Annotated in this window: 45 protein-coding genes, 6 tRNA genes, 2 pseudogenes and 1 riboswitch; of the genes and pseudogenes, 27 read left to right on the top strand and 26 right to left on the bottom strand. The window is 71.0% G+C overall.

All coding sequences use genetic code 11. The features are described from left to right. From E1286_RS17900 to E1286_RS17890, 3 genes are all read right to left on the bottom strand, one after another. The coding region (locus tag E1286_RS17900; protein WP_223190069.1) for a wax ester/triacylglycerol synthase family O-acyltransferase at positions 1–560 on the bottom strand (560 nt) is incomplete at its 3' end. Between the two features lie 141 nt (positions 561–701). Then, positions 702–1751 (bottom strand): sulfite oxidase, encoded by a 1050-nt coding sequence (locus E1286_RS17895; protein ID WP_223190067.1) that lies wholly within the window; start codon positions 1749–1751, stop codon positions 702–704. Positions 1752–2467: 716 nt separating this feature from the next. Then, complete coding sequence (locus tag E1286_RS17890; RefSeq protein WP_132613908.1) at positions 2468–3232, bottom strand: hypothetical protein; 765 nt, start codon at positions 3230–3232, stop codon at positions 2468–2470. Between the two features lie 304 nt (positions 3233–3536). Here E1286_RS17890 and E1286_RS17885 point away from each other — a divergent pair, with 304 nt between their 5' ends. From E1286_RS17885 to E1286_RS17870, 4 genes are all read left to right on the top strand, one after another. Further along, entirely contained in the window at positions 3537–3881 is a 345-nt protein-coding gene (locus E1286_RS17885) for a cupin domain-containing protein (RefSeq protein ID WP_246074942.1), read from the top strand. A gap of 193 nt (positions 3882–4074) precedes the next feature. Further along, positions 4075–4374, top strand: coding sequence for a hypothetical protein (locus tag E1286_RS17880; protein WP_132613904.1), 300 nt, complete (start codon positions 4075–4077; stop codon positions 4372–4374). Beyond that, complete coding sequence (locus E1286_RS17875; protein WP_132613902.1) at positions 4371–4841, top strand: YkvA family protein; 471 nt, start codon at positions 4371–4373, stop codon at positions 4839–4841. Before E1286_RS17880 ends, E1286_RS17875 begins: the two co-directional genes overlap by 4 nt. Before the next feature lie 119 nt (positions 4842–4960). Then, on the top strand, positions 4961–5392 hold the full coding sequence (locus E1286_RS17870; RefSeq protein ID WP_132613900.1) for a hypothetical protein: 432 nt from the start codon (positions 4961–4963) through the stop codon (positions 5390–5392). Here the strand turns inward: E1286_RS17870 and polX are convergent, their stop codons facing one another. The 3 genes from polX to E1286_RS17855 are packed head-to-tail and all read right to left on the bottom strand — an operon-like array spanning position 5393 to position 9172. Then, the gene (polX, locus tag E1286_RS17865) at positions 5393–7087 is read right to left on the bottom strand and encodes a DNA polymerase/3'-5' exonuclease PolX (RefSeq protein ID WP_132613898.1); all 1695 of its coding nucleotides are present in this window, start codon (positions 7085–7087) and stop codon (positions 5393–5395) included. It abuts the gene before it with no gap. Positions 7088–7126: 39 nt separating this feature from the next. After that, the gene (locus E1286_RS17860) at positions 7127–8095 is read right to left on the bottom strand and encodes an aldo/keto reductase (protein WP_132613896.1); all 969 of its coding nucleotides are present in this window, start codon (positions 8093–8095) and stop codon (positions 7127–7129) included. A gap of 45 nt (positions 8096–8140) precedes the next feature. Beyond that, the gene (locus E1286_RS17855) at positions 8141–9172 is read right to left on the bottom strand and encodes a zinc-dependent alcohol dehydrogenase family protein (RefSeq protein ID WP_132613894.1); all 1032 of its coding nucleotides are present in this window, start codon (positions 9170–9172) and stop codon (positions 8141–8143) included. Between the two features lie 189 nt (positions 9173–9361). On the opposite strand from E1286_RS17855, the gene E1286_RS17850 reads away from it, so the two are divergent. The 3 genes from E1286_RS17850 to E1286_RS17840 are packed head-to-tail and all read left to right on the top strand — an operon-like array spanning position 9362 to position 13595. Beyond that, on the top strand, positions 9362–10759 hold the full coding sequence (locus E1286_RS17850) for a glutamate-cysteine ligase family protein (RefSeq protein ID WP_132613892.1): 1398 nt from the start codon (positions 9362–9364) through the stop codon (positions 10757–10759). 60 nt (positions 10760–10819) lie between these two features. Beyond that, positions 10820–11851 carry a hypothetical protein gene (locus E1286_RS17845; RefSeq protein WP_165969784.1) on the top strand — a complete coding sequence of 344 codons (1032 nt, stop codon included), beginning with the start codon at positions 10820–10822 and terminating at the stop codon, positions 11849–11851. 25 nt (positions 11852–11876) lie between these two features. Beyond that, on the top strand, positions 11877–13595 hold the full coding sequence (locus tag E1286_RS17840; protein ID WP_132613888.1) for an acyl-CoA dehydrogenase family protein: 1719 nt from the start codon (positions 11877–11879) through the stop codon (positions 13593–13595). On the opposite strand, the gene E1286_RS17835 is transcribed toward E1286_RS17840, so the two are convergent. Continuing rightward, entirely contained in the window at positions 13573–15840 is a 2268-nt protein-coding gene (locus E1286_RS17835) for a DUF4132 domain-containing protein (RefSeq protein ID WP_132613886.1), read from the bottom strand. The two genes, E1286_RS17840 and E1286_RS17835, sit on opposite strands and share 23 nt — an antisense overlap. A gap of 97 nt (positions 15841–15937) precedes the next feature. Between E1286_RS17835 and E1286_RS17830 the strand changes: the two genes are divergently transcribed. Both E1286_RS17830 and ligD read left to right on the top strand, forming a co-directional pair. Beyond that, the gene (locus tag E1286_RS17830) at positions 15938–16684 is read left to right on the top strand and encodes a crotonase/enoyl-CoA hydratase family protein (protein WP_132613884.1); all 747 of its coding nucleotides are present in this window, start codon (positions 15938–15940) and stop codon (positions 16682–16684) included. A gap of 47 nt (positions 16685–16731) precedes the next feature. Further along, positions 16732–17916, top strand: coding sequence for a non-homologous end-joining DNA ligase (gene ligD, locus E1286_RS17825; RefSeq protein WP_132613882.1), 1185 nt, complete (start codon positions 16732–16734; stop codon positions 17914–17916). Position 17917: 1 nt separating this feature from the next. Here the strand turns inward: ligD and E1286_RS17820 are convergent, their stop codons facing one another. Both E1286_RS17820 and E1286_RS17815 read right to left on the bottom strand, forming a co-directional pair. Continuing rightward, positions 17918–19348: an NAD(P)/FAD-dependent oxidoreductase gene (locus E1286_RS17820; protein WP_132613880.1), complete on the bottom strand. Its 1431-nt coding sequence runs from the start codon at positions 19346–19348 to the stop codon at positions 17918–17920. Positions 19349–19408: 60 nt separating this feature from the next. Then, a complete protein-coding gene (locus E1286_RS17815) occupies positions 19409–20305 on the bottom strand; it encodes an SDR family oxidoreductase (RefSeq protein WP_132613878.1) in 897 nt (298 codons plus the stop codon). 111 nt (positions 20306–20416) lie between these two features. On the opposite strand from E1286_RS17815, the gene E1286_RS17810 reads away from it, so the two are divergent. Then, the gene (locus E1286_RS17810; RefSeq protein WP_246074940.1) at positions 20417–22159 is read left to right on the top strand and encodes a thiamine pyrophosphate-dependent enzyme; all 1743 of its coding nucleotides are present in this window, start codon (positions 20417–20419) and stop codon (positions 22157–22159) included. Here E1286_RS17810 and E1286_RS17805 read toward each other — a convergent pair. After that, complete coding sequence (locus E1286_RS17805; RefSeq protein ID WP_132613874.1) at positions 22128–22901, bottom strand: IclR family transcriptional regulator; 774 nt, start codon at positions 22899–22901, stop codon at positions 22128–22130. The genes E1286_RS17810 and E1286_RS17805 overlap by 32 nt on opposite strands. 69 nt (positions 22902–22970) lie before the next feature. On the opposite strand from E1286_RS17805, the gene pobA reads away from it, so the two are divergent. Both pobA and E1286_RS17795 read left to right on the top strand, forming a co-directional pair. Then, positions 22971–24128, top strand: coding sequence for a 4-hydroxybenzoate 3-monooxygenase (gene pobA / locus E1286_RS17800; RefSeq protein WP_132613872.1), 1158 nt, complete (start codon positions 22971–22973; stop codon positions 24126–24128). 45 nt (positions 24129–24173) lie between these two features. Continuing rightward, positions 24174–24485, top strand: coding sequence for a DUF6401 family natural product biosynthesis protein (locus E1286_RS17795; RefSeq protein ID WP_165969783.1), 312 nt, complete (start codon positions 24174–24176; stop codon positions 24483–24485). Positions 24486–24671: 186 nt separating this feature from the next. On the opposite strand, the gene E1286_RS17790 is transcribed toward E1286_RS17795, so the two are convergent. Then, a complete protein-coding gene (locus tag E1286_RS17790) occupies positions 24672–25502 on the bottom strand; it encodes a mechanosensitive ion channel family protein (RefSeq protein ID WP_132613916.1) in 831 nt (276 codons plus the stop codon). Positions 25503–25761: 259 nt separating this feature from the next. Here E1286_RS17790 and E1286_RS17785 point away from each other — a divergent pair, with 259 nt between their 5' ends. Then, the gene (locus E1286_RS17785; RefSeq protein ID WP_165969782.1) at positions 25762–25926 is read left to right on the top strand and encodes a zinc-binding dehydrogenase; all 165 of its coding nucleotides are present in this window, start codon (positions 25762–25764) and stop codon (positions 25924–25926) included. A gap of 20 nt (positions 25927–25946) precedes the next feature. Here the strand turns inward: E1286_RS17785 and E1286_RS17780 are convergent. The 8 genes and pseudogenes from E1286_RS17780 to E1286_RS17745 form a co-directional block, all read right to left on the bottom strand. After that, positions 25947–26063 (bottom strand): annotated as a pseudogene (locus tag E1286_RS17780) (IS30 family transposase); the annotation flags it as partial. A 21-nt stretch (positions 26064–26084) separates the two neighbouring features. Further along, positions 26085–26327: a hypothetical protein gene (locus tag E1286_RS17775; RefSeq protein ID WP_132613866.1), complete on the bottom strand. Its 243-nt coding sequence runs from the start codon at positions 26325–26327 to the stop codon at positions 26085–26087. Positions 26328–26754: 427 nt separating this feature from the next. Then, positions 26755–26940, bottom strand: a complete 186-nt coding sequence (locus E1286_RS17770; RefSeq protein ID WP_132613864.1) for a hypothetical protein — start codon at positions 26938–26940, stop codon at positions 26755–26757. A gap of 266 nt (positions 26941–27206) precedes the next feature. Beyond that, positions 27207–27281 (bottom strand) — tRNA-Val (locus tag E1286_RS17765). 19 nt (positions 27282–27300) lie between these two features. Beyond that, positions 27301–27372 (bottom strand) — tRNA-Gly (locus E1286_RS17760). A 49-nt stretch (positions 27373–27421) separates the two neighbouring features. Beyond that, positions 27422–27492: transfer RNA gene (locus E1286_RS17755), tRNA-Cys, on the bottom strand. Positions 27493–27507: 15 nt separating this feature from the next. Then, positions 27508–27579, bottom strand: a tRNA-Gly gene (locus E1286_RS17750). Positions 27580–27673: 94 nt separating this feature from the next. Then, positions 27674–29686, bottom strand: coding sequence for an N-acetylmuramoyl-L-alanine amidase (locus E1286_RS17745; RefSeq protein ID WP_246074939.1), 2013 nt, complete (start codon positions 29684–29686; stop codon positions 27674–27676). A gap of 221 nt (positions 29687–29907) precedes the next feature. Between E1286_RS17745 and E1286_RS17740 the strand changes: the two genes are divergently transcribed. The 9 genes from E1286_RS17740 to E1286_RS17700 all read left to right on the top strand — a co-directional run bounded on the left by E1286_RS17740 (position 29908) and on the right by E1286_RS17700 (position 39040). Continuing rightward, a complete protein-coding gene (locus tag E1286_RS17740) occupies positions 29908–30183 on the top strand; it encodes a hypothetical protein (protein WP_132613862.1) in 276 nt (91 codons plus the stop codon). An 11-nt stretch (positions 30184–30194) separates the two neighbouring features. Continuing rightward, a complete protein-coding gene (gene glmS / locus E1286_RS17735; protein ID WP_132613860.1) occupies positions 30195–32015 on the top strand; it encodes a glutamine--fructose-6-phosphate transaminase (isomerizing) in 1821 nt (606 codons plus the stop codon). A 69-nt stretch (positions 32016–32084) separates the two neighbouring features. Then, positions 32085–32906: an SAM-dependent methyltransferase gene (locus tag E1286_RS17730; protein ID WP_246074938.1), complete on the top strand. Its 822-nt coding sequence runs from the start codon at positions 32085–32087 to the stop codon at positions 32904–32906. Positions 32907–33003: 97 nt separating this feature from the next. After that, entirely contained in the window at positions 33004–33975 is a 972-nt protein-coding gene (locus E1286_RS17725; RefSeq protein WP_132613858.1) for a tripartite tricarboxylate transporter substrate-binding protein, read from the top strand. A 4-nt stretch (positions 33976–33979) separates the two neighbouring features. Next, a riboswitch (cobalamin riboswitch) is annotated at positions 33980–34177 on the top strand. 120 nt (positions 34178–34297) lie between these two features. After that, entirely contained in the window at positions 34298–36469 is a 2172-nt protein-coding gene (locus E1286_RS17720; RefSeq protein ID WP_132613855.1) for a ribonucleoside-diphosphate reductase subunit alpha, read from the top strand. Between the two features lie 13 nt (positions 36470–36482). Next, the gene (locus tag E1286_RS17715) at positions 36483–37478 is read left to right on the top strand and encodes a ribonucleotide-diphosphate reductase subunit beta (protein WP_132613853.1); all 996 of its coding nucleotides are present in this window, start codon (positions 36483–36485) and stop codon (positions 37476–37478) included. Positions 37479–37490: 12 nt separating this feature from the next. Beyond that, positions 37491–38576, top strand: a complete 1086-nt coding sequence (locus E1286_RS17710; protein ID WP_132613851.1) for a mechanosensitive ion channel family protein — start codon at positions 37491–37493, stop codon at positions 38574–38576. 194 nt (positions 38577–38770) lie between these two features. Then, positions 38771–38846, top strand: a tRNA-Pro gene (locus E1286_RS17705). Positions 38847–38966: 120 nt separating this feature from the next. Beyond that, positions 38967–39040, top strand: a tRNA-Leu gene (locus E1286_RS17700). A 6-nt stretch (positions 39041–39046) separates the two neighbouring features. On the opposite strand, the gene E1286_RS17695 is transcribed toward E1286_RS17700, so the two are convergent. Next, positions 39047–39682, bottom strand: a complete 636-nt coding sequence (locus E1286_RS17695) for a LysE family translocator (protein WP_132613849.1) — start codon at positions 39680–39682, stop codon at positions 39047–39049. 106 nt (positions 39683–39788) lie between these two features. Beyond that, positions 39789–40556, bottom strand: coding sequence for an aminoglycoside phosphotransferase family protein (locus tag E1286_RS17690; protein WP_132613847.1), 768 nt, complete (start codon positions 40554–40556; stop codon positions 39789–39791). Positions 40557–40737: 181 nt separating this feature from the next. Here E1286_RS17690 and E1286_RS17685 point away from each other — a divergent pair, with 181 nt between their 5' ends. Continuing rightward, positions 40738–42090, top strand: coding sequence for a TrkH family potassium uptake protein (locus E1286_RS17685; protein WP_132613845.1), 1353 nt, complete (start codon positions 40738–40740; stop codon positions 42088–42090). On the opposite strand, the gene E1286_RS17680 is transcribed toward E1286_RS17685, so the two are convergent. After that, positions 42077–42721 (bottom strand): hypothetical protein, encoded by a 645-nt coding sequence (locus E1286_RS17680; protein WP_132613843.1) that lies wholly within the window; start codon positions 42719–42721, stop codon positions 42077–42079. The genes E1286_RS17685 and E1286_RS17680 overlap by 14 nt on opposite strands. A gap of 148 nt (positions 42722–42869) precedes the next feature. Between E1286_RS17680 and E1286_RS17675 the strand changes: the two genes are divergently transcribed. Beyond that, a complete protein-coding gene (locus E1286_RS17675; protein ID WP_132613841.1) occupies positions 42870–44093 on the top strand; it encodes a sensor histidine kinase in 1224 nt (407 codons plus the stop codon). Beyond that, the gene (locus tag E1286_RS17670) at positions 44090–44740 is read left to right on the top strand and encodes a response regulator (protein ID WP_132613839.1); all 651 of its coding nucleotides are present in this window, start codon (positions 44090–44092) and stop codon (positions 44738–44740) included. Before E1286_RS17675 ends, E1286_RS17670 begins: the two co-directional genes overlap by 4 nt. On the opposite strand, the gene E1286_RS51285 is transcribed toward E1286_RS17670, so the two are convergent. The 3 genes and pseudogenes from E1286_RS51285 to E1286_RS17660 all read right to left on the bottom strand — a co-directional run bounded on the left by E1286_RS51285 (position 44737) and on the right by E1286_RS17660 (position 46807). Beyond that, complete coding sequence (locus E1286_RS51285; protein WP_281282692.1) at positions 44737–44868, bottom strand: hypothetical protein; 132 nt, start codon at positions 44866–44868, stop codon at positions 44737–44739. The genes E1286_RS17670 and E1286_RS51285 overlap by 4 nt on opposite strands. Positions 44869–45229: 361 nt before the next feature. Continuing rightward, positions 45230–45442: pseudogene (locus tag E1286_RS52065) on the bottom strand (cation:proton antiporter domain-containing protein); the annotation flags it as partial. Positions 45443–45517: 75 nt separating this feature from the next. Further along, positions 45518–46807 (bottom strand): ArsB/NhaD family transporter, encoded by a 1290-nt coding sequence (locus tag E1286_RS17660; RefSeq protein ID WP_132613837.1) that lies wholly within the window; start codon positions 46805–46807, stop codon positions 45518–45520. Positions 46808–47016: 209 nt separating this feature from the next. Here E1286_RS17660 and E1286_RS17655 point away from each other — a divergent pair, with 209 nt between their 5' ends. Together E1286_RS17655 and E1286_RS17650 are read left to right on the top strand one after the other, a co-directional pair. Then, positions 47017–47748 carry a class I SAM-dependent methyltransferase gene (locus E1286_RS17655; protein ID WP_132613835.1) on the top strand — a complete coding sequence of 244 codons (732 nt, stop codon included), beginning with the start codon at positions 47017–47019 and terminating at the stop codon, positions 47746–47748. A 74-nt stretch (positions 47749–47822) separates the two neighbouring features. Further along, positions 47823–48230, top strand: coding sequence for an archease (locus E1286_RS17650; RefSeq protein ID WP_132613833.1), 408 nt, complete (start codon positions 47823–47825; stop codon positions 48228–48230). On the opposite strand, the gene E1286_RS17645 is transcribed toward E1286_RS17650, so the two are convergent. Continuing rightward, positions 48231–49371 (bottom strand): RtcB family protein (locus tag E1286_RS17645; RefSeq protein WP_132613831.1); only part of this gene is annotated, 1141 nt, incomplete at its 5' end.

Here is a 49371-nt window from a genome sequence, read left to right as displayed (position 1 = left end):
GTGGTGGTCCGGAGGGCGGTGGTGGTGCGGGACGAGGGGCGCGTACGCGAGGTCGAGACGGCGCGGTCGCGAGAGCGGAGATGGCCGTCCGGCGTGAGGTCGAGCAGCGCGGCGAGGGTCTCCGCGCCCGAGACGCCGTCGATCGCGGCGTGATGCACCTTGGTGTAGACGGCGACCCGCCCGTTCTCCAGGCCGTTGATCAGGTGCATCTCCCACAGCGGATGCGCCCGGTCGAGCCGGCGGGCGTGGATCTCCGCCACGGTCTCGGCCAGCTGCCAGTCATCGCCGGGCAGCGGCAAGGTCGTCTCGAACAGGTGGTTGTCGATGTCGAAGTCGAGGTCGGACACCCAGTACGGGTGGTCCAGCCCGAGCGGCACCTCGGCCACCCGCAGGCTGAGCGCGGGAGACAGGTGCAGCCGGGCCAGCAGGAGGTCTGCGAGCGCGTCTCTGGTGACCGAGCCGTCCGCCGAGTCGAGGATCGCCAAACCGGCCACGTGGGCGGCGGTCGTCGCCGTCTCCACGTGGAGGAACTGCGCGTCGAGTGCGGTCAGCTGGCGCATCGGCTCTCCTTTTCCCTGGGTATGAGAAGCATCACATCGAGGGATTTCGAGAAGGTTTCTGCGCGAGTCTTTCAGATGAATTCAGATGCATCGGACCTCCATTTAGAGAATCTCCAGTTCAGCGGTGTCGGTGACATTTATCTATCCACTCACGACATGAACGGGATGCCGTACGACCGCGTCGAAGTGATAACCGAGCGGGTGGCGGGGGGTGACCAGTGGTTGTGTGGCGCCGGTCTCGTCGGTCGCCCTGGCCATGAGCACGTGAGGCCCGGTGTGGCGGGGTGACCAGATGATGTGCCACGGCAACCAGGCCCTGACCAGGTGCGGCCCGTGGTGGTCGGCCTCGTGCCAGCTGGTCCCGCCGTCGAAGCTGACCTCGACCCGGACGATCCTGCCGCGCCCCGACCAGGAGCGCCCGCGCAGCACGTACGGGCCGGGAAGGGGCAGGCGTGCATTCCAGGGGAGTTCGAAAGCGCTCTTCACCGGCAGCGTGGTGACGTCCGGGTAGAAAACCGTGTTCCACGGGGTGAACAGCTTGGTCGTTGAAACTTCTATGTCGCCGAGCCATTTGATGGACGCTATTCCCACCCATCCCGGCACCACCAGGCGCACCGGAAAACCATGGTCGGGAGGAAGCGGGGCGTCGTTCATTTCATAGGCGACGAGCACATCCTCCATGGCCTTCTCGACGGGCAGTGGCCTGCGTACGTGGCCATAGCCCTCGAACGGCGCGTCGAGCCCGGTGGGCAGGACGTCCACGGCCTCCGGGAGCAGGCCGGCCTCCGCGAGGACGTCTCTCAGCGGCACGCCGCGCCACCGTGCCACCCCGATCGCGCCGAGACCCCATTGGGTGCCGGGCGTGCCGTCGTGCTGTTGCGTCCGGTAGAACCGGCGGCCGTTGCCGGCACACTCGATCGCCGCGTCGTAGGTGCGTGAAGGCATGGCCCGCAGTTCGTCGTAGCCGAACTCGCGTGGACTCCGAACGCCGTCACCGTGGACCCGCAGCCGCCAGGTGGTGACGTCGAGGACCGGGGTGGAGGTGTGGTTGCGCACGAAGAAGCGGTCGTTGGGTGTGTGGTAACCCATCCCCGACATGGCCTCCCACCGCATCTCGGTGCTGTTGCCGTGGATCTTGAACAGGTGGTCGGGGAGCGGCTTCACCATCGCCGCTCCGGCCTTCTGTTTCATGGGCGTCACCTCTCTGCCGATGCCTACTACACATTTCCTACCTGCAAACCATCCAATCTCGCCACATCGCCACGCCCCCCTTCCCTCACGACCCCGACATGGGCGCGGATCGGTACGGGTTGGGGAACGTTCCATTGAGCCACCCGAGGGCATACCCGACAGCGCGCAGGAAACAACCGCCCCAGAAACCACCACTCAACCGGCCTTCCACCCGTTTTGCCCAAAGTTCAGTCCACCGGCCGGACCCCAGCCCCGCCCTCAGCCCGCTCGATCACTCGCCAACAGCTCTTGGCCACCCCCTCAACGGCCTGAGCAAGCCGGTTCTCCGGGCACTGGGGCGAATCGCGGATCCGTGGACCAGGGTGGCGTCGTTGACGCTGTGACGGAGCCGCTGGCACGCGGGTTCGGCGTCACACCGCCGCCCTGTGGGATGGGCCTTCGGCGAGGGGAACGCCAAGAGGGCCGGCCGCCGGTGGTGACGCTGGTGGCGAGAAGGCGTGGCAGGCGGCGAACAGCATCCCCGGCAGCAGCGCCCCCTGTACCGGCACGCCGAGCGGGCCGAGCTCGACGGCCGAGCCTTGGTGAGCGTCTCCAGCGCGGCCTTCGACGTGCAGATGAATCCTCAGTCGTCCGGCCGACGGCCCCGCGTACTCGATGAGGGGCCTGAGCTGGGCACCTCACCGGCACTCTCGCGGTCGCCACCACAAGCGCAGCGATCAGGGCGGCGGTACGAGGGAGGGGAACGGCTCGCCGGCGTTGAGGCGGGAGATCAGGGATGCGAGGGCCGTACGGCCGCCGTTCGCGTGGAGCCAGCGGCTCACGGCGCAGGCGGACTTAGCGTAGGTGCCGGCGTCTTTGCTTGCCGCGGTGAGCCACTGATCCAGCGTGACGGGCAGTGAACCGGTGGGTGCCGTGAGGCAGCGGTCTGCCGGATTCCCGGTGAGACGGCCGTCCGTTGCCGGCTTCGGGGCCAGGTAGCGGGCATCGTCGGAGACCACCACGGCCAAACCCTCGTCGAACCACTGCGGGATCTCGACCCCCGACTCCAGCCGGGTGTGCAACTCGACGTGGGACATCTCGTGAGAGGCGATCACCGGATCGACGCCCCTGGGTGACAACATCACCGAGCGGTTGAGCACCGCCACGCCGCGCTCCTTGCCGCCGCCGATGCGTTCGTAGCAGGCCTCGGTCACGCAGGTGAGCAGGGTGGGAGAGCTCACCCGGCCGCCGTAGAAGTCGGCGACTCGTTCGCGGGCCTCCTTCACCGCCAGTCTCACCTGTGCCCGCTGCTGGTCGGACATGCCGGCTTCGCCGTACACGTCTTCCTCCAGCTCTGTCAGGCCGTAGCAGCCGGGGCAGGTGGCAGCGGCGACGGAAGGGTAGGCCAAGGAGACTCCGGCGCCGGCGGCGACGAGCAGTGCCGTGACAACGGCGAGAACGCGCGCCCATGGTCTGCGCGACTTCTTCTGCACGGGCTGCATCCTCGGACCTCCTCCGGTCGGACGGCGTGGCGGGAACACTCTTTCGTATTCTTCGTCGCTCCACATCCACCCACGGTCTGTCATCCCCAGGGTTGAGGCCGGCCCCGAGACCGCGTGTTCTCAAGGGCCTAGGTCGCGTCGCCGTGAGGGTCGACAAGGTCATCCAAGGGGTGAGCCGCCGTAAGGCCACCCTCGTCCGGCGGCCCCCCAACCGCGGAGGAACGGGGGACCAAAACCGTCGGATTGGCTCTGGCGGATGTGTGGCGCTGCTCGAAGGATGTGTTCTATGACGACGACACATGACATGGAGCCGGTTTCGATCCAGAAGGTCATCGCCTCCTTGCCCGGCCCCTTCCAGCAGCGCGACCTGGCCACGGCCAACGACACCGTGGTGCGGATCGCCATGCTCGACGGCGAGTTCCCCTGGCATGAGCATGACGAGGATGAATTGTTCCTGTGCTGGGACGGGGGTTTCCGCATCGAGATGGACGGACGGACGCCGGTTACGCTCAACGCCGGTGAGTTGTTCGTCGTCCCCGCGGGCATCCGGCATCGGCCCGTGGCGGAGCACGCAGCACACGTCTTGATGATCGAACGCCCGGAGACCGAACAGTACGGAAGCCGGCCCATCGATGCACAGCCCAGCTGAACGAAAGGCTTGCCTCGTTGAACGGCCTCGTTGAACGGCCTCGATGCCGCGTCGGCGCAGGCAGGCGCGGCTATCCCCGAGGCCACCGCCCTGCGCTCTCCGCTGCGAGCGGTGCCGGATTCGCCGCTGCCCATGAGATGATCGGGAGAACGGTCTGTCCGGGAATGGGCGGAAGCGGGCGATGATGGTGTCTGTGCTGCCCGGTCTGATCACCTCCGCTCCGGCCGACATGCCCGGCCGCTGGGTCGACATCGACATCGACATCGACATCGTTCGCCGGAACTGCGTCCTGTTCCAGGAGTACCTCGACGCCATGGCCGACGCCGGCGCCGCGGGCGTGGTGGCCTTCGTGCAGACGGAATTCGCCTCACCTCGACACGCTCAGGCAGCGGGTTCGCCGCGTGTCTGGTCAAGCCCTGTGTGCCCGCTACGTGCTGGCGGGGGTGAGGGAACGTGCCCGGGTCGTGGTGGTAAGGGTGGTGAGGGAACGTGACCGGGTCGTGGTGGTGGGATCTGGTGATCGCCGTCGTGGTGGCCGTGGTGGTGGCGTGGGCCGGGTTGTTGGGGGCGCTTCTTGTCGTGCGTCCGCGGGGTGGGCTGTTGCAGGAGTCGTTGCGGCTGTTGCCGGACATGCTGCGGCTTGTCCGGAGACTGGCGGCCGACCGGAGCCTGCATCGTGGCGTACGGATCCGGCTGATGTTGCTTCTCGCCTACCTCGTGTTCCCGATCGACCTCGTTCCGGACTTCATCCCCGTCCTCGGGTACGCCGACGACGCGATCATCGTCGCGGCCGTGCTCCGATCGGTGGTGCGGCGGGCCGGGCTGCCCGCGGTGGAACGCCACTGGCCGGGGAGCCCGGACGGCTTCGCGGCGCTCGCCCGCCTCACCGGCCTCGACAAGCAGGAGAAGGACCAACGCAACGGCGAGCAGGACCACCGCCAAGAGGAGCCGGACCGCTGACCGTCACGGACATACCAACCAATGTCCAATAAAAGCCCAAATATCCCCATGTGCGGCGTTAAGTACCCTTTTGTTGAGCATGGTGCAGCCGGACGCACGCAAAGCCTGAAAGGGAACCCATGGGAGGCGTAACCCGCATCCTCGCCGGCGTCGGCCTGGGAACGGCCGCCGCACTCGCCGTCACCACTTTCACCCCGGAAAGCACCCCCACCTCCATCTTCGCCCCCGCCAACGCACTCCTCACCCCAGCCTCGAACGCGCACGCCGACCGCGCCGACCTGCTGGGTGCCGCCGACGTCGCCCTCTGGTCGCCCACCCCGGCGCACGACCCGACCTGCCAGTACGTCGTCAACACCGACCACCCGGTGCCCCTGAGGTCGGGCCCGGGCGAGAGCTACCCGGCACGCGCCCGGCTGGCCCCGTCGGACGAACCGCTGACGGCTACCTGCGCCGCCCCCGGCCAAGGCGCCGAACACTGGGTACGCCTCAAGAGCGGCGGTCACAAGGGCCTGTGGCTCTGGCGCGACCGGGTGCGACCCTGGACCGGATGATCAGACGCGGCCCGTCTCACGCCCGAAGAAGGCCAGGAGCCGCTCCAGGGGCCAGGTGTTGATCACATCGTCGGTCGTCAGCCAGGCCCGCTGCGCGATCCCCACCCCGAACCGCTGGTGCGCCAGGTGGGGGATCGCGTGGGAGTCGCTGTCGATGGAGAACTTCACCCCGTGGTGCTTGGCCAGCCGTACGAGATCGGCGGGCAGGTCGGAGCGGTCGGGGAAGGAGTCGATCTCCATGGCGGTGCCGGTGCGGGCCGCAGCCCGGAAGACGGCGTCCCAGTCGGCGTCGACACCGTCCCGCTTGCCGATCTTGCGGGTCGTCGGGTGGCCGATGATGTCGACGTACGGGTTTTCGCAGGCGGTGATGAAGCGGCGGGTCATCTCGTCGCGTGACATGCCGAAGTGGGAGTGGACCGAGGCCACGCACACGTCGAACTCCCGCAGGATCTCGCCCGGCCAGTCGACCGACCCGTCGGGTGCGATGTTGAGCTCGGTGCCGTGCAGCAGCCGCATGTCGGGATATTTCTCCTGCAACCGAGCGACCAGGCCGCGCTGCTCCAGTGCCTTGTCCAGGGTCATGCGCTGCATCGCCAGGTCGGGCGCGTGGTCGGTGACCGCGTAGTAGGTGTAGCCGCGGGCGTGGGCGGCGGCCACCATGTCGTCGAGCGAGGCGATGCCGTCGGTCAGATCGGTGTGGGTGTGCAGGTCGCCCTTGAGATCGGCCGGCTCCACCAGGACGGGCAGCTCGCCCCGCAGCGCCGCCTTGACCTCGCCGCCGTCCTCGCGCAGCGGCGGTGGGACGTACTGCATGCCCAGGGCCGCGTAGATGTCCTCCTCGGACTCGGCGGCGATCACCCGGTCGCCCTCGAACAGCCCGTATTCGGACAACTTCCAGCCGCGCTTGACGGCCATCTCCCTGATGGCGACGTTGTGCTCCTTGGAGCCCGTGAAGTACTGCATCGCCGCGCCCCAGGAGCCGGCCGGCACCACCCGCAGGTCGACCTGGACGCCGGACGTGGTGCGGATCGACGTCTTCTTGTCGCCGGCGGCGATGACCTCCGCGACGTACGGCTGGGCGCGGAAGTCGTCCATGATCGACTCGGGAGCCACCGCGAGGATGTCGATGTCGCCGATCGTGTCCTTCATCCGTCGCAGCGAGCCCGCGTAGGCGATGCGCTCGGCCCGCAGCGAGGCCATCACCTGCTCGGCCAGCGCCGTCGCGATGCCGATGTGGACCCGGCGCCCCGACTGCTCCAGCTGCTCGACTCCCTTGAGCAGGTTGGCCAGGGTCTTCGGGCCGAGGCCCTTGACACCGTCGAGGCGGCCGGAGGTGATCGCCTCGGTCAGCGCGGCGGTGGAGTCGATGCCGAACTCCTCGTACAGCATGATCGCCGTCTTGGGCCCCAGCGAGGGCACCCGGGTCAGCCGGCGCACGCCCTCGGGGACGCGCCCCCGCAGGTCGTCGAGCTGCCGGAAGCTCCCGCGCCGCAGGAACTCCTCCATCTTCTTGGCGATCGCCTCGCCCACCCCGGGGACCGAGCGCACGTCGGCCACCGAGATGTCCTCCGGGAACCCGGCTATCGCCTTGGCCGCCTTCTGGTAGCTCCGCACCCGGAACGCGTCGCCGCCGCAGAGCGCGAACAGCTCCGCGTATTCCTGCAGCGCCGCCGCCGCCTCATCGTTCGCCCGCATGCCCCTACCTTAGGAGGCGGCCCCGACAATCCCGGACCGTCAGAAACGCACCTCGCGCGCCCGGTACGGCTCCGCCAGGAACGCCAGCTCCTCCGCCGACAACGACACCGACACGGCGGCCACCGCGTCGTCCACGTGCCGGTCCTTCGTCGCCCCGACGATCGGCGCGGTGACAGTGGGCTGGTGCAGCAGCCAGGCCAGCGCGATCTGCGCGGCCGGCAGGTCACGGTCGCGGGCCACCTGGGCCACCCGGTCGAGCACGGCCTTGTCGTTCTCGGCGTCGTACAGGGCGCCGATCCGCGCGTCGGAGCCCGTCCTGGCCGTCGTGGCGGAGGAGCCCGCGCGGGCCAGCACGCCGCGGGCGAGCGGGCTCCACGGGATCACGCCCACGCCCTGGTCCGCGCAGAGCGGGAGCATCTCGCGCTCCTCCTCGCGATAGAGGAGGTTGTAGTGGTTCTGCATGGAGACGAACTTCGTCCACCCGTTGACCTCGGCGAGGTGCTGGGCCTTGGCGAACTGCCAGGCCCACATGCTGGACGCGCCGATGTAGCGGGCCTTGCCGGCCTTGACCACGTCGTGCAGCGCCTCCATCGTCTCCTCGATCGGCGTCTCGTCGTCCCACCGGTGGATCTGGTAGAGGTCGACGTAGTCGGTGCCGAGGCGCTGGAGCGAGGCGTCGATGGCGGCGTGGATGTGCTTGCGCGACAGGCCGCGGTCGTTGAGGCCCTTGCCCATCGGGAAGAAGACCTTCGTGGCCAGCACGTAGTCCTCCCGTCGCGGGAAGACGGCGCGCAGCAGGTTGCCGGTCACGACCTCGCTCTCGCCGTGGCTGTACACGTCGGCGGTGTCGAAGAAGGTCACGCCCGCGTCGACCGCCCTGCGGACGATCGGCTCGGCCTGGTCCTGCGGCAGCGCCCACTCCTGCCGGGCGGGGTCGCCGTAGCTCATCATGCCGAGACATACCCGCGAGACCTTCACACCTGTGCGACCAAGACGCATGTAATCCATACAAGTCACCATATGACTCGAATATCGGGATAAGAGGGGTGGCCCTCAGGACTGCGGATCGATCATCGTGACGCCCGGCACGGACCCGATCGCCGCCAGCGCCTTGCCGGCCTCGGCCAGCCCGATCGTGCGCGTGACGAGCTGGTCGGGGTGGAGGATCCCACCTCTGATCATCTCCAGCATCGGCGGGTACGCGTGCGCGGCCATGCCGTGGCTGCCCAGCAGCCGCAGCTCCTGACCGATCACGCGGTCCATCGGCACCGGCGTCGCGCCGCCCGGCAGCAGCCCCACCTGTACGTGGCGGCCCTTGCGACGCAGGCTCTCGACGGAGGCGGCGCACGTCTGCGCGCTGCCCAGCGCGTCGATCGACACGTGGGCGCCGCCCCTGGTCAACTCCCTGACCTGGGCGGCGGCGTCGCCGTCGCCGCCGTTGACGAAGTGGGTGGCGCCGGCCAGCTCGGCCAGGTGCAGGGCCTCGCCGCTGACGTCGATCGCCACCACCCTGGCCCCGGCCGCCGTCGCGATCATCACGGCCGACAGGCCGACGCCGCCGCACCCGTGCACGGCGACCCATTCGCCGGGACGCACCTCGCCCACCTGTGCCACGGCGCGGAACGCGGTGGCGAACCGGCAGCCGAGCCCCGCCGCCGTCGAGAACGCCATGTCCTCGGGGACGTCGATGAGGTTGACGTCGGCGTGGTCGATGGCGACGTACTCGGCGAAGGACCCCCAGTGGGTGAAGCCGGGCTGGGTCTGCCGCTCGCAGATCTGGTGGTCGCCGGTGGTGCAGGACGGGCACGTGCCGCACGCGCAGACGAACGGGACGGTCACCCGCGCCCCCGCGCGCCAGCCGCGCACGTCGGAGCCGACCACCTCCACGACGCCCGCCAGCTCGTGGCCCGGCACGTGGGGCAGGACCGAGATGTCGGGATCGTGCCCCTGCCAGCCGTGCCAGTCGGACCGGCACAGCCCCGTCGCCTCGACTCTGATCACCGCCCCATGGGGCGCGGGGGACGGGTCGGGCAGCTCGCGTACGTCGAGCTCTCCACCGAAGATGTCAAAGGCAACCGCTCGCATCTCACGAGCTTAGAACCAGTCGCCGCAGGTCGCGCAAGGCCTGGGGCCGGCATCCCGGCGGGTCCCCGGTGCGCGGACTCGCGCGGGTCCGCGAGAGGACGAGGGCGTCCCCACCGGCGCCTACCTGCGCGATGCCGGAGCACTTCCCTGGTGAGGTGTCAAATCTGGTGACGCGGACAGAGGGGGGTGATGGGACGAGACTTGGACAAGGAGCGCTTTACCGAAGAGGAGTACGTCCGCTTCGGTGAGCGTATGGAGGAGCAGCTCGCCGTGCTGCGCGAGCTGCTCGACACCCCCGGCTTCGGCCAGGGGCCCGCCACGATCGGGGCGGAGCTGGAGCTGTTCCTCATCGACGGGGACGGCCGCCCCCTGCCGCGCAACAGCCAGGTCCAGGAGTCGCTCGACGACCCCCGCGTGGTGCTGGAGCTCGGCCGCTACAACATCGAGGTGAACCTCACCCCGACGCCGCTGGCCGGCACCCCGTTCGAGGTGCTGGCCGCGGAGGTCCAGGAGATGATGACCAAGGTGGACGAGGCCGTGGAGCACGGGGGAGCGGTGCCCATCGGCATCCTGCCCACCCTCGACACCGAGGACTTCACGCTGGGCGCGATGAGCGACCAGAACCGCTACCGGGCCATGAGCAGGGGCATCAGGCGGCTGCGGCTGGAGCCGTTCCTGGTGAAGATCGACGATCTGGAGCTGTCGGTCGAGGACGTGATCCTGGAGAGCGCCAACACCTCCTGGCAGGTGCACATCCGCACGCCGCCGGAGCGTTTCGCGCGGTTGTTCAACGCCGCCCAGCTGGCCATCGGGCCGGTGCTGGCGGTGTGCGGAAACTCGCCGTTCTTCGTGGGCAGGCAGTTGTGGGAGGAGACGCGGATCGCGCTGATGGAGGAGGCCGCCGACGACCGGGACGTGCAGCGGGGCGAGCGCAGGGACGGGCGTGTCACGTTCGGCTCCGACTGGGTGCGGGAGGGCGCGTACGAGTTGTTCGAGCGGTACGTGCGCGACTACGACCCGATCCTCCCGGACCTGACGGACGACGCCGGCCGCTACGACGTGCCCGAGCTGCGGCTGCACCAGGGCACGGTCTGGCAGTGGAACCGCCCCGTCTACGACCCCGCCGACGGCGGCCATCTGCGTATCGAGATGCGGGCGCTGCCCGCCGGGCCGTCGTGCGCGGACATGGCCGCGAACACCGCCTTCCTGCTGGGGCTGACGTTGTCGCAGGCGGAGCGCGACCTGACGGGCTACCGGTTCGCGCAGGCGTACCAGAACTTCTACCGCGCGGCCATGAGCGGGCTGGACGCCAAGTTGTCCTGGCCGGGCGACGAGGGCGAGTTCGAGGCCGCCGACCTGGTACTGCGGCTGCTGCCCGAAGCGCGGGAGGGCCTGCTGGCCGCCGGGGTGAAGCCGCACGACGCCGACCGGGCACTCGGGGTGATCGAGCAGCGGACCCGGCTGCGGCGCACCGGATCGGTGTGGCAGCGGGAGGCGCTGGAGCGGTTCGGCGGCGACCGGCGGCGGATGGTCCGGCGCTACCGTGAGCTGGCGCTTTCCGGGCTGCCCGTGCATTTGTGGCCCTGAGTCGCCCCGGTCGCCGCCTTTCCGCCAGACTGGTAAAGAAACGGAAAAGGTGAGGAAATTATGGCGGCATCGGGGATGGTTTCCACGGAAACAGCGCCATTTGCCCTGGAACGTGCGACGGACGACCTGGCGGAAGGGGCGGCCAAGCTGGCCGGCGAGCTCGGCGGCGTGCCGGTCGCGACGGTGCTGGAGGAGGCCAACAGGACCGCGGGGACGAAGGCCGGCACCGCGGCGATCGGATCCATGAAACCCAAGCCCACCCATTGGTACGCCTTCGACGAGGGCGACCAGGACACCGCCGACTGGTACCCGCAGGGCCTGACCGGCAGCGACGACTCGGGGACGCTCGGCGTGCCGGTGTTCCTGGCGAGCTGGTACTACAAACCCGAGGCCGGCGAGCGGGGCATCAGGGTCACGTTCCTCAGCCCCGAGACGCTGAAGTACCGGCACGCCCTGCTGGTCCTGGCCCGGCCCGACGGCTCGTACGGGCCGATCGACATCCACGCCGGCGGCATCGCCTGCCACGGCGGCCTGCTCTACGTCGCCGACACCGTCAGGGGCCTGCGGGTCTTCGACCTGGCCAACGTGCTCGACCTGCGCACCGCCCAGGACGACCTCGGCGACGGCAAGCGGGTCGGCCGCCACGGCCGCAAGTTCCACGCCTTCGGCTACCGCTACGTGATCCCCCAGACGGACTTCTGGCGGGTGGTGAAGCCGGGGCCGCGGTTCTCGTTCGTCTCGATCGACCGCAGCACCACGACGCCGCAGCTCGTCACGGGCGAGTTCCGGGGCGACGACCCGGACGGCTGGGTTGCGCGCTGGGGCCTCGACCTGGCCGGCGGCGAGCCCGACGACGCCTTCGTCCTGGGGCACCCCAAGATCCAGGGCGCCACGTCGCGCGACGGCCGGTGGTACCTGAGCCAGGGCGGCGAGACCTCCTCCCACAACGGCAAGCTGCTGGTGTACGCGGACGGCGAGCTGGAGACCCGGCCGTTCCCGATCGGCCCGGAGGACCTGACGGTGCAGGACGGCGCGTTGTGGAGCCTCACCGAGTTCCGCAACAAGCGGGGGATCTTCGCCGTCCCGCTCTGAACCGGGCTGTGCCACACTCGCGGATATGGGCCGGTATCTCATCGAACCGTTCGACCGCGGAGACCACAGCGACCGCTACGCCACCGAGCGTTACCAGGGCGCCGCCGGGCGCAACTGGTGGCGCTGCGACCCGGCACTGCGCCTGCTCATGCGCCGCCACCTCGGCGCCGGATACGCCTGGGCCGAGCCGCGGCTCGACCGGCTGGGCGAGTTGATGGGCGGCCTCGTCGCCGAGTGCGCCGAGGAGACCGACCGCAACCCGCCCCGGCTGGAGAAGTACGACAAGTGGGGCAGGGACATCAGCCAGGTCGTCATGCCGCCCTCGTTCCACACCGCCCGGCAGGCGCTCATGGAGGACAACTTCACCTCCCCGTCGTTCGCCGGCGAGGCGCGGGACCACGGAGCGGATCCTGCCGCGCTCGCCGCCGCGTGGACGTACCTGCTCGACCAGGCCGACATCGGCATGGGCTGCGCGCTCGGCACGGGCGGGGACATGGTGGTCTCCCTGGCCGAGAAGCACGCGCCCGAGGACGTACGCGAACGCGTCCGGGAGATCTTCGCGAACGGCTTCTACTCCGGCGAGGCCGCCCAGATGTTCACCGAACGGACCGGCGGCTCCGACCTGGCCGCGCTCGAGACCGAGGCGGCCCCCGACGGCGACGCCTGGCGGGTGACGGGGTTCAAGTGGTTCGCCTCCAACGCGAACGGCTCGGCGTTCGTGGTGCTGGCCCGGCTGCCGGAGGGCGCGGTGGCGCCGTTCCTCGTGCTGTGGGAGCGGCGTGACGGCAGCCGCAACGGCGTGCGCATCCGCCGTCTCAAGGACAAGCTCGGCACCAGGTCCGTCGCCTCCGCCGAGGTCGAGTTCACCGGCGCCGAGGCGTTCCTGCTGGCGGGGGAGGGCTCCGGCTCGGGGCTCGGCACGATGATGAAGCTCACCAACGGCTCCCGGCTGGGCGTGGCCATGATGGGCCTCGGCGTGGCCAGGCGCGCGCTGGTCGAGGCGATCTGCTACGCCCGGGCGCGCGAGGCGTTCGGCCGGCCGCTGATCGAGCAGCCGCTGATGCGCCGCAAGCTGGCCGAGCTGATCGTGGAGGTGGAGGCCGCGCAGGCGATGGTGTTCGACGGGCACGTCGGCCCGCGGCTGCGCCTGGCGCCCGCGCTGATCAAGCTCCGCGCCGCCCGGCTCGGTGTGACCGCGGCCAGCGACGCGATCGAGGTGCACGGCGGCAACGGCTACATCGAGCAGTGGCCGGTGGCCCGGCTGCTGCGCGACGCCCAGGTCAACCCGATCTGGGAGGGCGGCGACCACATCCTCTGCCTCGACGTGCGCCGCGCCATGCTGCGCGAGAACGCCCACGAGCCCTTCCTCGACCGCCTGACGGCCGCCACCGTCCAGGCGCCGCAGGGGGACGACGCCACCGCCGACCTCGTCCGGGGCCGTATCGACGATCTGCGCAAGGCCGTCACCGCCTGGACGTCGCTCGACCCCGCGGTGGCCGAGGCCCGCCTGTATCCGCTGGCCCAGCTCATGGCCGACGTGTACGCCGCCGCCCTGCTGCTGGAGCAGGCCGGCTGGGAGCAGCGCGAGCTCGGCTCCCGGCGCAAGGCCCTGGTCGCCCGGCTCTACGCCACCGCCCACCTGGCCGACCCCGGCCCACTGCGCGGCCTCGACCGCCCCGCCGAGGACCTGGAGCGCTTCGACGAGCTGCTCGCCGGAGCGGTCACGCTCGAATCTGCCGGGTGATCGTCGGGTCGTCGATCGCGGTGTCGGCGGCCAGCAGGAACGCCTTGGACAGGATGACCGACAGCAGGCCGCCGTCCTCCTCGAAGGGCAGGAAGACCCGGTCGCGGGAGGGACCGGCGACGATGCACAGGTAGGCGTCGTTGGGCTCCATGAGGATGTTGCCCGACCCCAGGTGGATCTTGTACGTGCGCAGGTCGCCGCGGACGACGAGGAACCGGTCGGTCAGCGTGCAGCGGCCCGCGACGGTCAGGCGGGGCAGCAGCCGGGCCAGCGCGTCGCGGCGCACCTCCGCCGACGGCGCCAGCGCTCCGAACGACGTCGTGCGCCAGTGGCCGTGCAGCCGGCCGGGGCCCCGGTCGAGCCACGCGGGATCGGTGGCGATCGACGTGACGGCCACGAACAGGTCGACGTCGCGCATCGCCTCGCTGAACACCAGCGGCGGCACCTCCGCGAGCGGCGCCGGCTCCCACCGGTCGCCGGTCAGGCGGTGGAAGCGCACCTCGCCGGTCAACGCGTAACCCTCGTCGGCGTAGCCGTGCGAGAACGACGCCCGCCACCGCCCGCCCGCCATGACGCGCCGCGCCTCCCCGTCGCCGCCGCCGTCCCACGGCCCGACGTATGCGGCCTGCCAGCCGCGCTGCTTGAACAGGGCGTAGAGCTTGTGGTACTCGACCACATGGTCGGCGAAGCGGTTGGAGTGGGCCTCCGTCGCCTCCTCGGCCGGCGTCAGCAGGTAGATCTCCCTGAACGCCTGCTTGAACGGCTGGCGCAACTCCTTCTCCTGCACGGCCTCCCGCCAGGACGCGACCTCCTCCGGCGAGGAGCGGGCCGGATGCCACAGCCGCACCGGCACGTCGGGCACGCCCAGCCCCAGCTGGCTGTGCCACTGCCCGGGGGAGACCTCGAACTCCCAGATCAGCCGGTCGGCGATCGGCTGGCCGGCCAGCTGATGGTAGGGCGGCGCGACCTCGCCGGCGTAGCCTGCCTCCAGCGCCCTGGAGAGGGTCGCCTGCTGCTGCTTGACCTGTTTGACCAGCGCGCGCAGCCGCGCGACCTCCTCACCGTGCTCGCGCCTGACCGCCGCCGGGACCGTCTTCAGCTTCCTGTCGCCGTGCCACCACGACAGCTCGACCGCGCCGTCGGTCGAGATCACCGCGGTGTGCTCGCCCAGCTGCCGCCGCACCCGCCCGTCGGGCAGCCGGAACGCCACCTCCAGCCGGTTGCCCAAGGCCGCCTCGACTCGCTTGAGCATGCGGTCGAGCTGCTTGGGCACCCCCGCGTGCCGGGTCTCCCGCCGGGCCGCGTGCAACGACGCGACGGCCTCCGGCGTGGGGTATTCCTCCGCCGCGTGGGCGATCGCGAACAGCACGCCCTGCGACGGCAGCGTCTTCGCCTGGGTCGGCGCCACCGCGACCTTGCGCAGCAGCGAGTCGAGCAGCTCGGGCAGCCAGGGCTCGTCGTGCCGGAGCGCCACCCTGGCGGCCCGGCCGATGGTCGCCTTCTCGGCGTGGTCGAACGCCTTCTCGGCCAGGTAGGGGATCTCCCCGGCGTGGATCGCGGCCACGCGCGCCTCGGCGGCCTCCATGGTCGCCCGGGCGAACTCCACGTAACCGGGCAGGTGGCAGACCCTTTCCCGGGCGTCAGGCAGTGGCGCGAACCCCCTGGTGAACCGGTAGTCCGCGGGCACGACGGACTCCATGAACAGCGCCCGCTGCGTCGCGTCCCAGCCGAGCAGCAGCTCCACCTCGGCGGCGGCGAGCGGCGCGCCCCCCTCGGCGACCCGCTCGGCCACCTCGGCGTCAGGCCCGGCGAGCCCGGCAAGCCCGGCCGCGGCCAGCAGCGCGAACGGCTCGCCGATCCGATCCTGGCCCATGATGAACCGCACCAGCGCGCGGGCGGGATCCGCCAGCTGATCCAGCGGCGCTCCCTCGGGGCACCGCACCAGCGCGCCGACCCCCAGGGACAGACGCGGCTCCCGCCGCTTCTCCAGGTCCTCCACCAGCGCGTGGAACAGGTCGACGCAGGCCGCCGGCGTGAACAGCGGCTGCCGCTCCAAGAGCTGACTCCTGACCTCCCACCTGGCCAGAACGGCGGCTTCGCGGCCGGAGTCGACGCGGTGGGCGGCCGGCAGCAGCGCACCGAGGTCGTACGCGCTCAGACGGGAGGCGTCGAGCCGCTCCGGGAAACGCTCCACCGCGCCGGTCAACACTTCGAGCAGGCTCCGCGCCTGGGGGGACAGCTGCATGCGCGAGATCATGCCGGACGCCGCCGACAGAACCGCCGCGCCGCTGGCCGGGCCAGGCGGGCGAATGTACGCTCGGCACACTTGCCGAGGAGGCCGGATGAGCGTACGCGTGGAGCGCGAGGGACCCGTCACGACCGTGGTGATCAGCAGGCCGGAGGCGCGCAACGCGGTCGACCGCAAGACGGCCGAGGCGCTCGCCGACGCCTTCCGCGACTTCGAGGCGTCCGACGCCGCCGTGGCGGTGCTGTGGGGCGAGGGCGGCACGTTCTGCGCGGGCGCCGACCTCAAGGCGCTCGACAACCACGTCGGCGAGGACGGCGACGGCCCGATGGGCCCGACCCGGATGCGCCTGAGCAAACCGGTCATCGCCGCCGTCGCCGGGCACGCCGTCGCGGGCGGTCTGGAGCTGGCCCTCTGGTGCGACCTGCGGGTGGCCGAGGAGGGGTCGGTGTTCGGGGTCTTCTGCCGGAGGTGGGGCGTGCCGCTCATCGACGGCGGCACCGTACGGCTGCCGCGGCTCGTCGGCACGTCCCGGGCGATGGACATGATCCTCACCGGCCGTCCCGTCGAAGGCCCCGAGGCGTACGCGTGGGGGCTGGCCAACCGGCTCGTCCCCACCGGCGCCGCGCGGCGGCACGCGGAGGAGCTGGCGCGCGAGATCGCCCGCTTCCCGCAGGCGTGCCTGCGCGGCGACCGCACATCGGCGATGGAGCAGGAAGGGCTGAGCGAGGCCGAGGCGATGCGGAACGAGCTGCGCCACGGTCTGCTGTCGCTGCCCGACGCCATGGACGGCGCCGCCCGCTTCACCCGAGGAGCCGGCCGCCACGGCCGCTTCGACCGGTAGCCCGCCGGCTGCCGGGGCTTGTCGGTCCCGCCACGTATCGTGACCGTATGCCTGACATCGAGGTCGCCGGCCGCGAGGTCCGCATCACCAGCCCCGACAAGGTCGTCTTCCCGCAGACCGGCCACACCAAGCTCGACCTGGTCCGCTTCTACCAGGCCGTCGGCGAGGCGGCGCTGCGCGGTGTCCACGGGCGGCCGATGGTGCTCAAGCGGTTCCCGCACGGCATCGACGACGAGCCGTTCTTCCAGAAGCGGGCCCCGGCCAAGCGGCCCGGCTGGGTCGAGGTGGCCGAGCTGAAATACCGCTCGGGCCTCAGCGCGCAGGAGGTCGTCTGCACCGACCTGGCCCAGCTGCTGTGGGTGATCAACCTCAACTGCGTCGACCTCAACCCCCACCCCGTGCGCGCCGACGACCTCGGCCGGCCCGACGAGCTGCGCATCGACCTCGACCCGGTGCCGGGCGTCCCGTGGGCGGACGTGCTCGCCACGGCCCAGGTCGCCCGCGAGGTGCTCGCCGACCACGGCCTGGTCGCCTGGCCCAAGACGTCCGGCTCACGCGGCTTCCACGTCTACGCCCGCATCGAGCGGCGCTGGCCGTACGCGAAGGTGCGCAAGGCGGCCGAGACCGTGGCGCGCGAGGTCGAGCGGCGCGCGCCCGGCCTGGCCACCAGCCGGTGGTGGAAGGAGGAGCGCCACGGCGTCTTCGTCGACTTCAACCAGAACGCCTACGACCGCACCGTCGCCTCCGCCTACTCCGTGCGCGCCGTGCCCGACGCCCGCGTGTCCACCCCGCTGACCTGGGACGAAGTGCCCGGGTGCCGGCCCGAGGCGTTCACCGTCGAGACCGTGCCCGAGCGCCTGGCCGAGGCCGGCGACCCGTGGGAGGACATGGACTTCCACCCGGGCGGCCTCGACGGCCTGCTGGAGCTGGCCGAGGAGCTCGGCCCCGCCCCCAAGGCGCCCAAGGGCGCCGGGCGCAGGCAGCAGACCAAGCCGGTCATCGAGATCGCCAGGGCCGAGCACAAGGACGAGGCGATGGCCGGGTTCGAGCGGTGGAAGGCCCGCCATCCCGAGGTCGCCGCCCGGCTGGAGCCCGCCGACGTGCTGGTCGACGGCATGCGCGGGCGCAGCAGCCTGTGGTATCGCATCCGCGTCAACCTCCAGCACGTGCCGGAGGCGGAAAGGCCCGCGCAGGAGCCGCTCGAGGTCGACTACGACCCCTGGCGAGGCTGACTCACCGGCCGGAGATCAGGTCGGCCAGGTGCGCGTACGCCGAGGTCCTGGTGCCGTGCTCGTTCTCGCGCCGGTCCGCGGCCCGGTACAACGCGTAGATCAGCTGCACGCCCGTCCAGCGCAGCGGCTCGGGCTCCCACTGCCGTACCTGCCGTCCCACCCACGGCAGCCCGGTCAGCGGGGTGTCGCGGCGCAGCACGAGGTCGCGCAGCGTGCGCCCGGCCAGGTTCGTCGTGGTGACGCCGCTGCCCACGTAGCCGCCCGCCCAGCCGAGCCCGCTCGCGTGGTCGAGGTGCACGGTCGAGCACCAGTCGCGCGGCACCCCGAGCACCCCGCACCAGGCGTGCCGCACCCGCACGTCGGCCGCCGCGGGGAAGAGCTTGACGAGCATCCGCCACAGCAGCGCCACCGTCTGCCGCTGCGTGGCCCCCCGCCGGTCCGTACGCGACCCGAACCGGTACGGCACCCCCCGGCCGCCGATCGCGATCCGGTCGTCGGCCGTCCGCTGCGCGTAGACGTACGCGTGCGCGTTGTCCTCCAGCAGTTCGTTGCCCTGCCAGCCGATGTGCTTCCACACCTCGGCGGGCAGCGGCTCGGTGACGATCATCGAGCTGTTCATCGGCAGCCACTGCCGGTGCTGCCCGGCCAGGCCCGCGGTGAAGCCCTCGGTGGCGCGGATGACGTACTCGGCCAAGACGGCGCCGCGCGGGGTGACCGCCGTGGCCTTGCGGGTGCCCTCGCGCGGCAGGATCGCGGTCACGGTGGTGTCCTCGAAGATGTCGACGCCCATCCCGGCCACCACCCGCGCCAGCCCGACGGCCAGCTTGGCCGGCTGGATGCGGGCGCCGTGCGGCGAGTACGACGCCTCCAGCGCCCCGGCCACCTGCAGGCGTTCGTGCTGCTCGTCGCGGTCGAGCAGGCGCATGTCGTCCTCGCCGTACCCCCAGGAGCGCAGTTCGGCCACGCCCGCGCGCAGGCGGCGCCGCTGGGCGGGGTTCGTCGCGACGTGCAGCAGGCCACCCTTGTGGATGTCGGCGTCGATGCCCTCGGCCTGGGCCACCGCGATGACCTCGTCCACCGAACGGAACATCGCGTGCTGCAGGTCGATCATGGCCTGCCGGCCGCGCGCCTTGGCGTGCCGCCTGCGCGACCCGGCGAACTCGGCGGACAGCCAGCCGCCGTTGCGCCCCGACGCGCCGTACCCGGCGAACTCCTTCTCCAGGATCGCGACGCGCAGCCCTGGGTCGGCCTGCTTGAGGTAGTACGCGGTCCACAGGCCGGTGTAGCCGCCGCCGACGATGGCGACGTCGTAGTCACGCGGCCCGGGCAGGGACGGCCGCCGCGCGGGCAGGCCGATCTGGCGGTACCAGAAGGAGACGTCGCCGTTGGCGAAGTCGGAGGTCAGCGGGATGCCTTTGTTCACCGAACACATTGTCTAGTAGCGCCTGGGGCTCCAACAAGTGGACGAAGTGTAACAAAACGTGACACCGGCCTAGCTTCGTGTCGGACGCTCGTACCCTTCGTCGCCGCCGTATACGTGCAGGTCAGGATCGTTCTCTGGCTGTGTCGCGGGGCTGGTCGGCGAGGCGGTGTGCTCGGAGGCGAAGTCGTCGTCGAGCGCGGGGGCGGGGCGCGGGAGCAGGTAGTCGTACCAGGTGATCCCGCCCTTGGGCATGGCGTCGGTGAGCAGGGCGCCCTCGCGCTGGGCGGCGTACAGCCGGCCGGGGTAGCGGACGGACAGGCAGGGGCGGCGCAGGCCCTCGGCCCGCAGCCAGGTCGTGACCAGCTCGCCGGTGTCGATCACCTGCGGCCCGCCGAAGTCGATCGCCGTGCCGGTCGGGCCGGCGGCGCACAACTCGGCCACGCGCGCGGCGACCTCGCCGGTGTGCACCGGTTGCCAGCGCAGCGAGCGGTCCACCGGCAGCACCGGCAACGACCGGAAGTCGCGCAGCCTGCGGTGCAGCCACTGGTGGAACGGGGTGGCCCGCAGGATCGTCCAGCCCAGGCCGCTCGCGGCGACCACGCCCTCGGCCTCCAGTTTGTGCTTCAGGTAGCCGTGGGGCGCCCGGTCGGTGCCGACGACCGAGGTCAGCAGCAGGTGCGGCACCCCCGCCTCGCGGGCCAGGATCGCCAGCGTGCGGGTGCCCGGGATGTCCACGGCGCCGCGTCCCTTGCGGCCGCTCGTGGCCAGGTGGGCGATGGCGTCCACCTCCCGTACGGCCTCCGCGACGCCGTCGCCCGAGATGAGGTCGCCCCACCTCCAGTCGACGTTGACACTGCTGGCGCGCCGCGAACGGCTCAGCGCCCGCACCTCGTGACCCGCCCGCAGCAGCGCCGGGACCAGAGCCGAGCCCAGCGTGCCGGTGGCTCCCGTGACCAAAATGCGCATGAAGGCCCCCTACCCGTCAATTTCCGGAAATGTCAACGAATCTCGGCCTAGCGTCTGAGCGCCGCACTCAGGGGTAGGGCGGCACGCATGGCTCGCATCGCATCGGAATCCTTGATCGAACGGCTTGCTGCGTGGGGGGTCGACACCGTCTTCGGCCTGCCGGGCGACGGCATCAACGGCATCATGGAGGGCCTGCGGCGCCACCGTGACCGGGTGCGTTTCGTCCTGGTCCACCACGAGGAGGCCGCCGCCTTCATGGCCACCGGCTACGCCAAGGCCACCGGCCGTGTCGGCGTCTGCCTGGCCACCTCGGGCCCCGGCGGCATCCACCTGCTCAACGGCCTCTACGACGCCAAGCTCGACCACGTGCCCGTGCTGGCCATCACCGGCATGCAGGAGACGTCCGTGCTGGGCACCGGCTACCAGCAGGAGGTCCATCTGGACAAGCTGTTCGCCGACGTGGCCGAGTACAACATGATGATCAGCAACCCGGGACAGCTGCCCTCCCTGGTGGACCTGGCGATCAGGACGTCGTACGCCCGGCGCGGGGTCTCCCACCTGACGTTGCCGAACGACATCCAGGTGGCCGAGGCGGGAGCCGACCCGTACGAGCACGTGGCCCCGGCCCGGGTGCCGCAGACGTCGCCGGTGTTCCTGCAGCCGTCCGGCATCCCGCGGCCCGAGGATCTGGAGTGGGCGGCCGAGGTGCTCAACAAGGCCGAGCGGCCGGCCATGCTGGTCGGGCAGGGCGCGCTGCACGCCCGCGACGAGGTGCTCGCGGTGGCCGAGGCGCTCGGGGCGCCCGTGGTCAAGACGCTGCCCGGCAAGGCGGTCATCCCGGACGACTCGCCGTACACGACCGGCGGGATCGGACTGCTCGGCACGCGGCCGAGCGAGGAGTTGATGGACGAGACCGACGTGCTGTTCATGGTGGGGACGAACTTCCCGTACTCGAAGTTCCTCCCGGATCCGGACAAGACGCGGGTGGTGCAGTTCGAGGCGGACCCGACGAGGGCCGGGGCTCGCGTGCCGACCGACGTGCCGGTGGTGTGCGACGCCAGGGAGGGGCTGCGGGCGCTGCTGCCGCTGCTGAAGCGACGCAACGGAAACGCCCATCTGGCGAAATATCAGAAGATGATGGCCAAGTGGCGGGCCGACATGGAGTCCCTGGAGAACCCCGACCGCGACCCTATCGCCCCCCAGTACGCCGCGTCCGTCCTCGACGACCTCGCCGCCGACGACGCCATCCTGACCTGCGACAGCGGCACCATCGCCACCTGGGCCGCGCGCCACTGGACGATCCGCGGCGACCGCCGCTTCTACCTGTCGGGAACGCTCGCCTCGATGGCCAACGGCCTGCCGTACGCCATCGCCATCCAGCACGCCTTCCCGGACCGCCAGGTCATCGCCTACGTCGGCGACGGCGGCTTCTCGATGCTCATGGCCGAGTTCCTCACCGCCGTCCAGCAGCGGCTGCCGGTCAAGGTGGTGATCAACAACAACAACTCGCTCGGCCAGATCCTGTGGGAGCAGATGGTGCTCGGCTACCCCGAGCACGGCGTCCGGTACGCCGAGCCCGAGGCCGACTTCTCGGCCTGGGCGCGGTCGTGCGGCGGATTCGGGGCGAAGGTCACCAAGGCCGGCGACGTGACCACGGCGATCCGCGAGGCCCTGGCCCACGACGGCCCCGCGCTGGTGGACATCGACGTCAACCCGAACGAGCCGCCCATGCCCGGCAAGGTCTCCTACGACCAGGCCAAGAGCTTCGCCCAGGCGTTCCTGAAGGGCCAACCGCACCAGGCCGCCATCGCGACCACGCTGTTCAAGGACCGTATCCAGAAGCTGGGGGACTGACGTACGCCGCCGCGATGCCCGCGGCGGCGGTGAGCAGCGGCTCCACCAGGCGCGGCAGCTCGCGGGCACGCCGCGAGGAGACCACGATCCCGAGCGCCGCCACCGCCCGCCCGCCGGCCAGGACCGGCGCCGCCGCCGAGCACGAACCGAGCGTCATCTCCTCGTACGTCAGCGCGTATCCCTGCGCCCGCACCGCCGCCAGCTCCCTGGCCAGCCGCCCGGGCTCGATGATCGTGTGCGGGGTGGGGCGTTCGAGCTTGCGGGCCAGATACGACGTGACGAACCACTCCGGCTCGTACGCCAGCAGCGCCTTGCCCACGCCCGTCGGATGCATCGGCAGCCGCGCGCCGATCCGCGACACGATCGGCACCGCCCGCCTGCCGTACACCTTGTCGACGTAGAGCACCTCCAGGCCGTCCCTGACCGCGAGGTGCACGTTCTCTCCCGTGGAGGCGAACAGCTCCTGCAGCCACGGGTGGCCGAACTCCCGCAGCCGGTTGGGCGCGAGCTGCCCCAGCTCCCACAGCCGCAGCCCGACCCGCAGCCGCCCGTCGGGGCCGCGGCTGAGCGCCTGCCACCGCTCCAGCTCGCCGACCAGCCGGTGCGCCGTGCTCAGCGGCACCCCGCTGCGCCGGGCCAGCTCGGTCAGCGTCAGCCGGGGGTGCGCCGCGTCGAACGCCCCCAGCAGCGCCAGCACCTTGGACGTCACCGACCGCCCCGGCTCCCGCGATCCGCCCGCCATGAGCCCATCCTTCCACTCAGTGGAAGCGCCGTCTCGGCGAGACCCCGCTCGAAGCAGGATGCTTCCTTCATGCGAACTCAGGTTGCGATCGTCGGGGCGGGTCCCGCGGGCCTGCTCCTCTCCCATCTGCTCCACCTGCGCGGCATCTCCTCCGTGGTGCTGGAGAAACGCAGCCGCGACTACGTCGAGCGGCGCGTGCGGGCCGGCGTGCTGGAGCAGGGCACGGTGGACACGCTGATCGAGGCCGACGTCGGTGAGCGCATGCTGCGCGAGGGGCTGCCGCACCACGGCATCGAGCTGCGGTACGGCGGCGCGGGCCACCGCATCCCGTTCGACAAGCTCGTCCCGGGCAGGTCCATCACCGTGTACGGCCAGCAGGAGGTGGTCAAGGACCTGATCGCCGCCAGGCTGGCGGCGGGCGGCGACATCCGCTTCGAGGTCGAGGACGTGGCCCTGCACTCGCTGGAGTCCGAGCCGTACGTGACGTTCGGCGGCGAGCGGCTCGACTGCGACGTGATCGCCGGCTGCGACGGGTTCCACGGCGTGTCCAGACCGGCGATCCCCGAGGGGGTGCTGACCGTCTTCGAGAAGGACTATCCGTTCGCCTGGCTCGGCATCCTGGCCAAGGTCGCGCCGTCCTCCGAGGAGCTGATCTACACCAGGACCGAGCGCGGCTTCGCCCTGCACAGCATGCGCTCGCCCACTGTCAGCCGCTTCTACCTGCAGGTCCCGGCCGACGCCCGGCTGGAGGAGTGGCCGGACGAGCGCACCTGGGGCGAGCTGAAGGCCCGGCTGGAGAGCGTGCCGGGCTTCACCCTGGCCACCGGCGAGATCGTGGAGCGCGGCATCACGCCCATGCGGGCCTTCGTGGCCGAGCCGATGCAGTACGGCCGGCTCTACCTGGCCGGTGACGCCGCCCACATCGTGCCGCCGACCGGCGCCAAGGGGCTCAACCTGGCCGTCGCCGACGTGCGGGTGCTCACCGACGCGCTCGCCGCCTACTTCGAGGACGGCTCGACCGAGCCGCTCGACGGCTACTCGCGGGCCTGCCTCAAGCGGGTGTGGCGGGCGCAGCACTTCTCGTGGTGGATGACGACGCTGCTGCACACGTTCGACGAGGACGACGCGTACGCCCGCCGGCTCCAGCTGTCCTACCTGGACTACGTCACCTCCTCGGAAGCGGCCGCCACCACCCTCGCCGAGAACTACGTCGGTTTGCCCTACTGATCCGGAAAAGGCTGCTGACCTTGGGCGATGCTTTAGAGTTGTTTGGTGGTCTTTGAGGAGGGATGGGCGACTTCGCCCCTGCGCTGGCTGATGAACGCCCTGGGCGACGCCCAGCTCCAGCGGATGGCCGGCGACCCGGGTCTGGTGGCCGCGGTGGACCAGCACGCGGCCTGGCTCCGTGACGCGATCCCGCTCGACCGCGAGACCCTGGGCGACTATCTGCTGGGTTTCCTGGACGAGCTGCGGCATCTCGGCTGGTCCTTCACCGGCGAGTCCGACGCGCCGTCGCTTCGCCTGACCGCCGTCTGCTACCTGACCCGCGAGCTCGGCCTCCTCGACGACGGCCGCACCGCCTGACGAAACGCCTGACGAACCCCCGCCGCGAACCCCAGCGGTCCGGCCCGTGCGGTGCCGCGCGGAACGTGGGGACATGGCGGCACGCACTGCTTGACGGGGTGCTGGACACGACGGCGCCCCGGCCGGTCCCGCCTGGTGTGCGGGCCGTGGGCCGGGGCGCCGGTCCTTCCTGTCGTGCCCTCGTGGTCAGCCCGGAGGCATGTCCGAACGGTGGGAGCCGCCGGTCGTCGGACCAGGCGTGCCGGTGGTGGGGCCGGACGTACCCGTGGTGGGAGTCGTCCGGATGGGAGTCGTCTCCTCCGCCGCCATCGCGCGGGCGTCCTCACGCCCCCGCTGGTACGCCTCCGCGTGTGCCCGCGCCTGCGGAGCCTCCTGCTCCATCCGCCCCAGCCAGCGTTCCCAGCGCTGCTGCATCGGGCGGATGAGCCCGCCCCCGACGCCGATCGCCGCGATCGCGCCGACGGTGGCGAGCACCGTGACGAGCACCGGCGTCGTGACCGTCGTGGCCACGCCGATCTGGTTCAGCGCGGCGATGATGCCGAGCGCCCAGATGAACACCGAGGCCGCGGCCGCCAGCCAGCGCCCGTACGACAGGCCGCCGAGCATGCCGCTCACGATGTCGTGCACGGCCTTGGCCACGGCGCCGGCCACCACGATGATCACGATGGCGACGATGGCCCTGGGCAGCCAGGCCACCACGCCCGTGAGCAGCGCGGAGATCGGGTTGGGCCCGAAGACGCTGAACGCTATCTGCAGGGTGACCAGCAGAATGGCGTAGTAAACGATCTTGGCGAGCAGGTCGCTGGCGTCGTACTTGCTCCGCTCCAGCATCCGCCGCACGCCACTGCGCTCCACGGCCCGGTCGAAACCGACCCGTTCGAGCACCTTGTCGACGAGCTTGGCCAGCAGTTTGGCCACGATCCACCCGATGACGAGAATCACCAGGAACGCGACCAGTCTTGGAACGAACGTTGCTATTTGCCGGAGTACGTCCGTTAGTGCTTGGCCGATGTTGATGTCCACGGTTTCCTCCTCCGAGGAGCCAATGCCTCGGCGCTACCCGTACCGAAACCGTGTATGCACAGAGAGCCACCAAAACTTCTCACAAGGCGACATTTCACCGGAAGTCATCATTAGGTAGGTAGCCAGCGGAAAGTCACCCGGTTAGGGTGATCGTCGTGCATCGCAGCCGCCTGTACGCCCTCCTTGTCGACACCCCGGCGGCCGGGGCCGAGGAAGCGTCGCGTGCGTACGCGGCATCACGGTCACCTCGGCGGTGGTGGTCCCCGACGGCACCCTCCTACGGGAGATGCTGGCGCTGACCGCGCAGGGAATCCTGGAGCCGCGCCGGGCGGGAACAGTGCCGCTGGACAAGGCCGCGTACGCGTACCGCGCTTTCCGCGCCGGCGGACACCGCGGCCGATGGGTACTCACGAGCTGACGCCGGCCGCTGCGGTCGATCGGCAAGTGCACAAGCATCACGTAGCGCGTGGTCCGCTCGACCAGGGTGCCGATGCCCGAGTTGCCGTTCTTGCCAATGACGCAGTCGACTTCCCGGTGGCCGGGTACCGCGCGGTCGCCGGCCGCTCGCTCTTCATTTCATGACGCCACGCCTGTGACCAGGCCGAACTCGTACACCACTTCCGTGGACGCAACCCCCAGCGGCTGGTCGGCGATGTGGATCGGGTGCTCTCGTTCAGGTAGCGGCCACGCACGTCTGGAGGCGCCATCGAGGTGATCGGTGGCGCCCACGTTCTTGCCGGTCGGGTTGCGTCCGTCATGCCATCGTCGTCCGGTCGGGGAACTGATGCCGACGATCCGGCATGCCTCCTGGTTGTTCAAGCCCTGCTGCGCGAGCCGCCAGCATGCCGCCCGCTCTCGGAAGGCGCCCTACGTCCCTGGGTGCGCTCTCTGTCCCAACGGATCTCGAAGTCCATCGCATCCCCTCGTGCGCGACGACCACAAGAAGAGAAGCTTCGAGCACGGGCCCTTCCAGCAAGAACGACCGTCCTCCTTCGCCTTCTCGTAGGGCTTGCCGGGACGCTCATCCTCGTCACGCGACGCCCGGAGGGAGCAACGGAATACGTGGCGGGAGATGCGAAGACGTTGAGGCACGATTCGTCTCGACGGGGGAGTGGCCCCGGAGCCGTCGTCGCCGCCCACGATCAAGCCCTCACCGGATCACCGGTGAGGGCTGGCGTTTTCGGGCGGGGAGTTTCGGATATCGGTCATATTCGTTCTACGGCCATCGCTTTCGCCATGTCGAGGGTCAGGCCCTCTTGCGCAGGATGGTGAGAATGGAGAGGCCGACGACGGCCAGACCGCAGAAGGCCACTCCACCCGTCTTGAAGGCGTCCAGCGGATTGGCGCCCATCACGCCGATCGCGAGTCCACAGACCACGCCCGCGATCGCCGCGACGCATAGCGTCACCAGGACGTAGACCACGTCATTCACTGTTGCTCCCTCCCCGCGAAGATCTACGGATTGATAGGGGAGCAATGTAAGCGACCAGAAGTCTCAGGCGCCACGGCAACCGCCCTGACGTCGTTTCATAACTTCCTAAAATCTCTTCTTGGGGTCTGCGTGACCATCCCGGCCCGTCGCCTAAGAAGCCGCAAAGTCCCAGTCGCTCGAAGAACCTTCGTGTATACGACGCCCTTGGCCGGAACGACAAGAAGCCCCAGCCGCTCGGCGTACGCCAAGGCTGGGGCTCTGTCTGGTGGTGGACGATACTGGGATTGAACCAGTGACCTCTTCCGTGTCAGGGAAGCGCTCTCCCGCTGAGCTAATCGTCCATATTGAGTTGTCACTCAGAGCGGAAGACGGGATTCGAACCCGCGACCCTCACCTTGGCAAGGTGATGCTCTACCCCTGAGCCACTTCCGCATGGCGCTGTTGTTACTTTACCGGATCCCGGAGGGTCCGATGGTCGCCGAGGTGGAGACGGGATTTGAACCCGTGTAGACGGCTTTGCAGGCCGCTGCCTCGCCTCTCGGCCACTCCACCAGGAGTCGTGCTCCGAGCGGAAGACGGGATTCGAACCCGCGACCCTCACCTTGGCAAGGTGATGCTCTACCCCTGAGCCACTTCCGCGTGACGCCTCGGCCGCTCGCGCGCCGGGCCACGGGAAAACCATATCGTCTCCCGGGAGTGCCCGTGCGCACGGAGCGTCCGGCGGCGGCCAAATTCAGCGGATCAATCGCACATCCTTCGCCATGACGAACATCACCCGGTGGCCCAGCTGGATCTGGTGGTAGCGGGTGGTGCCCGTGGTGGTGACGTGTCGGGCGGGGTTGAAGGCGTTCGCGGCGTAGTAGGAGCCGGTGACGGTGTCGCCCACGGTGTACCGCTGCCCGGGCGCGATCCGGTACTTCAGCGGCGCCAGCCGCTGGTAGGCGGCGCTGGTGTACGCCGATCGCTCCGGATACGCGCGCCCGTACACCTTCACGTCCGCCGACAGCGGCGTGACCACCGGGCCCCTGGCCGGGACGGCGGTCGGCCTGCCCGCCGGGTTGTGGAACCACGCCTTCTGGCCGAGGTACCAGATGGCCGTCCAGTCACCCCGCCGCTCGGCGACCGCGAAGCGCTGGCCGGTGGAGGCGCGGGCGCTGTGGTCGTACACGCTGTACGTGCTGGGTCTTCCCCCGCGCTTGCCGATGTCGAGCACCAGGGGAGCCCGGTGGCTGGGCGACTTGTGCAGCCAGACCGTGGAGGCCCCGTGCGGGGGGCAGCGCTTCGACGCGTCGCCGCTCACGCAGCCGGTGAAACGCGGCCGGTGGGAGTTGTACGACGGCCGGATGAGGACGGAGTCGCCGCCCCTGGCCGCCCGGAACGGCTTGTCCATGAGGTCGAAGTAGTGAGCCCAGTCCCAGTACGGCCCCGGGTCCTCGTGCATGCCGGCGACGGTGCCCGGCGTCGTGCCGGGCACGTTGTCGTGGCCGAGGATGTGGGCCCGGTCGAGCGGGATGTCGTGCTTGGCGGCCAGGTACTTCACCAGCCTGGCCGACGACCGGTACATCGCCTCGGTGTACCAGGCGCCGCCCTTGGCCAGATAGCCCTCGTGCTCGATGCCGATCGAGCGGGTGTTGACGTCCCAGTTGCCCGCGTGCCAGGCGATGTCCTTCGTCGGCACGTGCTGGGCGACATGTCCGTCACGGGAGCGGATCGTGTAGTGCCAGCTCACGTACTTCGGGTTGCGCACCATCGACGGGATGCCCTGGTAGGTGCCCTCGGTGTCGTGGATGACGATGTAGTCGATCCTGCGCTCGCGGGTCAGGCGGTCGTGGTTGCCGTAGTCACGATCGCCCTTCTTGCCCCACCGCTTGTACGCGGCCGGCATCCACTCGCAGTGCAGCGACGATGGGCACTCCGCCCTGCCGCCCGCCGCCTTGGTCCCCGCGGCCGACCGCGGTGCGTCGGCGCCGGGCGCCCAGCCGAGGTCGGTGTTCTCCTCCCCGGCCCACCAGTCCTCCTCGGCGGATTCACCGCCGGGCAGGTCCGGCACGGGGTCGAGCCGGACGAGGTGGCCGTCGTCGGTACGGCGCTCCACCCCCTCCCGCATGACGGAGAAGACCTCGTCGGCGAAGGCCCGGGAGGCGTCCGGGTCGTCGGTGCCCGCGTACTTCGCCACGGCGTCGTACCAGTCGGACGGGTCGGAGCTGGGGCGCCGCTGGTAGGAGGCGAGCAGGGCGGCGCCGGCGCGGATGTTCGCGGACGGGTCCTCGCGCAGGCGGGTGGGCGCCACGCCGATCAGCCGGCCGGCCTCGGGCAGCGTCGTGCGGTGCGCCGGCGTCGCGGTGCGCAGCGCGGAGGAGGCCGGCGGGCCGCCGGGTGTGATCGCCATCGGGCGGGCCTCGTCGCCGCGCGGGTCGCCGAGGGCGTCGCCGATCCCGTCAGTCGCCTCGGCGGGGAACGCGTCCACCAGGTGCATCGGGCCGTAGCCGCCCGCCGTGCTCGGCCGCCCGCCGTTGGCGTCCCACCGCGACTCCAGGTACGCGACGCCGAGCAGCACGCTCTCCGGCACCCCGTACTCGCGGGCCGCGGCGGCGAAGTCGGCCTGCCGCCCTTCGGCGCGCGCGGCGCCCGCGGGGGACCGCGCGCCGGAGTCCCGCCGTTCGACGTCGGCGGGTGCGGTGAGTACGCCGGCCGCCAGGACGGCGGCGAGCCAGAGCTGCATGAACATCTCCCCCAGGAACGTCACGATATGACTACGCTCCGTAACCGTTCCCCGGAAAGGGATGTGTCAGACGGGGCGGATGTTACAGATGTGACTCGGAGCTGCTTGGGTGCTTTGCCCTGGTTTGTAGGGGTATGTAGCAGAGTGACGTTCGCAACCCCACCAGGCGTCGTTCAGCGTTAATCCTGCCCGATTTCGGGCAGAATGTTGCTGTGTCTCATTCCAGAGCCGTAGGGTCCTCGTCTGTGTCAGCGGCCCGGCATCCGTACGAAGATCTCATCGACCACCTCACGAGCACGACGCCGCTCGGCCAGGGGGAGGCGGCCCGTGTGGTGGCAGACGTGCTGGCGTACTTCTCCGAGACCACCGAAGAGTTCGTCCGCCGCCGTCACGGGGAGTTGAAGCGGCACGGCTTCACCAACGACGAGATCTTCCCGAGGATCGCCGCCGCATTAGGCGCTCGCCGGGTGGCCGCCCCAAAGCTGTCGCTCAGACAACTACGCCGGATCATCTACGGATAGAGGAGACCTCGATGTGCGGAATCGTGGCCTATGTCGGCCCCAAGGACGCCGCGCCCATCCTGCTGGAGGGACTGCAGCGGCTCGAATACCGGGGCTACGACTCGGCCGGTGTCGTGGTGTCCAACAAGGGCCTGAAGGTACGCAAGGTCAAGGGCAGGGTGGCCGACCTGGCCAAGGTGGTCCCGGCCCGGTTCAAGGGCAACCTCGGCATCGGCCACACCCGATGGGCCACGCACGGCGTCCCGAGTGACGTCAACGCCCACCCCCACCTGTCCGCCGACGAGCGCATCGCGGTGGTGCACAACGGCATCATCGAGAACGCCGCCGAGCTGCGCGCCAAGCTGGAGGCCGACGGCGTGGTGTTCGCCTCCGAGACCGACACCGAGGTGCTCGCCCACCTGATCGCCCACGCGGCCGACGAGAACGACACGCTGGAGGAGGCGGTCAGGAAGACCCTCAAGAGCGTCGTGGGCACGTACGGCATCGCCGTCATCGACTCCGAGCGGCCCGGCGAGGTGGTCGTGGCGCGCAACGGCAGCCCGATCGTGGTCGGCATCGGCGAGAAGGAGATGTTCGCCGCCTCCGACGTGGCCGCGCTCGTCCGCTACACCCGCCAGGTCGTGCACCTGGAGGACGGCGAGCTGGCCGTGCTCAAGGCCGACGGCTTCCACACCTTCGCCAGCGACGCCCGCGAGACGGCCAAGGAGCCGCTGACCGTCGACTGGGACGCCGGCCACTACGACACCGGCGGCTACGAGCACTACCTGCTCAAGGAGATCTCCGAGCAGCCCGAGACGGTCACCCGCACCATGAGCGGCCGGCTCGACGAGCGTTTCCACGTCGCCCACCTCGGCGGGCTCAACATGGACGCCCGCGAGACCCGCTCGTTCCGCCGGGTGAAGATCATCGGCTGCGGGTCGGCGTACTACTCGGGGCAGATCGGGGCGCAGCTCATCGAGGAGCTGGCGCGCATCCCGTCCGACGCCGAGCCGGCCAGCGAGTTCCGCTACCGCAACCCGGTCGTCGACCCCGACACGCTCTACGTCGCCATCAGCCAGTCGGGGGAGACCTACGACACGCTCGCCGCCGTGCAGGAGCTCAAGCGCAAGGGCGGCCGGGTCATCGGCATCGTCAACGCGGTCGGCAGCGCCATCGCCCGCGAGGTCGACGGCGGCATCTACCTGCACGCCGGCCCCGAGGTCTCGGTGGCCTCGACCAAGGCGTTCACCTCGACGGCGGTGGCGTTCGCGCTGCTCGCGCTGCACCTCGGACGGGTGCGTGACCTCTCGCCCGCCGACGGGCGGCGCATCGTGGAGGGCCTGCGCCGGCTGCCCGGGCAGATCGGGGAGATCCTCGCCCAGAGCGACAAGATCGCCGAACTGGCCAAGAAGTACGCCGGTCACCCGAGCATGATGTTCGTCGGCCGCGTGCGCGGCTACCCGGTCGCCCGCGAGGGCGCGCAGAAGCTCAAGGAGATCTCGTACGTCCACGCCGAGGCGTACCCGGCGAGCGAGCTCAAGCACGGCCCGCTCGCGCTGATCGGCCCGGACATGCCGACGGTCGCCATCGTCCCCGATGACGAGCTGCTCGACAAGAACCTCACGACGCTCGGCGAGATCCGCGCCCGGGGCGGCCGGGTGCTCATGGTGGGTCACCGCGAGCCCTCCGCCAAGCTGGCCGACGACGTGATCGTGATCCCGAGGAACGAGATCGAGCTCGACCCGATCCTGCTGGCGATCCCGCTGCAGCTCTTCGCGTACTACGCTGCGGTGGCGCTGGGCCGCGACGTGGACAAGCCGCGCAATCTAGCCAAGAGCGTTACAGTTGAGTAATTAACTCTATTTCAGCAACAATCATCCCAGGGTAGTGTTATTCCGCTGCTGACGACATAAATTCGATATGTGCGGCAGCAGTTCGATCAGCAGCGGCCTCATCCCGCCCGCATGTACGACTACATGCTCGGCGGGAAGGACAACTACGCGGTCGATCGCCAGGCCATCGATCAGCTCGCCGAGCTGATCCCGGAGGCGGTCCCGCTGGCCCGCGCGAACCGGGCCTTCCTTCAGCGTGCCGTACGCTACGTGGCCCGCGCCGGAGTCCGGCAGTTCCTCGACCTCGGCAGCGGGCTGCCGACCCAGGGCAGCGCGCACGAGGTCGTGCCCGAGGCCCGGGTGGTCTACGTCGACAACGATCCGGTGGTCGCCGAGCACGCGCAGAGCCTGCTCCGGCCGGGGCCTGGCCGGACCGGCCTGGCCAGGTTCGTCCAGGCCGACCTGCTCGATCCCGAGGACGTGCTGGCCAGGGCCGGGGAGTTCCTCGACCTGGACGAGCCGGTCGGCGTGCTGCTGGTGTCGATCCTGCACTTCCTGCCCGACTCCGCCGACCCGCTGGGGGCGGTGGCGGTGCTGCGGGAGCGGATGGCGCCGGGCGGGTTCCTGGTGATCTCCCATGCGACGACGCGGGCCACGGCGCGGGTCACGACGCGGGCCACGACGCGGGCCACGACTGCGGCGCGCCCGCAGGAGCGCGAGCGGCCCCGGGCCTCCGGGGGGCGCGGGGCCGACCGGACGCCGGCCGAGATCCGCGCGTTCTTCGGCGACTTCCCGCTGGAGCCGCCGGGGCTCGTCCAGGCCACCGACTGGCGCCCGGACCGGCCCAAACTGGTCGGCGACTGGTCGCTGCCGTCCTCGCTCATGGCCGGCGTCGGGAAGAAAGCCAAGTAAACCCGAATATCACGAAAAATCGCCAAGAATAGCGATTCTGAGTGTTGACCATGAGCCGCGTGTACAGCCATGTGTAATGGGTTAATAACCATGGGTAATGGAGGGTTCGGGACAGGCGCGCATGCCCCGCAGGCGGTTCATCGCCTGGGGGCTCGGCGCGATCGCGGCCGCGGCCGGATGCGGCGCGGAGCGCGTCTCCGGCGGCGCGGAGGTCCTGCGTACGCGGTTCTCGGTCAACCCCGGCGGGCAGCAGTGGGCGCGTGTCGCGCGGACGTTCGGTGGCGTGGCCCGCTCGGCCGGGTTCCAGACCGGCGCCGGCACCCCGATCACCGTGGTCGGCCTGCCCGCGCTGTCGGCCGCCGAGCTCAACGACGGCCAGGGCGTGGCCGGCGTCACCACCCCGCTGGCCAGGCTCAGCGGCGAGGTCGAGGTCGTCGTCGTGCCCGCCGCCTCCCATCTGAAGGACTTCGGCGACTTCGGCGCGCAGCTGCTCGCCCGGCCCGCCCAGACGCCGGTGACCGGCGGGCCGCAGGGCGAGCCCGACCACCTGCTCTTCGGCCTGATCGCCGAGGGCCTCGGCGCCGACACCCGCCAGGTCGACTACACCGGTTACCCCAGCGGCAACGAGGCCGCCACCGCGCTGCTGGCGGGCAAGGCCGTGGCCGCCGCCGGGCCGTTGTCGGAGTGGCGGTTCAACATCGGCAGGGGCCGGGTGCGGGCGCTGGCCGTGTCGTCCGCCCAGCGGCTGCCCGGCCTCGACGCGCCGACCCTGCTGGAGTCGGGCGTACGGGTCGACTTCACCAACTGGGTGGCCGCGTTCGGGCCCGACGGCATGGGTGAGGAGAGCCGCGAGTGGGCGCTGCGCATGTGCGACGACGTGCTGGGCGCGCCCGGGTGGGAGGCCGCCTGCCGGGCGGCCGGCTGGCTGTCGCTGCCGCTCGTCGGCGACGACTTCGAGCGCTGGCTCGGGTCCGAGGTCGCCCGGACGCGGGCCGTGCTGCACGGTCTGGGGCTGATCAACTCCACCCGAGCCACAACATGCTGGGGTAGTTGCGGGAACGGCCACTAGATGTAGGATCCTCGTCGTCGCTGGTTCGCCTCCCCCTGAGGCGGAGCAAAAGGGAACCCGGTGTGATTCCGGGGCTGCCCCGCAGCGGTGAGCGGGAACGACCGCCGTCATGTGCACTGGAGCGGATCCGGGAAGCGACGGCCAGTAGGCGCCATCGAGCACGCCCGCGAGCCCGAAGACCTGCCGGCGACTCCGGGCCGCGTGCCCGGGGCAATGTTCAGGGCCTCGAGGGTGGGCTGAGGGCGTGACGCGGCCGGGTGCTCCGGTGTCGCGGTGCTCTGGCGTGCCCTCACGGGGATGACTTCGCGAGGAGAAAGAGCACGTGACTCAGATCGTTGGGGTTGACCGCCGCCTGGCCATCGAGGAGGCCGCCGCCGGGGTGATCGCCGACCCGGCCAACTCCCGGCTCGCCGCCCGGCTGCTGGCCGAGGAGATCGCCGAGGAGACCGCGGCGCACGGCGTGCGGTCGTTCTCCGAGTCGATCGCCGCCACCCACGCGGCCGGGCTGATCCAGGACGGACTGGCGGAGTTCGTGGCCGCGCACGCGGCCGAGCTGGACGGGCTGATCTCGCGGGAGGCGGACGACCGGTTCGAGTACTTCGGGCTCCGTACCGTCTACGACCGCTACCTGCTGCGCCATCCTGAGACCCGGCGGGTGCTGGAGCGGCCGCAGCACTTCTTCCTGCGGGTGGCCTGCGGGCTGTCGGAGACGGTCGCCGAGGCCGCCGAGCTGTACGCGCTGATGTCGACGCTGTCGTACCTGCCCAGCTCGCCGACGCTGTTCAACTCGGGGGCGCGCCGCCCGCAGCTGTCGTCCTGCTTCCTGCTCGACTCGCCGCGCGACGAGCTGGAGGCCATCTACGACCGGTACGGCCAGGTCGCCCGCCTGTCCAAGTACGCCGGCGGCATCGGCGTCTCCTGGACCCGGGTGCGCTCGCGCGGCTCCCTGATCCGGGGCACGAACGGCCTGTCCAACGGCATCGTCCCCTGGCTGCGCACGCTCGACTCGTCCGTGGCGGCGGTCAACCAGGGCGGCCGGCGCAAGGGCGCGGCCTGCGTCTACCTGGAGACCTGGCACGCCGACATCGAGGAGTTCCTCGAACTGCGCGACAACACCGGCGAGGACGCCCGCCGCACCCACAACCTCAACCTGGCCAACTGGGTGCCCGACGAGTTCATGCGCCGCGTCGAGGCCGACGAGACCTGGTCGCTCTTCGACCCGAAGGACGTGCCCGACCTGACCGACCTGTACGGCGAGGCGTTCACCGCCGCCTACCGCGCGTACGAGGCCGAGGGCCGGTTCGCCCGCCAGATCCCCGCGCGGACCCTGTACGGCCGGATGATGCGCACGCTCGCCCAGACCGGCAACGGCTGGATGACCTTCAAGGACGCCGCCAACCGCACCTCCAACCAGACCGCCCGCCCCGAGAACGTCATCCACCTGTCGAACCTCTGCACCGAGATCCTCGAGGTCACCAGCGACGCCGAGACGGCCGTGTGCAACCTCGGCTCGGTCAACCTGGCCGCCCACCTCGCCGGCGGCGACCTCGACTGGGAGCGGCTGCGCCGGACCGTCCGCACCGCCGTGCGTTTCCTCGACCGCACCATCGACCTCGGCTTCTACCCGACGCCCGAGGCGGAGGCGGCCAACAAGCGGTGGCGGCCGATGGGGCTCGGCGTGATGGGCCTGGCGGACGTGTTCTTCACACTGCGGCTGCCGTTCGACTCTCCTCGGGCGCGGGAGCTGTCCACCCGGATCGCCGAGGAGATCGCGCTCGCCGCGTACGACACCTCGGCGGACCTGGCGGCCGAGCGCGGCCGGCACCCGTCGTACGACGAGACCAGGGCGGCAGGGGGAGTGCTGCACCCCGACCACTACGGGGTGAGCTCGCCGCGCTGGGAGGCGCTCCGGGAGAAGATCGCCGTGACGGGGCTGCGGAACTCGCTGTTGATCGCCATCGCGCCGACCGCCACGATCGCCTCCATCGCCGGCTGCTACGAGTGCATCGAGCCGCAGGTGTCCAACGTGTTCAAGCGCGAGACGCTGTCGGGCGAGTTCCTGCAGGTCAACCGCTATCTGGTGGCCGACCTGCAGGCGCGCGGGCTGTGGACGCAGGAGATGCGCGACGCGATCAAACGGGCCGACGGCTCCGTGCAGACGGTGCCCGGCATCCCCGACGACCTCAAGCTGCTCTACCGCACGGCCTGGGAGCTGCCGCAGAAGGCGCTCATCGACCTGGCCGCGGCGCGGCAGCCGTATGTCGACCAGGCGCAGTCGCTCAACCTCTTCCTGGCCAGCCCGACCATCGGCAAGCTCTCCTCGATGTACGCCTACGCCTGGAAGAGCGGCCTGAAGACGACGTACTACCTGCGCTCACGCCCGGCGACCCGGATCTCCCAGACGACGGTCGCCCAGCCCACGCCGGCCCAGCCGGTCGCGGACGTGATCGCCTGCTCCCTTGAGAACCCCGAGACCTGTGAAGCGTGCCAGTGAAGGAGATCTTGTGATGTTGCTCGACCCCGGGATGGATCTGACGCTCCGCCCGATGCGCTACCCCGATTTCTACGAGCGTTTCCGCGCGGCCATCCGCAACACGTGGACGGTCGAGGAGGTGGACCTGCACACCGACCTCGCCGACCTGGCGAGGATGACGCCGCAGGAGCGGCATTTGATCAACCGGCTGGTGGCGTTCTTCGCCACCGGCGACTCCATCGTGGCCAACAACCTGGTGCTCAACCTCTACCAGCACGTCAACGCCCCCGAGGCGCGCCTGTACCTGAGCAGGCAGCTGTTCGAGGAGGCCGTGCACGTGCAGTTCTACCTGACGCTGCTCGACACCTACCTGCCGGATCCGGACGAGCGGGTCAAGGCGTTCGCCGCGATCGAGCACATCCCGTCGATCCGCGACAAGGCGGAGTTCTGCTTCAAGTGGATCGACTCGATCGACGGCCTGCGGCGGCTGGAGACCGCGGACGAGCGCCGGCAGTTCCTGCTCAACCTCATCTGCTTCGCCGCCTGCATCGAGGGCCTGTTCTTCTACGGCGCCTTCGCGTACGTCTACTGGTTCCGCTCCCGGGGGCTGCTCGGCGGGCTGGCCACCGGGACGAACTGGGTGTTCCGGGATGAGTCCATGCACATGGAGTTCGCGTTCAGCGTGGTGGACACGGTCAGGGCCGAGGAGCCCGAGCTGTTCGACGATCAGCTGGGCGAGCAGGTCGCCGAGATGCTGGAGGAGGCCGTCGCCGCTGAGCTGGCCTTCGCCGCGGACCTGTGCGGCGACGGCATGCCGGGCATGGGCGTCGCGCAGATGCGCCAGTACCTCGAGTACGTCGCCGACCAGCGGCTGGCCAGGCTCGGCCTGCCCCGGCGGTACGGCTCGGCGAACCCGTTCGCGTTCATGGAGCTGCAGGACGTGCAGGAACTGGCGAACTTCTTCGAGCGGCGGGTTTCGGCTTACCAGGTGGCAGTAGAGGGCAATGTGACCTTTGACGAGACGTTCTAAGACATTGGGGGCATGAACGTGCAGTCTCCAGCGGACTGGCCGATTCTCCTGATCGCGGTGGTCGGCTCGATCCTCCTGGTGGAAGTGATCCGGCGGGTGCTGAGCAAGGCGGGGCGCAAGTGGGAGCTGGCCCGGCATCTCGTGGAGCACTGCACGTGGCCCGCGTTCACCGTGGCCGCGGTGGCGGCGACGAACGTGGCCTTCCGGCCGGGGATGTTCGGGGAGGCCCCGGGCGAGCTCGGGGCGGGGGCCACCGTCGACCGTTTTCTCGGTCTGGGCACGATCGGCGCCGTCACCTGGCTGATCGTGCAGGCCACGTACGCGCTGACGGATGTCGTGCTCGACCGGCTGGTGCGGGTCGAGGGCGAGCGCAACCGGCGGGCGCGGCGCATCAGGACACAGCTCGGGCTGGTGCGCCGCATCGCCGCGGCCGTCATCATCGTCATCGCGCTCGGCGCGATGCTCTTCTCGTTCCCGCAGGTGCGCGCTCTCGGAGCGGGGCTGCTGGCCTCGGCGGGCATCGCGGGCGCGGTCGTCGGCATCGCCGCCCAGCCGACCCTCGGCAACATGCTCGCCGGGCTGCAGCTCGCCTTCAGCGACGCGCTGCGCCTGGACGACGTGGTCGTCGTCGAGGAGGAGTGGGGGCGCATCGAGGAGCTCACCCTCACGTACGTGGTGCTGCGGCTGTGGGACGAGCGCCGGCTCGTGCTGCCGGTGTCGTACTTCACCCAGAACCCGTTCGAGAACTGGACGCGGCACGGCAGCCGGGTGCTGGCCGTGGTGTACCTGCGGGTGGACTGGTCGGTGCCGGTGGGGAAACTGCGCGAGGCCCTGTACGAGTTCCTGCAGGGCAACCCGTTGTGGGACCAGAAGGACTGGACGCTCCAGGTCACCGACGTGCTGCCGAACGGCCTGGTGGAGCTGCGGGCGCTGATGAGCGCCGCCGACTCGCCGTCGGCGTGGGACCTCAAATGCGATGTGCGCGAGTTCCTCGTCGACTTCGTCCGCGACAACTATCCGGACGCACTTCCCCGTTTCCGCGTCGAATCTCCGGAGACCAGGGCGGGCGTGAAATGGGGCCTGGATCCGTCGTCATAAATGTGTGGCACGCGCCCGGATCATCGGTTTACCGTGGACAACGTCGAACGGCGAGAAAGACAGGGAAGGGGGAGCGCGACGTGAGCGACCTGCGACCGGCCCTTCCCGGGCTGCGCCGGAGGCTTTCCGGATAATCCTTCACGGAATTCCGCAGAAAGCCGCCCGCAGAAATCCGGGGCGGCTTTCTTGTTGTACCGAGTGTGGGGCAGTTTGGTCAGCCCGCCTGCCTTGGGAGCAGGAGCACCGCAGGTTCGAATCCTGCCACTCGGACGACGGCCCTGAAAGGAAAGGGCCGCGGGCACGGCCTGGCCGGTGGGAATGGCGCCCCCCGGCCGGACCACGCCCTCGCCCCGGGCCGGCCCACGCCAGCCCGAGCCCGGGGCCCACCCAGCCGCTCTGGCCCAACTGGCAGAGGCGCCGTCTTCAGGAGGCGGAGGTTCGGGGTTCGAATCCCCGGAGCGGCACTTGAGTCAGGAGGCGGTGACGTCGTCCGCGGCGAGCAGCGCGGCCAGGCCCAGGAAGATCACGCCGCTGCCCAGGTCGACCTTGCGCATGGTCGCGGCCGGGATGCCGGTGGCGCCGATGCCGTTGCCGACGGCGATGTAGCCGAGGCCCACGACGAGCTCGACGGCCAGGTACGCCGCCCCCAATGCGGCGATCTGGACGCCGGCGTCCGCCTGCGACCCGCCGGTGAACTGGGGGAGCAGGGCGGCGAAGAGCAGCAGGGCCTTGGGGTTGCTCAGCGCCACGAGAAACTCGTTGAGCATCAGCGGCCGCAGCTCCTTCCTGGCCGGCGCCGTGGAAGCGGCCGGGGCGGCGGGCGCCCGCCGCGCGCGCCGCAGGCAGGAGATCCCGATCCAGGCCAGGTAGACGACGCCCACCCACTTGACCGCCGTCAGCCAGGCGGCCGACGTCGCCAGCACCGCGCCGAGCCCCGCCACGACCAGGCCGATGATGATGACGAAGGCGACCAGCCGCGCGAAGATCCCGGCCAGCGCGTACGTCATTCCGTGCCGTACGGCGTTGTTCAGGCCGAGGAGCTGGTTGGCCCCCGGGATGAGCGACACCAGAAAAGCGGCGGGGATGAAACCGGCCCAATTGATCATTTGTTGTACACCTGACCTGCAGACCACCGGGTATCCCTGGGAGTGGGCATCCCAGGAGCAATCAGACAATACGCCGGTCGCGGAACCACCCCATCGGGCGGGTACGTCACCCGAACAGACGCCGGTTGGCCAGCGTCCAGGCCCGCCGGCGCTCCAGCTCGCCGAGGTAACCCTCGGCGACCCAGCGGGCCTGCGGCCGGCGCCCCTGCGCGGCCAGCCGGCGTACCTGGGCGATCGTGTCCCGCTGCACGGCGGCCACCTCGCCCGCCAGGCCCGCAACGCCGGGCAGGCCGTAGGCGGCGGCGAACAGCTCCATCCGGCGCCGGCGGTCGGGCGGCTCACGGTAACCCAGCCAGCGCAGGCACTCGGAGTCGTCGCGGAACGGCGCGGTGTACTCCAGCGCGTACGCGACGTCGAACACGCGCGAGCCCGGCCGGGCGTTGTCCCAGTCGAGAATCCCCGCGGGCACGCCGTCGCTCCAGACGACGTTCCACGGGCCGAAGTCGCCGTGGCAGACCAGCTCCCCGTCGCCGATCCCGCACCGGCCGGTGATCCAGGCGAGGTCGCCCGGAGGGCGGAAGCCGGCGACCGCGTCATGGTAGTCGCGCAGCAGCCGGGCGAAGGCGGCCAGCCCCTCGTCGGAGACCACCTGGGCCCAGCCGGCCGCGCCCGCCGCCCCCTCCACGTACGTGAGGACCTCCCGGCCCTGCTCGTCGATCCCGAGCACGCGCGGCGCGTACCGGAAACCGGCGTCCGCCAGGTGCCGGAGCAGCGCGTGGACGGCGGGCGTCCACGGCTGCACCGGCCTGCGCACGGTGTCGCCGACCCGCACGACCCCTCGGTCGGGGGTGTCCTGCAGCACCTCCTCCGTCATGGATCGAGCGTAGGGGGGACAGACCGGCCGCGAGCAGCCCTATATTCGGGGAACCTCGTCGTTGGCGGTCGCAACAGCCCTGCGCTACGGTGTGGCGCGGTGTGCCGGGAAGTCTGGTCGGCGGCGTCCCCGGCCCTGCCCCGCCCCACCCGGAGGCCTCCGTGACCAGTGACGATGCCCGATGACACGGCATCGACCCGCCCTGCCGGGCCGCATCGGGCATCCCGCGGTGGTCATCGCCACCGGGTTCGGCACCGCCGTGCTGATCGGCACGCTGCTGCTGGCCACCCCGATGGCGACCACCGCGGGCGACTCCTCACACTGGCTGACCGCCCTGTTCACCGCCACCTCGGCCGTCTGCGTGACCGGCCTGGTCGTGGTCGACACCGAGGCGCACTGGTCGGTGTTCGGCGAGGTGGTCATCGCGCTGCTCATCCAGGCGGGCGGCCTCGGCATCATGACGCTCGCCACCCTGGCCATGGTCGTCCTGTCCGGCCGGCTCGGGCTGCGCGCCCGCCTGTCCGCGCAACTGGAGACCAAGTCCGTGGTGGCCGCCGACCTGCGCCAGGTGCTGCGCCGGGTGGTGCTGTTCAGCCTGGTGTGCGAGGCGGCCGTGGCCGTCGTGCTCACCGGCCGCTTCCTCCTCGGGTACGGCGAGCCGTTCGGCCGCGCGGCCTACCTGGGGGTCTTCCACGCGGTGTCGGCGTTCAACAACGCCGGGTTCGCGCTGTGGCCCGACAACCTGATGCGCTTCGTCGCCGATCCGTGGATCAGCCTCACCGTCGCGCTGGCCGTGGTCGTCGGCGGTCTCGGCTTCCCCGTCGTCTTCGAGCTGCTGCGCGCGTGGCGGCGGCCCCGGCGCTGGTCGCTGCTGACCCGGATCACGATGGGCCTGACCGTCGTGCTGCTCACCGGTGGCACGCTCGCGTTCCTGACGACCGAGTGGCGCAACCCCGCCACGATGGGCCCGCTGGACGACTCCGGCAAGCTGCTGTCAGCCTTCTTCGCCGCCGTCATGCCGCGTTCCGGCGGCTTCAACACCCTCGACATCGCCCAGATGAACCCGTCGTCGTGGCTGGTCACCGACGTGCTGATGTTCATCGGCGGCGGCAGCGCCGGCACCGCGGGCGGCATCAAGGTCACCACGTTCGGGTTCCTGCTGTTCATCGTCTGGTCGGAGCTGCGCGGCGAGAGCCACGTCAACATCGGTCACCGGCGGCTGCCCTCCGCCACCCAGCGTCAGGCGCTGTCGATCAGCCTGCTCGGCATCGTCCTGGTCACGGTGTCGACCTGGATCATGCTGATCGTCACGCCACACAGCCTCGACCAGGTGATGTTCGAGGTGATCTCGGCCTTCGCCACCAACGGCATGTCCACCGGCATCACCGCCGACACCACGCTGGCCGGGCACGTGCTGCTGAGCCTGCTGATGTTCATCGGCCGCATCGGGCCGCTCACGCTCGGCTCGGCGCTCGCCCTGAAACAGCGCACCCGCCGCTACGAGCTGCCCGAGGAGCGCGTCATCGTGGGCTGACAGTGCCCGCGAAGGACGACACGACCGAAAGGATCATCACCACCCCGGCCGCCAGGGCGCAGGCCATCGTCACGGGGAACGGCGGCAGCACGAACACGCCGGCGGCGCACGCCACGCCGATCCCTGCCATGGCCGGACCGCCCAGCCGCCGGGCCCGCCTCCCGCCGTGCCGCGGCGCCTCCTCGTACAGGCGGGGCAGGGCGAGGCCGAGCCCGGTCGTCAGCAGGCCGACCGCGACGCCCACGGTCCGCTCCAGGGGGAACGCGTGACCGGCGGCGTCCGCCAGCACGCCGGTGTGGACGGCGGTGAGCACCGGCGGCAGGAGCACGAACAGCACGTTCATCGCCCGCCGCTGCGCGGCCGGCGATGCCATGAGCATCGGCGGCAGCAGGGGGCGCAGGCGCTCGCCGGCCGCGGTGGCGCCCGCCATGACCACGCCGATGCCCACGAGGGTCGCCGGCATCGCCGCCGCCATGACGGCCTTCGGCACGTGGGCGCCGGGCCGGTCGGCGGTGGGCCGCCTCGTCGTGACGACGTCCGGCAGCGCGTCCCAGAGCCGCCAGGCGACGGCGGTCATCACGACGAGCGCGAGCGCGGAGACGGCGACGCCCGCCCACGGAACACGTTTCATGGTGTCCTCCCGGAGGCCGCGGGTGCCGCGAGCGTAGCTCCGCGCGGTCCGGCCGGACATCCACCGCGGGGCACATGACCGGGGTCATCGTCGTGGACATGACCTCCGGCACGCTGTGCCGCGCGGAGGCGATCGTTATGCTCCCCATATGGGACAGGCGGGGGCGATCCGTGACATCAGCGGCTGGATCGGGTTCTCCGGCGACCGTCCGCCCATGGTGTTCACCGTCTTCTTCTGGGGCTCGGCCGTCATCTGCGCCGTGGTTTTCGCGGGCGGCCTCGCGATGCTCGGCGACGGGGGCGTCCTGCCGTTGCATCAGGCGCTGCTGGTGCTCGGTGCCGCCGCGCTGCCGGTAGCGGCCGTCCTGTGGCACGTGCTGCCGTGGCGCGCGGGAGCGCCGCTCCCGCGCCGGGCGGCGACCGCGGCGTTCCTGGTGCTGACCCTGCTGCTCATGCCGGGCGGCGGGCTCGTCTGCCTGCTGATCGTGAGCCTGGCCGTGGGGAACGCGCTCGTGGTCTTCGGGCTGCGCGGCGCCCTGGCGTACGCGGGCCTCGCGGGCCTGTACTCCTTCGCGCTCGGGGCGCTCAACCCGGCCAGGTCGGTGCTCGCGGCGGCCGTCGACGGCGCGCTCCTGCTGCTGCTCTGCCTGGTGATCCTCGTGGTCGTCGTCGCCATGGTCGACTCCCACGACCGCGCCGAGGAGACCCGCCGCCTGCTGGCCGAGCTCGAGCAGGCCCACGCCGAGCTGGAACGGTACGCGGCCCGCTCCCGCGAACTGGCCGTCGCCGAGGAACGCGCCCGGCTGGCCCGCGACATGCACGACTCGGTGGGCCACTACCTCACCGTCATCAATGTGGGCCTGCAGAACGCCCAGCGCTACCGCGTCATCCGTCCCGACGCCGCCTGGGACGAGGTGTGCCAGGCCCAGGCGCTCACCCTCGAAGCGCTCACCGACACCCGCCGCTGGGTCCGGGCGCTCAAACCCCTGCGCATGGACGGCCGCGCCGGCGTCGCCGGCCTGCGCGCCCTGGCGGAGTCGTTCGGCTCGGCCGACACCGGCGTCGTCTTCACCGTCACCGGCGCCTGGCCGGAGGTGGACGAGGCCAGGGAGCTGGTCTGCTACCGGGTCGTCCAGGAGGGCCTGACCAACGCCCTGCGCCACGCGCGCGCCCGCCGCATCGAGGTCGCGCTCGACTGCGCCCCGCAACGGGTGCGGGTGACGGTCCGCGACGACGGCGAGGGCGCGCCGCCGGGAGCGCTGGACGGCGGGTTCGGATTGCGCGGATTGCGGGAACGCCTGGCGGCCGTGGACGGTGTGCTGGACGTCGTCCCGGCCCCCGGGTTCACCCTGCGGGCGACGGTGCCGGTGTGACGGGCGTGATCCGCGTCCTGCTGGTGGACGACCACATCCTCATGCGCGAGGGCCTGCGCAAACTCCTGGAGATCGAGCCCGGCATCGAGATCGCCGCGACCGCCGCCGGCGGCGAGGACGCCCTCGCCTGGCTGGCCGCGGCCGCCGAGCCGCCCCACGTCGCCCTCGTCGACGCCCGCATGCCGGGCATGGACGGCGTGGAGCTCGTCAGGCGGCTGCGCGCGGGATTCCCCGAGATCGCGCCGGTGATCCTGACGACGTTCGACGACGACGACTACATCTTCGGCGGCCTGCGCGCGGGCGCGCGGGGCTACCTGCTGAAGGACACCCCGCCGGACGAGCTGGTGGACGCCATCAGACGGGCCGCCCGGGGCGAGACCGTGCTGGGCCGCGCGGCCACCGAACGGCTGGTGAGCGCCCTGCGCGAGGAGCCCGCCCCCGCGCCGTGCACGGGCCCGCCCTGCGGCCTGTCGGAACGCGAGTACGAGATCGCGCTGCTCATCGGCTCGGGCGCGTCCAACCGGGAGATCGCGCGGCGGCTGCACATCACCGAGGGCACCGCCAAGAACCACATCTCCAGCTGCCTGCGCAAACTCGGCCTGCGCGACCGCACCCAGCTGGCGGTCTGGGTCTCCAGGAACTCCTAGGTCTTCGCGCCGCGGCGCAGCCGGCGGGCGAGGCCGTACCAGGCCGGTATCTCGCGCTCGTCGTCGAACCAGCGGGCGACCACGATGTCGGTCGAGGAGTGCAGCAGGATCGACAACACGATCGTCACCGCGACGATCTGGAAGACCTGCTGCCCGGCCGCGATGCCGGAGGCCTGGCACGATCAGCCCGTACACGACCGAGGCGAACCCCTTGGGGCCGAACCACGCCACCGCCGCCTGTTCGCGTACCGACAGGCCGGAGCCGAGGAAGGACAGCCAGGTCGCCGGCGGGCGGGCCAGCACGAGGGCGAGGATCGCGAACGCCCAGCCCTGCCAGCCCACCGAGCCGAGCAGCGACGGCGTGATCAGCGCGCCGAACAGCAGCAGCGCCGCCAGCTTGAACAGCTCGGCGGTCAGCTCGCCGATCACGAACGGCAGCGCCGGGCCGTCGTTGACACCCGACTCGACGTTCAGCAGCTGCCGCGGCCGCGGCGGCACCTTCTCGTTGCCGACGAGCGCCGAGGCGAACACCGGGTCGGTCGGCGCCGGGATCGCGCCGACCAGCAGCGACTCCACCCAGCCGAGGCCGAGCAGGAAGTGCGCGCCGGCCGCGGTGACCGCGAGTGTCAGCGGCAACCCCCAGCCCAGGGCCCGGCCCGGCAGCCGCCACGCGGTGCGCAGGTCCATCCAGCCGACGCGCATGCCGTCGGTGAACAGCACCGCGAACAGCGCCAGCTCGGCCAGCTCCTCGACCCGCCCGATCGGCGGGTGTCGGGATTACAGGTAACGCAGCCAGAGGTACGGCACGCACAACGCGATCGTGACCGAGGCGACCACCAGGCCGTACTTGGTGAACTGCCAGAAGCTGATCGGCGTGCCGTTGCGGGCCGCGATGCCGAGCACGACGACGTTGGCCGCCGCGCCCACGGCCGTGGCGTTGCCGCCCAGGTCGGCGCCGAAGGCCAGCGCCCACCACAGCACCTGCGCCGCGTCGTTGCCGCCGTTGGCCTCGACGAGCTCGGCGACGATGGGGCTCATCGTGGCGACGTACGGGATGTTGTCCACGATCGCCGACAGGACGCCGGACGCGCCCAGCAGCAGCATCGTGGTCAGCCCGAGCTGCCCCTGGGTGGCGTTCGCCGCCGCCTCGGAGATCTGGCCGATGACGCCGGTCTCGACGAGGGCGCCGACCATGACGAACAGGCCGGCGAAGAACACCAGGGTCGGCCACTCGACCTCGCGGATGGCGTCCTGGGTCGTCACCTTCGTGGCCGCGACCAGGACCCCGGCGCCCAGCAGGGCGACCACGGAGGGCTCGTAGTGCAGCACCGGGTGCAGCACGAACGCCGCCATCACCAGCGCCAGCACGGCCAGTGACTGCCACAGCAGCCGTCGGTCGGCGATGGCCTCGCGCTCGTTCAGAGCCATGACCTCCGCGGCCCGCTCGGGGTCGTACCGGAACGACTTGCGGAACAGCCACCGGCACAACCCGATGAACACCACCATCAGGATGACGACCATCGGCGCCATGTGGATGAGAAAGTCGTTGAAGCTGAGCCCGGCACGGCTGGCGATGATGATGTTCGGCGGATCGCCGACCAGCGTCGCCGCGCCGCCGATGTTGGAGGCGAGCGCTTCGGCGATGAGGAACGGCGCCGCGGACAGCGCCAGCCGTTCGCACACCAGGAACGTCACCGGCGCGATGAGCAGCACGGTCGTGACGTTGTCCAGCAGCGCCGAGGCGGACGCCGTGATGACCACCAGCAGCACCATGAGCCGGTAGGGATGACCCTTGGCGCGTTTGGCGGCCCAGATCGCGAGGTATTCGAACACCCCGGTCTGCTTGAGCACGCCGACGATGACCATCATGCCGAGCAGCAGGAAGATGACGTTCCAGTCGATGCCGGAGTGCTCGTTGAAGAACGCCGCGCCCGCGTCGGTGGCGTGGATCAGCAGCATGATCCCCGCCCCGCCGAGCGCCGCCGCGACGCGGTGGACCTTCTCCGTGGCGATCAGGGCGTACGCCGCCAGGAAGACAGCCACCGCGATCCATGCGGTGACGCTCACGTGCCCACCCTCCGGTACGGCGAGGGCAGGGCGGCGAAGCCGAGGGGGAGATCCGGCGCAGGGAAGCACGCACGCACGGCGGGGGCCTCTTTCGAGATCGACAACAGGGACCGCCGACCAGACTTCCCGGCACACCTGTCAACAACCTATCAACGAACGTCAAAACGCCCAATGGGGCGCATGGGCCACACGCGTCGTATCGTGACCTCATGGCTGACGCGATCTTCGAACACCCCCGCCTCGCGGCCGTCTACGACCCCCTCGACCCCGACCGCGGCGACCTGGACGTGTACGCGGCCATCGCCGAGGAGCTGGGCGCGCGCCGCGTGCTGGACGTCGGCTGCGGCACGGGCACGTTCGCGCTCCTGCTGGCCGGGCGCGGCATCGAGGTGACCGGGGTCGACCCGGCCGCGGCCTCGCTCGACGTCGCCCGCGCCAAGCCCGGGGCCGAGCGGGTGCGCTGGATCCACGGAGACGCCCGAGCCGTGCCGCCGATGGAGGCCGACCTCGCCACCATGACCGCGAACGTCGCCCAGGCCGTCGTGGAGCCGGACGACTGGCGGGCCACGCTGAGCGGCGTCCGCGACGCGCTGCGGCCCGGGGGACACCTGGTGTTCGAGACCCGAGACCCGGCCCGCCGCGCCTGGCTGGAGTGGAACAGGGAGAGCACCTACCAGGTCAGGGACCTCCCGGGCGTCGGCCGGGTGGAGACCTGGACCGACCTGCTCGACGCCCGCCTTCCGCTGGTGACCTTCCGCGGCACGTGGGTGTTCGCCTCCGACGGCCAGGTGCTGACGTCGGAGTCCACGCTGCGCTTCCGCGAGCGGGACGAGGTCGAGGCGGACCTGGCGGCGCACGGCTACGTCCTGCGGGAGGTCCGCGACGCCCCCGACCGGCCTGGCCGGGAGTTCGTCTTCCTCGCCGCCCGGCCCGAGGAGTGACCGTGCGGCGGCTTTGGGGTGTCTTGACGGCCGAGGGCTTCCCGCGCGGCGCCGGTCGCTGGTGAAGTGGCTCCATGAGCAGAGGCCACCGTACGATCCCGCACACCGCCGACATCGCGCTGGAGGCGTGGGCCGACAGCCGAGAGGAGTGCCTGGCCGAGGTCGTCAAGGCGCTGGTGGAGAGCTTCGCCGATGCCGGCTCGGCGGCCTCCGGTGAGAGCGTCGCCTTCACAGCCCCCGAGGAGGGTGACGAGGAGCTGCTCGCCGCCCTCCTGGAAGAGGTGATCTACCAGCTGGAGGTGCACGGCCGCCTGACGGTGGACGTGGTCCCCGACCCCGCGGGGACCGGGCTCCGGCTGGTCACCGTCCCGGCCGAGGCCGCCGAGCAGGTCGGCGCCACCCCCAAGGCCGTCACCGGGCACGACGTCCGCTTCGGCCAGGAGAACGGCCGCTGGCACGCCCGCGTCGTCGTGGACGTCTGATCAGCCCTTGACCACGCCGATGGGGACGAGCCGCGCCACCTTGCGGGCCAGCCCGGCCTGGTGGCACGCCTCCACCACGGCCCCCACGTCCTTGTACGCCTGCGGCGTCTCCTCCGTCAGCCCCCGCGCCGAGGCGCCGCGCACCGCGATCCCGGCCCGCTCCATCTCCTTGCGCAGCGCGGCCGCCGAGGTGGTCTTGACGGCCTGGTGCCGGCTCAGCCGCCGCCCGGCCCCGTGGCAGGCCGACGCGAACGCCGGCGCCCCCGGCACACCCGCCAGCACGTACGACCCGACGCCCATCGACCCCGGCACCAGCACCGGCTGCCCGACCGGGCGCAGGTCGGGTGGCAGGTCCTCGTGGCCGGGCGGCAGCGCCGGGGTGGCGCCCTTGCGGTGCACGCACAGACGCCGCTCGCGCCCGTCCACCCGATGGGTCTCGATCTTGGCCAGATTGTGCGAGACGTCGTACAGCAGGGCCAGGTCGCCGTCGCCGGTGGCCTGGTCGAAGGCGCGGCGGGCCGCCTCGCCGAGCAACTGCCGGTTGGCCCGCCCGTAGTTGGCCGCGGCGGCCATCGCCCTCAGGTACGCCCGCCCCTCGGGCGAGCCGACGGGCGCGCAGGCCAGCTGCCGATCGGGGACGCTGATGCCGTACCTGCTCATGGCCGCCCGCATCGCCCGCACCGCGTCCGTGCACACCTGGTGGCCCAGCCCCCTGGACCCGGTGTGGATGAGCACGCACACCCGTCCCGGCCACAGCCCGTACGCCCGCGCCGCCTCCTCGTCGTACACCTCGGCGACCGCCTCCACCTCCAGGAAGTGGTTGCCGGAGCCGAGGCTGCCGACCTGGCCGAGCCCGCGTTCCCTGGCCCGCTCGCCGATCACGGCCGGGTCGGCGTCGGCGACGGCGCCCCGGTCCTCGCAGCGCTCCAGGTCGCGGGGCTCGCCGTGGCCGCGCTCGACGGCGTACCGCGCGCCGCCCGACAGGATCCGCTCCAGCTCGCCCCTGTCGTGCAGCCGCCACACCGCGCCCTTGCTCATGCCACGCGGGACGGCCGCGTCGAGGGCGTCCATGAGCCGGTTCAGGCACGGCCGCAGCCGGTCGACGTCGAGCCCGGACATCAGCAGCCGGACGCCCTCGACG

It is taken from the genome of Nonomuraea terrae, assembly GCF_004348995.1.
Classification (GTDB): domain Bacteria; phylum Actinomycetota; class Actinomycetes; order Streptosporangiales; family Streptosporangiaceae; genus Nonomuraea; species Nonomuraea terrae.
This window is presented reverse-complemented; position numbering and strand designations above follow the sequence as displayed.

Excerpts from the sequence above, each read along its gene's own strand:
- E1286_RS17895 (WP_223190067.1), bottom strand. The coding sequence starts at position 1,751 with ATGAAACAGAAGGCCGGAGCGGCGATGGTGAAGCCGCTCCCCGACCAC.
- E1286_RS17890 (WP_132613908.1), bottom strand. The coding sequence starts at position 3,232 with ATGCAGCCCGTGCAGAAGAAGTCGCGCAGACCATGGGCGCGCGTTCTC.
- E1286_RS17885 (WP_246074942.1), top strand. The coding sequence starts at position 3,537 with ATGGAGCCGGTTTCGATCCAGAAGGTCATCGCCTCCTTGCCCGGCCCC.
- E1286_RS17870 (WP_132613900.1), top strand. The coding sequence starts at position 4,961 with ATGGGAGGCGTAACCCGCATCCTCGCCGGCGTCGGCCTGGGAACGGCC.
- polX (WP_132613898.1), bottom strand. The coding sequence starts at position 7,087 with ATGCGGGCGAACGATGAGGCGGCGGCGGCGCTGCAGGAATACGCGGAG.
- E1286_RS17860 (WP_132613896.1), bottom strand. The coding sequence starts at position 8,095 with ATGGATTACATGCGTCTTGGTCGCACAGGTGTGAAGGTCTCGCGGGTA.
- E1286_RS17855 (WP_132613894.1), bottom strand. The coding sequence starts at position 9,172 with ATGCGAGCGGTTGCCTTTGACATCTTCGGTGGAGAGCTCGACGTACGC.
- E1286_RS17850 (WP_132613892.1), top strand. The coding sequence starts at position 9,362 with ATGGGACGAGACTTGGACAAGGAGCGCTTTACCGAAGAGGAGTACGTC.
- E1286_RS17845 (WP_165969784.1), top strand. The coding sequence starts at position 10,820 with ATGGCGGCATCGGGGATGGTTTCCACGGAAACAGCGCCATTTGCCCTG.
- E1286_RS17840 (WP_132613888.1), top strand. The coding sequence starts at position 11,877 with ATGGGCCGGTATCTCATCGAACCGTTCGACCGCGGAGACCACAGCGAC.
- E1286_RS17835 (WP_132613886.1), bottom strand. The coding sequence starts at position 15,840 with ATGCAGCTGTCCCCCCAGGCGCGGAGCCTGCTCGAAGTGTTGACCGGC.
- E1286_RS17830 (WP_132613884.1), top strand. The coding sequence starts at position 15,938 with ATGAGCGTACGCGTGGAGCGCGAGGGACCCGTCACGACCGTGGTGATC.
- ligD (WP_132613882.1), top strand. The coding sequence starts at position 16,732 with ATGCCTGACATCGAGGTCGCCGGCCGCGAGGTCCGCATCACCAGCCCC.
- E1286_RS17820 (WP_132613880.1), bottom strand. The coding sequence starts at position 19,348 with ATGTGTTCGGTGAACAAAGGCATCCCGCTGACCTCCGACTTCGCCAAC.
- E1286_RS17815 (WP_132613878.1), bottom strand. The coding sequence starts at position 20,305 with ATGCGCATTTTGGTCACGGGAGCCACCGGCACGCTGGGCTCGGCTCTG.
- E1286_RS17805 (WP_132613874.1), bottom strand. The coding sequence starts at position 22,901 with ATGGCGGGCGGATCGCGGGAGCCGGGGCGGTCGGTGACGTCCAAGGTG.
- pobA (WP_132613872.1), top strand. The coding sequence starts at position 22,971 with ATGCGAACTCAGGTTGCGATCGTCGGGGCGGGTCCCGCGGGCCTGCTC.
- glmS (WP_132613860.1), top strand. The coding sequence starts at position 30,195 with ATGTGCGGAATCGTGGCCTATGTCGGCCCCAAGGACGCCGCGCCCATC.
- E1286_RS17725 (WP_132613858.1), top strand. The coding sequence starts at position 33,004 with ATGGAGGGTTCGGGACAGGCGCGCATGCCCCGCAGGCGGTTCATCGCC.
- E1286_RS17715 (WP_132613853.1), top strand. The coding sequence starts at position 36,483 with ATGTTGCTCGACCCCGGGATGGATCTGACGCTCCGCCCGATGCGCTAC.
- E1286_RS17710 (WP_132613851.1), top strand. The coding sequence starts at position 37,491 with ATGAACGTGCAGTCTCCAGCGGACTGGCCGATTCTCCTGATCGCGGTG.
- E1286_RS17695 (WP_132613849.1), bottom strand. The coding sequence starts at position 39,682 with ATGATCAATTGGGCCGGTTTCATCCCCGCCGCTTTTCTGGTGTCGCTC.
- E1286_RS17690 (WP_132613847.1), bottom strand. The coding sequence starts at position 40,556 with ATGACGGAGGAGGTGCTGCAGGACACCCCCGACCGAGGGGTCGTGCGG.
- E1286_RS17685 (WP_132613845.1), top strand. The coding sequence starts at position 40,738 with ATGACACGGCATCGACCCGCCCTGCCGGGCCGCATCGGGCATCCCGCG.
- E1286_RS17680 (WP_132613843.1), bottom strand. The coding sequence starts at position 42,721 with ATGAAACGTGTTCCGTGGGCGGGCGTCGCCGTCTCCGCGCTCGCGCTC.
- E1286_RS17675 (WP_132613841.1), top strand. The coding sequence starts at position 42,870 with ATGGGACAGGCGGGGGCGATCCGTGACATCAGCGGCTGGATCGGGTTC.
- E1286_RS17655 (WP_132613835.1), top strand. The coding sequence starts at position 47,017 with ATGGCTGACGCGATCTTCGAACACCCCCGCCTCGCGGCCGTCTACGAC.
- E1286_RS17650 (WP_132613833.1), top strand. The coding sequence starts at position 47,823 with ATGAGCAGAGGCCACCGTACGATCCCGCACACCGCCGACATCGCGCTG.